Source organism: Streptosporangium sp. NPDC049078 (assembly GCF_040648855.1).
In the GTDB taxonomy this organism is placed as follows: Bacteria; Actinomycetota; Actinomycetes; order Streptosporangiales; family Streptosporangiaceae; genus Streptosporangium.
In genome coordinates, this window is sequence record NZ_JBEZEL010000013.1 from 173,015 (window position 1) to 229,396 (window position 56,382).

The window sequence follows — 56,382 nt, forward strand, 5'->3', positions numbered from 1 at the left end:
CTTGGCCATTGACAAACGCCTGCCCTCCGAGTAGGGGCTGATCTCGACGTGATGATTTCGCTGGTTGATGTGACAGTCGGCCGCGCCGACCTGGCCTTTTGCGGGACATCATCCGGCTGAGCGACTTCAAGATCATCCCGTGCGTATTCCGCGAAGGGCGACTCAGGGCAACTCGAGGTGGCTTCGGCTGCGCAGGTGCGCGTGCCCTATCGGGGAGAATTCCCAGGTCGGGGGTAGGTGACAAGGTCAAGATGGTGCCCCCGGCATGATTCGAACATGCGACACCCGCTTTAGGAGAGCGGTGCTCTATCCCCTGAGCTACGGAGGCAGGGGCTCCTAGTAAGAGTAGCGAAAGTAGCGAGTGGTTGCGCGCCCGAAGGGGGAGTTGGGGGCGGGCGCCGGGTTATCGGTTCGCTGGCCTGGAGTAATAAGAGGGGCAAGTGGGCGGGTGTGCGGCGTTGGGTGAGGTTAGCGTCACGATCTGTGATCGACAGGCGACGGAAGCGCATTCGCGGGCATCGAGCCCTGCGACCGGTGGTGCTGTGTGGTGCGATGCTGGCGCCCGCGCTTCTGGCCGGGGGGTTGCTGGTGGCCGAGCTCACCGGGTACGAGGCCGCCGTCCAGCGGGCTGACACCGGTGCGGAGCCTGAGGGGCCTGAGGAGGTCGAAGAGGCCGGGAGGACCGGTGAACTCCGGGAGGCCGAACGGGCGAGAGAAGCCGAGCGGTTCGGAGAGACGGCCGGAGCCGGGGAGGCCCGGAGAGCCGAGGAGGCTGAAGAGGGCGAGGAAGCCGAGAGTTTTGACGACGGTGAGGCTCTCTGGGTGGGGGACGGGGTACGCCGGGGGTTCCGGGAAGGCGGGGGAGCCTGGAGAGGCACGGCGTCTCGACTGAGGGCCGGAGAGCCTGTGGAATCGCCGGACGACGAGCCGCAGGACGAGCCCCAAGGAGCCGCGGGGACGCCGGCAGAAGCGGAAACACCGACGGAGGCGGGAACGCCGACAGAAGTGGGGACACCCCAAGAAGCAGGGACGCCCCGAGAAGCGGAGAGGCCGCGAGAGGCGCGAGCACCGGAAGAAGCGGTGGCCGTGGTGCCGGTCGTGGTCGGGTCCGTACGGAGCCGGGTGTTCGGGCCGAGGCTGATGCCTCCGCCGCTGCGGCCGGAGCGGGTGTACGGGGGATGGATGCCCGTCGCGGCGAAATCAAGAGTGCGCAACACGGATCCGGACGAGGCCGGTTGGCAAAGCAACCCGAGCGGGACTGATGGTGCGAGCGAGGCGGAGGTGGTCGTTCCCATCACACCTCGCCCGCAAGCCTCCAGAGGCCCACGGAAGGTGGCATCTCCACCTCCTGTGACACCTGAGCCTGGGGTGCGGCGTACGCCGCCACTCGCGCGGCCTGAGCGCCGCGACGAGTGTTCGGCGGAGTGGAAGGGGACGTGGCTCTGGGGGGTCTGCAAGAAGCACGCGCGGCAAGAAGCCTGACTTGTCCGGTCCCAAAAAGGGGTGTTCGGCGCATAACGGCTGTGGAGAGCTGGCCCGTTCACTTGGTCAGCTGTAGTAGCGTGCGTGCCTGACCCAGGTCACGAGTTCGCAAACGGAGGGGTCGAACGTGCCACCTCGTCGATCAGCGGGTCTGATCGCCGTCGTCGCGACGCTGACGTCCCTCCTGCCGGGATCCGCTGTCGCGCAGCGAGCGCCGGCGGAGGCTCAGACCGTCGTCACCGCGGATCCGGTGAATCTCACAGAGCTGCGTCGTGAGGCGGAGAAGGCCGCGAAGGACCTGGAGGCCGCGACCAAGGCCCTGGAGCAGCGGCGGACCCAGATCCGCAACTCGGAGAAGGAGCTCTCCGCCAAGCTGCGGGAGCTGCAGGTGGCCGAGCGGGCCTTCGCTCAGGTACGGCAGCCGCTGTCGGACCTCGTCGGGATCCTCTACCAGCAGCCCTCCGGTGGGGATCTGGCCGGCTTCTTATCCGGCGAGTCCAACGCCGACACCCTGCGCGCGATGGCCGGCCTCACCCAGATCGTCGCCGAGCGCGACCGCATCCTTGAGGACAGCAGCCGTCTGCAACTGGAACGGGAGCGCCTGGCGGGCGAGGCGCAGGAACTCAGGGCGGGCAACCTCCTCGCGGAGGCGCAGATGGGCGCCGAGATCGGAACGCTCAGGGTGCGCTCACAGAAGATCGTGCAGTCCCTCACCAAGGCCCTGGTGAAACTGGGCGTCAAGATCGACAAGAAGGGGCGTCCGGCCGCCGGATGCGACCCGACCAGGGCGACCTCGATGAGCGAGTTTCCCAACGGGCTGATCCCGCAGGCGTACCTCTGCCCGCTCCAGCAGAGCGGCAACCAGCTGCGAGGGGATGCCGCACTCGCGTTCATCAGCCTCAACGAGGCGTACAAGCGGCAGTTCGGCAAGCCGATGTGCGTGACCGACAGCTACCGGAGCCTGGCCGAGCAGCAGTCGGTCTACTACCGCCGCCCTGGCCTGGCGGCGGTCCCCGGCCGCAGCAACCACGGCCTGGGACTCGCCGTCGACCTCTGCGGGGGCGTCGAACGCTTCCGCTCAGCCGAGTTCAACTGGCTGGAGGCGAACGGCAAGAAGTACGGCTGGATCCACCCCAAGTGGGCTTATGTCAGCCCCTTCGAGCCCTGGCACTGGGAGTACGACCCCGAGATCGGCTCTCTGCTGTAAGGGCTTTACGGTTTCGCGAACACTGTCACTGACAGGTCAGATCGTTCCGTTGCGGATGCCGGCAAGGAAGTCGTCCCAGGCTGCGGGGGAGAAGGTGAGCGTCGGGCCGGAGGGATCCTTGCTGTCGCGTACGGCGACGAGGCCCGGCAGGTTGGTGGCCACCTCGACGCAGCCGTTACCGCCGTCGCTGAGGGTGGATTTGCGCCACGCGGGGGTAGCTGCCAGGTCCGGCATATCAGCATCCTCCGTACGTTCAGGGTGCGGTCGCGATGATATGGAGAAAGGTGTGGGAATCATCGGGATTAAGCGCCATCGCGGATAGATGGTTAAAAACCTGGTGGTACTGGTGCACCTCGGTATCTGCTTCGATGTAGATGCTACTCGCCAGTGCCTCGATGTAAACGACGTCTGGATGAGGGCCGGGGAAGTTAAGGATCGCAAAGGGGCCGACAACGGCGGGATGTGCCCCGGCATCGTGTGGTAGGACCTGAATTGTCACGTGCGATTGCCGGGCCTGGGCGAGTAGGTGAGCGCATTGTTCACTCATCACCTTGGAATCGCCCATTACGCGGCGGAGCGCGGCCTCGTCGATGATCGAATGGATGCGCAGGGGATCGGGCTTGCCCAGGGCGGCCTGGCGGGTCATCCGGACTTCGACGCGCCGATCGATCTCCTCGGCCGGTTCCTCAGACATCATCGTCGCCGTGATGACGGCTCGTGCGTAATCCTCGGTCTGGAGTAGCCCGTGTACGAGCTGCATGCTGTAGCACCTGATCGCGGCGGCGTCGGACTCCAGGCCGATGTAGCCCGCGTAGTCGGACGGCAGGTCGTCGTAGACATCCCACCATCCCTGCTCACGGGCTGATACCTGCAGTGTGATCAGGCTCTGGCGTACCTTCCCTGACACCTCGTAGGCGTTCAGGAGAGCGATCAGGTCGGCGGCCTTCACGCGGGATATGCAGTGCTCGATACGGCTGATCTTGGATGGCTGCCACCCGATTCGTCGCGCCGCCTGTTCCCCGGTAAGTCCTTGGAGCTCACGAAGTCTGCGTAACTCTGTCGCCAGTCGGCGTTGCCGTACCGTCGGACCCGAGCCAGCCATCATGATCCAGTCTTCCGCGAAAAATAGAAGTTTCTAAAATTCTTTCGGAAATCCTAGCGTCTCGTTGTCGTCCGGGGAGATGATGCCTGCGACATGGTAATCGCGCGATGGCTGGAGGGTCGTTGATGCTCCCCGTATCGTCACTCTTCCGGGCTATGCGCGTTATGTCGCCATTCACTCTGGGGGCGTACGTACGTTCCTTTGCCCGGAATGGTGCGAATCAGGGATTCATCCTTCATGATGCGCAGGACCTTCTGGATCGTCGTCCTGGCGACACCGAACTCCTGCTCCAGTTGGGTAAGACTGGGGATGACGGATCTTTCCCGATATTCACCATTTTCTATGCGCGTCCGAAGGGCGCTGTAGAGCTGCTCCCAGATTGTGCGATCTTCGTCCCACTCCATGATCCGTACCGTAGAGGGCTGTACTTTGCCCTACTTAACCCGCTCAGGCTCTACCCTGCTCAACTGTGGTGCACCAGGGTAGAGCCTGGTGCACACCCAACTCGTGCCCGGTAAAACGAACCCGTCCGGCGCTGCAACGACCGGACGGGTCCTTGATCAGGAAGTGAGTCCTGACCCGTGAACAACCCTAGTGCTCCGGTGCTCGACCGGAGTGTGGTGAGCGGCTGCGGCTGTTTCGCCGATGCGCCGCCGTTGCCGATGGGGTGTGCCGCCTGCGGGCACGCTCCCTACGCGCACGGTTGCCCCGGCCGGCCCGCCGATCACGAGTACGTGCAGCCCTCGGGCGCCTTGATGGACATTCGCCTGGAGGCCCGTCGTACGGGGAACCGCTTCATGCCCTGCTTCGAGCCGCTCGCCCCCGCATGCCCTGCCGAGGCGATCCTTTCGGTGCCCGCCCAGCGGCCCGCAGAGCAGGAGCAGGCCGAGGTTCAAGCTGAGGTCCGGGCTGCGGAGGACATCGCGCCGGTGGCCGTTCAGCGTCTTTCCCGACTTCACGAGTCCTGTCCAACCCGCCGACTCAGGCCAGGCGCCGGGCGGCCTCGCGTGCCCCACCCGAACGCGTCTCACTCGAACACGTCTCACCCGAACGTGCCTCACCGGAACGCGTTCTGCTCGAACGCACCACACCCGAACGCGACCCGCCCAACCCGGACACCCCGGCCCTTCACCCCCGAGCGCCGCCCCAAGCGAACGACCGCCCGCACCCCGTGCCGCGCGGCGCTCACCCCATCTCCGTACCGGCCGCTCGGCCCGTACGGCTCACCCCTCCGTGTTCTCGCCCGTTCCACAAAGCGGGCCCGTCCACCGCTACCAACGTCCGGACGGGCCCTTGATCGGATGGAGGTCCAATCAATGAACGATGGTAGGTCCAGCGCCCCCGAACCGGCCATCCCCGGCTGGCGGCTGATCCTCAGCGACGCCGGGCGGCTGTGGGCCAGTCGCGTGGAGCCCTTCTCGTCGATCGCGTTCCACGCCGGAGCCGAACGGACCGTCGACGCCGACACCCTCGACGCCCTCCAGGCCGAGACCGAACGGCAGGAGGGCATCGCGAGGAAGGCTCAGGAGCAGGCCGCCGGATGGGGGATCTCGTGATCCGCCGCCTTCCGAGCAGGCGGGCCTCCGCTCGCGGGCGTCACCGTGACGGCGTGATCGCTGTCGCCGTCCCTCACTACACCTGGGACCACCAGGCGCGTGCGGAGGCGGCACTGCTGCAGGTCACCTGGCCGGGCTGGGCCGTGCTGTACGGCACCGGCAGCCGCCTCTTCCACGCCATCGCCACCTGGCCCACCCCGGAACCGGTGCTGCTCTGCGACCGGACCGTCGAGGGCCTGAAGTCCCAGATGCGCGAGGCCGAGATGACCGCGATCGTCCAGCGTTGGACGATCACTGAGACGACCGACCGTTCCTGAGCGGGTACGGCGGCTGTGGCCGGGAGAGGCCCCGGCCGCCGTACCCTCGCCGGTCGCCGTACGGTCCACCCCAGCCGATCGCGCCGGAGCGGCGTCGTCGGGAGAGCTCGCCCCGCGCGGGAGGCGGTCGTGACGGAGGGGCGTCGGAAAGCCTCACCCGCGCGGGAGGCGGCCATGGTGAAGTCCCGTCGGGAAGCCTCATCCCGCGCGGGGGCCGATCGTGATGGAGAGCCGCCCGCCGGCCTGGGCGGAGGCGAGCTCGGTGGCCTGGGCCGGTGTGGTGGCCAGCACGACGAGCGCACCCCGCTCCGACTCCCCACCCGGGGTGGCGAGGACCGTGACGTCCTCGGCCACGACGCTCGCCGGGGCGGTGCCCTCCCACGCCGAGGTCGCGGCGAGCACGTTCACCACGTCACCCGGCGAGAGCAGGCGCGCGGTCTCGGGATCGGCGACCCGTACGGGGGTGGCGACCGTTCCCCGACCGTGGGCGGCCAGCAGGCCGGGGCCGAGCAGGCGGACGTCCGTCAGCGGCTCCCCCCGCCTCGCGGGACCCGTCAGGACCTTTCCCGCGAACGGCGTGCCGGGCCTCAGGGCGCCGTCGGGGGCCGTACCGGGTCTCAGTGGAGCCGGTATCAGGTCGGCCGTCCCCAGCACGCCTCCGGACAGATCCCTCGCGGCGACCAGGACGGTCACCGAGGCGGTGTCCTGGCGCAGCGCGAGGATGGCGCAGCTCATCGCCGAAGCGGCGACGAGGGTCGCGATGAGACGGTGACGACGGCCGAGGAAGCGGCGCAGAGCGCGCATGGCTGACTCCAGGGGTGGGGAGTCGGGCGGCGCGGTGCCCGCGATGGGTGGTGGGATCACTCCGCGAAGTGACGGAGTGACGGAGTGACGGTGGACCAAGGCCAGGCCGCTGCGGCCCGGCGCGACTACGGCCCGGCCGCCACGGCACAGCCCGGCCGCTACGAAAAACGGTCAGCCGGGGAGCTCGAAGGGGAGCTTGAGGCCGTCCAGGACGTCGGGGCAGGGGCAGGTGCGTTTTTCCGGGAGTGCGGCCACGACGTCGCCGATGAGGGAGCGCATGCGGCCGACGTTGGTGGCGAAGAAGGAGAGGACCTCCTCGTGGGTGACCCCCTCGCCCGCCTCGACCCCGGCGTCGTGGTCGGTGACGAGGGAGAGCGTGGTGTAGCAGAGGGCGAGCTCGCGGGCGAGGATCGCCTCGGGGAAGCCGGTCATGCCGACGATCGACCAGCCGTTGCCGCTGAACCAGCGGGACTCGGCGCGGGTCGAGAAGCGCGGGCCCTCGATGACGACCAGGGTGCCGCCGTCGACGGTCTCCCAGCCCTCGGCGGAACGCGCGGTGGAGATGGCCGCCGCACGGCCCAGGGGACAGTAGGGGTCGGCGAAGGAGACGTGGACGACGCCGCCCGCGTCGTAGTAGGTCTGCGGGCGGCCGATGGTGCGGTCGACGAGCTGGTCGGGAACGACCAGGGCGCCGGGACCGATCTCGGCGCGCAGGGAGCCGACCGCGCTGGGGGCGAGGACCTGGCGGACGCCGAGGGAACGCAGCGCCCACAGATTCGCCCGGTAGGGGATGCGGTGGGGTGGGAAGCGGTGGTCGCGACCGTGGCGGGGCACGAAGGCGACCGAACGCCCTCCGATGCGGCCGACGGTGACGACGTCGCTGGGCGGGCCGTACGGCGTGGTGATCTCGACTTCTGTGGCGTCGTCGAGCAGGGAGTAGAAACCAGAGCCGCCGATGACCCCGATGTCCGCGCGAGTGACCATGAAGCTGAGGCTAGCGCCACGAACCGACCGCTGAGGACCCCCGATGACGGCCTGTGGATAACCGAGTTCGTCGGGTAATCATCGGGGGTTGACGAGGCTGAGGGGGTTGAGGGCGGGGAGGTGGTGAAGGGGACGGGGGCAAGAGGGCTGGGGAACGGCTCCGGGCGCGCGGCTCAGGAGGCCGCGGCGGCCGTGCTGCTCGCGGCCTTCGCGGGCTTGGAGTCCGACGAGGTCGAGGAGCTCGACGACGAGGACGACGAAGAAGACGAGGACGAGCTCGACGAGTCGGAGGACTTCGAGGAGCCGGAGTCGGAGGAGCCCGAGGCGCTCGACGAGCCGTTCGCGGAGGCCACGGTGCTCGACGACGACGACCGGCTGTCGGTCCGGTAGAAGCCCGAGCCCTTGAAGACGATGCCGACCGCGGAGAACACCTTGCGCAGGTCGCCCGCGCAGCTCGGGCACTCGGTGAGAGCATCGTCGGAGAACTTCTGGACGATTTCGAACTGGTTGTTACAAGCGGTGCAGGCGTACTGGTAGGTGGGCACGCTCTCCTCCTCGTGTGATCCGCGCCGATTGGCACTCTAGTGGCGCGACTGCTAATGGTATGCAGCTGACAAGCTTAAACGCGAGTCGGGGTCCTCGCATTCCGTAGCCACATTCCGATCGGATGAGGCCGTGGCGAGGGTGAATCCCCTGCTCAGAGGGCCTGCGAGGGCGTCACGTCCCCTTCTCGCCGTACCATCCGGCGAGCTTGCCCCTGCGGCTGATCGCGCGCATCCGGCGCTCGACCACGTCCCGGCAGGCGGCCGTGGCGACGACGAGGAGCTGATCGTCGACCCTGATCCTCGTGGAGTCGGAGGGGACGAACGAACGGCCTTCCCGCACGATCAACGTCACCTGGGCGTCCCTGGGCAGCCGCAGTTCGAAGATCTCCACGCCCTGCAGCTTGGACGTCGGCGGCACCTTGACCTGGAGCAGGTCGGCGTTGAGCTCCTCCAGCGGCGCCGACTCGACCTCCAGGTCGCGGGCCTCCTCCGGCCTGGTCAGCTTGAGGAGTTTCGCCACGAACGGCAGCGTCGGCCCCTGCAGCAGGGTGTAGACGATGACGATCACGAAGACCTCGTTGAACACGAACTTGGCGGTGCCGTCGGGGACGGAGTCGGCCGCCCACGGGATGGTCGCGAGCACGATGGGCACCGCGCCGCGCAATCCGGCCCACGACAGGAACGCCTGTTCCCGCCAGCCCAGCCGGTCGATGCCGAGCAGCCGGGTCAGCAGCGCGGAGACGATGATCGACGCGGGGCGGGCCACCGCGACCAGGATCAGCCCGGCGACCAGGCCGGGTACGAGCGAGGACGGCATCTCGGAAGGGCTCGCCAGCATCCCGAGCATCACGAACAGGCCGATCTGGGCGAGCCAGGCCACGCCCTCGGCGAAGCCCCGCGAGGCCGCGCGGTGCGGCATCTGCGAGTTGCCCATGACCAGCGCCGCGAGGTAGATCGCGAGGAAGCCGCTGCCGTGCAGCAGCACGGCTCCCCCGTAGGCGACGAACGCGAGCGCGAGCACCGCGATGGGGTACAGGCCCGAGACGGGCAGCGCGATGCGGCGCAGCGCGTACGCGCCGAGCGGGGCGACCGCGAGGCCGACGGCGGCACCCACCGCCAGCTCGAAGAACACGTCGAACAGCGCCACCCCCAGGCTGGGAGAGGCGGCGGTGCTCAGCAGCATGACGGCGATCACGGTGGGGGCATCGTTGAAGCCGGACTCGGCCTCCAGGATGCCCGCGAGGCGCGGCGGCAGGGGCAGGCGGCGCAGTACGGAGAAGACGGCGGCGGCGTCGGTGGAGGCGAGGATCGCGCCGAGCAGGAACGCGGTCCGCCAGTCCATGCCGAGGATGAGGTGCACCGGGACCGCGACGGCCGCGATGCTCACCCCCACGCCGACGGTGGCGAGCACCAGGGAGGTGGGGATGGCGTCCTTGACGTGGCTCCAGGTGGTGGTCAGACCACCTTCGGCCAGGATGATCGCGAGCGCGATCATGCCTATCTGCTGCGCGAGCCGCGGGTCCTCGAACTGCAACCCGAACCCGGCCTCGCCGACGATCAGCCCGAAGCCGAGGAAGATGAGGAGGCTGGGCAGTCCGCTCCGGTGGGCGACCCGCACCGCGACGATGGCCGCGATGACGATCCCGGCGCCGAGAAGCAGCCAGACGTCCAGTCCCATCTGGCCCCCTCTCTCACTCCGGGGACCATTGTGTCGTATTCGCAAAGGCCGTCACGACCAGGTGGCGGACGCCTCTCGGCACGTTCCGGCGCCTTCTATCCCGTACCCGGCGGGGGTTTCGCAGGTCGATCCCGTCGGGGCACTTCGCTCGGGCTTCTGAGGGAGTCCGGGCGGCTGAGCGATAGGTCACACTCCGGCGGCGGCGGTCCTGAAGATTCCCGAGGGGGTCACGGCGTAGCGGACCGGGACGTCGTGGGGCTCGGCGGGCACCCCTTCGAAAGCGCCGTCGAGAGCGCCGTTGAAACCACTGTCGAGAGCGTCGTCGAGACCGCTGTCGCGAGCACCGCGAGCACCGCCGAGCAGTTCGCCCTCGTGGAGCAGCGCCACCGTCGGCACGTTCGGGCCGACCCTGGCCAGCGCCCGGTCGTAGGAGCCCCCGCCCCTGCCCAGCCGTACGCCGGTGGAGACGTCCACCGCGAGCGCGGGCACGATCACCAGGGCCGCGGTCCTTATGGCGTCGACCCCGCGCCTGGTGTCGACCGGTTCCATGATCCCGAAACGGCCGGGGGCGAGGGTGTCCGGGCCGTCGTACACCGCCCAGTCGAGATCGTCGTCGTCGCGGAGCACGGGCAGGATCACGGTCGCGCCGTGTTTCCACAGGGCGAAGACGAGCCCGTGCGTCGCGGGCTCGGTACCGACCGACCAGTAGCACGCGACCAGTCCGGCCATCTGGACCCAGGGACGGTCCAGCAGGGACTCCCTGATCTGGACGGAGGCCGCATGCCGCTGCTCGTCGGACATCGAGGCGCGTGCCCCCTCGATTGTGGTACGCAGCGTCTGCTTGTCCACAGGTCCCTCCACTATGGTTTTGGTTATGGCCGACTTCGAAGCTGTGACGAAAGCCGTCGTTCCCGCAGCGGGTATGGGCACCCGTTTTCTCCCGGCGACCAAGGCGACGCCCAAGGAGATGTTGCCCATCGTCGACAAGCCCGCGATCCAGTATGTCGTTGAGGAAGCCGTCTCCGCCGGGCTGCTCGACGTCCTCATGGTCACCGGGAAGAACAAGCGTTCCATCGAGGATCACTTCGACCGGGCCCACGAGCTCGAGGAGATCCTGGAGGCCAAGGGAGACGACGAGCGACTCTCCCAGGTGAGAGAGCCCGCCGACCTGGCCATCCTCCACTACGTACGGCAGGGCAAGCCACGCGGCCTCGGCCACGCGGTCCTGTGCGCCAAGCAGCACGTGGGCGACCACCCCTTCGCCTGCCTGCTCGGCGACGACCTCATCGACCCCCGAGACGAGCTACTCAAGCGCATGATCGAGGTGCGCGGCACGTACGGCGGCAGCGTGATCGCCCTCATGGAGGTCCCCCAGGAGCAGGCCTCCCTGTACGGCTGCGCGGCCATCGAACCCACCGGCGAGGACGACGTGGTCAGGGTGACCGACCTGGTGGAGAAGCCCCCGGTGGACGAGGCACCGTCCAACTGGGCCGTCATCGGCCGGTACGTGATCGACCCGGCCGTCTTCGAGGTCCTGGAGAACACCCCGCCGGGACGCGGCAACGAGATCCAGCTCACCGACGCCCTGCGGACCCTCGCCGGGCGCGGCAACGACCAGGGCGGCCCGGTGCACGGCGTGCTGTTCAGGGGCCGCCGCTACGACACCGGTAACAAGATCGACTACCTGCGTACGGTGGTGCAGTTCGCCGCCGAACGCCCTGACCTGGCGCCGGAGTTCATGCCCTGGCTCAAGGAGTTCCTGGCCTCGCGATGAGCTCCATGAAATCAGTCGACGACCACCTTTCCGACATCCTGGGCACCGTGCGGGTGCTCGCCCCGCTGGAGTTGGAGCTGGAACGGGCACAGGGCACCACGCTGGCCGAAGAGGTCACGGCCCCGATCCCGTTGCCCCCCTTCGACAACTCCGCGATGGACGGCTACGCCGTGCGGGCCGAGGACGTCGCGGACGCCCCGGTGACGCTCCCGGTGATCGACGACATCGCGGCCGGAGACGGCCGAGTACAGGCGATCGGCCCCGGCATGGTCATGCGGATCATGACCGGGGCCCCGATGCCCGCCGGGGCCGACGCGGTGGTCCCGGTCGAGTGGACCGACGGCGGCACCGCGCAGGTCACGATCAGCCGCCCCGCCGAGAAGGGGAACGCCGTCCGCAGGTCCGGAGAGGACGTGCGGGCCGGTGACGTCGTCCTGCCCGAGGGCACTCCGATCGGGCCCGCCCAGCTCGGGGTGCTCGCCGGTGTCGGCCGCCGCAGGGTTCTCGTACGGCCACGCCCGAGGGTGGTCGTGATCTCCACGGGGGCCGAGCTGGTCGAGCCCGGACTGCCGCTGGGAGACGGCCAGATCTGGGAGTCCAACAGCTTCACCCTCGTCGCCGCCGTCCGCGAGGCGGGCGGCGAGGGCTACCGGGCGGGGATCGTCGGCGACGACGCCGCCGGCTTCCTCGACCAGCTCGACGCGCAACTCCTGCGGGCCGACCTCGTGATCACCAGCGGCGGCGTCTCGATGGGGGCGTACGAGCCGGTCAAGGAGGCGCTCGGCCCGCTCGGCACGGTCCGTTTCGAACGGGTCGCGATGCAGCCGGGCATGCCCCAGGGCTTCGGCGTGGTCGGCGAGGACCAAATACCGATCTTCGCGCTGCCCGGTAACCCGGTCTCGTCGTTCGTGTCGTTCATGCTGTTCGTCCGGCCCGCGCTGCGCAAGATGAACGGCCTGCCCGACGAACCCACGCCGACCGTACGGGCGGTCACCACGAGCCCGATCCGCTCACCCGCCGGCAGGCGCTCCTACCTGCGCGGCGTGCTCGGGCGCGACGGTACGGTCGGCCCGGTGCGCGGGCAGGGTTCCCACCAGCTCGCCGCCCTCGCCTCGGCCAACGCGCTGATCGTGGTGCCCGAGGACGTCACCGAGCTCCCCGAGGGCGCGGACGTGGAGGTCATCCCCCTGTGAACGAGCGGGAGCGGAACCTTTGAACGAGCAGGACCGTGGAGGTCGCCTCTCCCCGAACGAGCGGGAGCGGAGCCTACGAACGAGCGGGGAGCGGAGCGAAGTGACCGGATTCACCCACATCGACGAGACCGGCGCGGCGCGCATGGTGGACGTCTCGGCCAAGGACGTCTCCGTTCGTACGGCGACCGCGACCGGCAGGGTGCTGCTCTCCGCCGAAGCCGTGGCGCTGCTGCGCTCCGGCGAGGTCCCCAAGGGCGACGCGCTCGGCACCGCGCGGATCGCCGGGATCATGGGCGCCAAGCGGACCCCCGACCTGATCCCGCTCTGCCACCCCATCGCGCTGCACGGGGTGAAGGTCGAGCTGACCGTGGCCGACGACGGCGTGGAGATCATGGCGCGGGTCAAGACCGCCGACCGTACCGGCGTCGAGATGGAGGCGCTGACCGCGGTCTCCGTCGCCGCGCTCGCCCTGATCGACATGGTGAAGGCGGTCGACCCGGCGGCGGTGATCACCGATGTCCGCGTCGAGGAGAAGACCGGCGGCAAGACGGGGTTCTGGACCCGCCCCTGAGCGGCCGGACCCCCGAGATCCTGGGAGAATGAGCCCATGAGAGCTCTGGTGATCACCGCCTCCAACCGGGCCGCGGCGGGGACGTACGAGGACACCTCGGGGAAGCTGCTCGCCGAGCTGCTCACGGCGGCCGGATGCGACGTGGACGGCCCGAGGGTGGTCCCCGACGGCGATCCGGTCGAGGCGGCGCTGCGCTCGGGGGTCGCCGAGGGGTACGACGTGATCGTCACCACCGGCGGCACCGGTCTGACCCCTGCGGACCTCACCCCGGAGATGACCCGGCGGGTGATCGAGAGGGAGGTCCCGGGCATCGCCGAGGCCATCCGCCACGTCAACCGGGACAAGGTGCCCACCTCGATCCTGTCCCGCGGGCTCGCCGGGCAGGCCGGCGGCACGTTGATCGTCAACCTGCCGGGCTCCTCGGGAGGGGTACGCGACGGTATGGGGGTGCTGTCTCCCGTGCTCAGGCACGCCGTGGACCAGATCAGGGGCGGAGACCACCCCCGCTGACCCGTCTGCCCGGCTCACATGGCACGACGGGCACTCTTGGGGGGATGATGGAGGGCGTGGATCGACTTCGTGGCTGGCCGGTGACCCTGACGGAAGGCCCGGTAGGACTTCGGCCGCTGCGACTGCGGGACGTACGCGTCTGGCGGGAGTCGCGGCTGCGCAACGCGAACTGGCTTCGCCCCTGGGAGCCGAGCAACCCGGAAACCCCCCTCTTCAAGACCGGTCTCGGTCCCTACGTCTCCATGGCCGGAACCCTGCGCAGGGAGGCCAGGCAGGGGCTCGCACTGCCGTGGGTCGTCACCTACGAGGGCGCCTTCGCAGGACAGCTCACGGTGGGCGCCATCGTCTGGGGTTCGGCCAGATCGGCCCAGATCGGCTACTGGGTGGACGGCGCGCTCGCCGGTCGCGGGATCATCCCCACCGCGGTCGCGCTCGCCGTCGACCACTGCTTCTTCACCACCGGGTTGCATCGTGTCGAGGCCAATATCCGCCCAGAGAATCATGCAAGCCGCAGAGTGGTTGAAAAGCTAGGTTTTAGGGAAGAAGGGGTCAGACGTCGACACTTGCATATTGATGGCGCCTGGCGCGACCACATCTGCTACGCGCTCACGGTCGAGGACGCGCCAAGAGGGCTGCTCGTACGGTGGCGACGGGACCGTGAGGCAGCCGCCCACGGGGGCACTCCCCACGAAGAGGTTTGAAGATCTCGCGACACACCGCATCGAATGCTCGTCAAATAGTGACACGCGGTCTTACGGTGCGTGACATGAGCAGATTGAGGACGCCGGGAGACCACCCCTGTCCTCACGCTGCCCGGAGGTGGTCGTGAGCAGCGGTGTCGTCCTCTATCTGGCCATTGTCGTCATGTGGCTGTGCGTGCTCGTGCCCATGTGGCTGCACCGCGACCGCAACACCCTCCCCGAGACCCACAAGGACGCCGAGCCGTACGCCTACGACGAGCGGGTGATCGACGAGGACTCCGCCGAGACCCTCGCCGAGCCCCTGCCCGTCCCCTCCGCAGCCTCGTCCTCTCCGCCTCCTTCGTCCTTGGAGGGAGATGACGCCGCGTCGTCCGGTGCCGAGGAGGTGCGCGGCGCCGAGGAAGCCTCTGCGGGCGTCCAGGCCGCGTCGGAGCCCGCGGCCTCCGGGACCTCTGTGGCCTCCGGGGGCGCGGCGACGCCCGCCGGACCCTCGGCAGGTAAGCCCGCGACCGGCAGGGCCGCCACCGGCGGCGGTGTCTCCGAGCGTCGCCGTGCGGAACTTCGCCGCAGGGGCAAGCAGGTGGCCAAGCGCAGGCGCCTCACACTCTGGTGCGTGCTGCTCCTGCTCGCCTCCGTGGTGACGGCCGCCGTCCAGATCATCCCCTGGTGGGGCGTGGCGCCCTCAGTGGTGCTCCTGGGGATCTACATGGCCATTCTCAGGGTCACGGTCCAGATCGACGCCGAGCGGCGCGTAGCCATCGCTCAGGCCCACGCGGAACGTGCCAAGCGCGCCCGCCGCCGCGCCGCCCTGCTGGAGGCCCAGCGCCCCGTGGCCGAGATCATCGACCTCGCCGCGCTCCGCGACGAACTCTTCGACCAGTACGCGGAGACACCCCGCCGCGCGGTCGGCGACTGACCCGCGCTCCGGATGGCGCGAGTGCCCTTGGAAGTTTGCTAATCTAGTCCACGTCTTGGGGATGTAGCGCAGTCCGGTAGCGCACTTCGTTCGCATCGAAGGGGTCAGGGGTTCGAATCCCCTCATCTCCACCCAGGTCAAAGGCCGCTTCCGAGAGATCGGGAGCGGCCTTCTGCGTTGCTGAGTGACTACGCCTCACGGGGTGGCTGCGGCTCCCCAACCGTCGTACTTGGCGTGATACCGAGCCGCCAGGTCGTCGAACAGGTTGCCCGTCTCCCGCACGAAGTCAGGCGAGATCACTGCGGTCGTTTCACAGGTCACCGGCCAGCTGTCCGGATGCTCCGGGGAGGGCTTCCCGATCTCGGGACGCAGGCCGTAGCCGGCGCCGTTGGCCTCCTTGGCGATGCTCTGAGCGGCATCGAAGGTCGGGGCGTACAAGTAGAAGTCCACATGACGAGGCTGCTCAAGATCAGCTCCTGCCTTGGTGAGCTGATGCATCACCATCAGGTCCTTGTACTTGATCCCAAGCTCTGGTGACCGCTCTTCCAGATCAACTTGCTCATGCTTCTTTCTCCGGAACGGCCACATGCGACATCCTTCGTAATCTTGTTCGGATTGGCGATCATAGTCAGTCCGGGAAAAGCTGGTCCATGGCCTCAGCTCCTTCCAGCACGGGAACCTGGCCACCGCCGGCGATCGTCACGGCCTTGTCGGTTCCTCGAACAGGTGTCCAGGAAACGTTTCAACCGAAACACTTCCTGGACCACATGTTCCTGGTGGTCATTTGCGATGGCGGCCGTTTCGGCCGAGACGCGTTTGGACGAGTGCTCATGCAACGTGTCTTACATGCCCGACGAGATCATCTGCTGCTGACCTGCGGGAACGGGGCAACAACCCCGGATGATGCCGGTGTCGTCCGCGCGCGGGTGGACGACACCCGGACAGCTCGGCCGCAGCGGTGGCGAAGCCGGGCCGGTCATCTCCGGCCGGTCTCCTTGACGGACTTGAGTACGGCGTCGGCGATCGAACGTGGGTCGACGCCGAAGTGCTCGCGTACGGACTCCCGGGTGCCGGAGAGGCCGAACCCGTCGGTGCCGAGGGAGGTCCACGGCCGATCGATCCACGGGCTGATCTGATCCGGCACGGCGCGCATCCAGTCGCTGACCGCGATCACCGGGCCCTCGGTCCCGACCAGGGCCTGCCGGAGGTAGGGCACTCCGGTGGAGGTCATCGCGTCGCGGCGCAGTTCGCTCCACGAGGTGACCGACCAGACGTCGACTCCCACGCCGTGCTCCTCCTGAAGCAGCCGCTGCGCGGCCAGTGCCCAGTGGATCGCGGTGCCGCTGGCGAGCAGGTGGGCCTGGCCGCCGCCGGAGGAGTAGCGGTAGATGCCCTTGAGGATGCCCTCGCGCACGCCCTCGGGCATCGCGGGCTGGGGAAGCGGCTCGTTGTAGAGGGTGAGGTAGTAGAAGACGTCCTCGTCGTCGGGCCCGTACATGCGCCGGAGCCCTTCGCGCACGATCTCCGCGACCTCGTAGCCGAAGGCGGGGTCGTAGGCCAGACACGCGGGGTTGGCGGAGGCGAGCAGCTGGGAGTGCCCGTCGGCATGCTGCAGCCCTTCGCCGGTCATCGTGGTCCGTCCCGCGGTGGCGCCGATCAGGAATCCGCGGCCGAGCTGGTCGGCCAGCGCCCACATCTGGTCGCCGGTCCGCTGCCAGCCGAACATCGAGTAGAAGATGTAGAACGGGATCATGGCCTCGCCGTGGGTGGCGTAGCTGGAGGCGGCGGCCGTGAACGACGCCATCGATCCCGCCTCGGTGATGCCCTCGATCAGGAGCTGGCCGTCGACCGCCTCCTGGTAGGACAGCAGCAGATCCCGGTCGACCGACTCGTAACGCTGGCCCAGCGGAGAGTAGATCCTGGCGGTGGGGAACAGTGACTCCATGCCGAAGGTCCTGGCCTCGTCGGGCACGATGGGCACCCAGCGGCGCCCGGTCTCCGGCTCCTTCATGAGGTCCTTGACCAGGCGGACGAAGGCCATCGTGGTGGCCACCGGCTGCTTGGACCCCTTCTCCAGGGACTGGAACGGCCGCTCGGCCGGCGCCGGCAGCGGCTGGTGGGAGACGGTTCGGCTGGGGATGGGTCCGCCCAGGGCACGGCGGCGCTCGGCCACGTAGCGGACCTCGGGCGAGTCGGGCCCGGGGTGCAGGTACGGCGGCAGGTCCGCGTCGAGTGCCTCGTCCGGCACCGGCAGTCCGAGCCGGTCGCGCAGCGCCCGGAACTCGTCCTGGGTGAGTTTCTTCATCTGGTGGTTGGCGTTGCGCGCCTCCACGCCGGCCCCGAGGGTCCACCCCTTGACGGTCTGTACGAGGATCACCGTCGGCGCGCCGTGGTGGTCGAGGGCCCGGCGGTAGGCGGCGTGCACCTTGCGCGGCTCGTGGCCGGCCCGTGAGCCGCCGACGATGCGCCGCAGGTCCTCATCGGAGTACGGCACGTCCAGCCCGTGGAACAGATGTTGCCTGATGTAGGCCCCGGTCGAGGTGGCGAAGGTCTGGAACTGCCCGTCCGGCATCTCGCCCAGCCGGGACACCAGCTCGTCCGAACCGAGCAGCCCGTCCCATTCGGCGCCCCACAGTGCCTTGACGACGTGCCAGCCCGAGCCCCTGAAGACGCCTTCGAGCTCCTGCACGATGCGGGTGTTGCCGCGCACCGGCCCGTCGAGCCGCTGCAGATTGCAATTGATCACGAAGGTCAGGTTGTCCAGCCCTTCGCGGGCGGCCAGGGTGATGGCCGCCGTGGACTCCGGCTCGTCCATCTCGCCGTCGCCGAGAAAGGCCCATACGTGGCTGAGCGAGGTGTCCTTGATGCCGCGGTTGTGCAGGTAGCGGTTGAACCTGGCCTGGTAGATCGCGTTGAGCGGCCCGAGGCCCATGGACACCGTGGGGAACTGCCAGAACCCGCGCATGCTCCGCGGGTGCGGGTACGACGGCAGCCCGCCCTCGGGCTCGCGCCGGAACAGGTCGAGCTGGCCCTCGGTCAGCCGTCCCTCCAGGAACGCGCGGGCGTAGATGCCCGGGGACGCGTGGCCCTGGAAGTAGACCTGGTCATGACCACCGTGGAAGAAATGGTTGAACCCGACCTCGTACAGCCAGGCGGCCGAGGCATAGGTGGCCAGATGGCCACCGAGGCCGAGCCGGCTGCCCCTGGTGATCATCGCCGCCGCGTTCCACCGGTCGTAGGCCGCGATCCGCTCCTCCAGTTCGAGGTCACCGGGGTAGCCGGGCTCCTCCGACGTCGGCACGGTGTTGATGTACCGGCTGCTCGTGGCCAGCCGCTTCAGCAGGTACTCGGCCCGTTCGGGGCCTGCCGCCCGGCGGACCGCCTCCAGCGATTCCAGCCATTCCGTAGTCTCCTGCGGGTCAATGTCCTTCTCCATGCCACCATTAAACACCCTATGATCGATCATCGGGTGTTTCCATCTGCCATCATGGGACCCATGAAACCTGTCGTGCGGCTCCCGCTTCGTGATCAGATCCGGCAGGCCGTACTCGACGGCCTGATCAGCGGCCGATGGGGGCCCGGTGACCGCGTGGTGGAGCGGCGCATGGCGGCGGAACTGGGCGTCAGTCAGGCTCCGGTGCGCGAGGCGCTGCGCGAGCTGGAAGCGCTCCGGCTCGTCGAGTCGTCGCCGCACAAGGGCGCACGGATCCGCCGGCTCACCGGGACCGACCTGCGCGAGATCTACGAGGTGCGGGCGGGCCTGGAGGAGACGGCCGTGCGGCTGCGTTATCCGCCCGTCGAGGCGCTGCAGGTCCACCTCGCCGGCCTACAGCAGGCCGCGGCCGCCTCCTCCATGGTCGACCAGGTACGCCACGGCGTCGCGTTCCACCGCGAGATCGTCAAAGCCTCGGGCAATGACGTGCTCCTGGCGGTGTGGGAGTCACTCGGCATCGAGGTGTGGACGCACCTGTCTATACGGCTGTTCCGGATGCGGCCTTGCGAGAACGCCGCCGACCACGAGCCGCTCATGGCGGCGTTCGAACGCGGGGACCCCGACGCGGGGGCTCTGCTTCGCGACCACATTCTCGGCTACGCACCGCTCAACTGACCACATCTGGTCTCCGCTCCTCGATCTCGATGACGTCGTCCAGTGCGCGTATCGACGGCACGCTTGACCGGGCACCAAGGCTGACGTGGCGGCGTGACAAGCAGCCGGAAACGGAGGACGGCAGCTTAAGCGGGGCCTACTCCGCCCGAGAGTCCTGTCCGACGAGAGTAATCCGCGGCATGTCGTAGAAAATCCCTCCTGGTCCGGGCCCGCGCCCGGCGGAGGCGTCGCGGTGCGCGCCGGTCGGGGCGGTGACCACCGCCTGGGCCAGGGGCCGACACTTTTCCGCGCAATTCTTCGGTGACACCGAGGGCGCGTCGTATCCGTATTTGTGATCCGGCCGCTCGTTGACCGCCGGCGCGGTAGCAGCGGCCAGCCTGCTTACCTTACGTAGCTTAACGACCTTCAAGCGGCTGACCAGCTTAGTTCGCTTGACGACCCCAGATAACGATCGTAGTGCGTGCGCCACCACGTTTTCGGCCTGAAGCCCCTCCGACGCCGGGCTCGCCGGAGCGGGGCCCCTGGTGAGCCGATAGTCGATCAGTTCCTCGGCGGACTGTAAGCACTGGGAAACGATCATTGCGTGTTCGGGAAGCGATCATCGAGCCCTCGGATTCGCACAGCTCAGCCGTACTCGTGAACGCCCCACCAGGGGCTGTTCTTGAGTTAGCTCAGGAACGGTTGACGAGATCCCGTCCGATCGCTTGATCGGGCGGGATCTCATCGTTTCCGAGGCCCTGTGGCCGCTGGGTGGGCTGATCTCGGCTCGTGCGGTGGCCTTGGCGGAGGGCGCTGGTAGTGGTGGACAGCTGTGAGCGCGTGTGGGACCGGCCGGTGGGTGTGCACAACCCAACCGCACTGGCGAAGCAGTGGCGGCCGAAGCGGCCACTACCAGCCCTGAAAGCGAAACCGCCGCTGGTGCGCGGCTGGCCGTCGCGCTGCGCCGGGCCCTGGCGGTTTCGGCCGGTGGCCGACCGGCGCATCGACCTGATCCCACTCGCTCCGCTTTCCCGGGATCCGGTATGAGCCTGACCTGCGGCGGTCGGCGCCGCCATTTCCGGCCAGGCGTCTGGGGGTGTTTCGGAAGTCGGTGGTGCGCCTGATTGGCCGGCCCGGCAAAACAGCCCCGCCCCCTCGTCTTGATATCGCCGATCGGTTTTCGGAACGTTCTCGCGCCGATCGACCTTTCCCCCCCTGTGAACCGAAAGGTCCTTGACGAACCGGCAGGGAGAACAAAGGCGTCGCCGCCTGCGGGTGGGCCGTCTGACCTGGAAACATCCTGCAGGCATGAGATTTCCCGCAGGGTCGCTGAGCAAAGAGGGCCTTTTCCGGGACAGCGGACCTTAGCTGAGAAGAGTCCGGTGCGGGGAGCGTCGATCCTGTTTCGCCTGGAAAGAACGATCGCTCAGCCACCGTCTTCCTTCATCTTGGGGCCGGGGGGCACCGACACTTGCCTGACCCTTACCGCAGGGCCTCTCCGACTCTTACAGAAAGATCGGTGACCGTAGGGGCAGAGGCTTCGCTTGTGCTATGGCACCTCCCGTGTCTTTAACGCCGAAGGGAACGTGGGCCTCCATCCGTACCGTCGTGTGATCATCATCGTATTACGGAAAGGTATACGCGCCGATCATATTCCGTTTGCTCCATTTACAAGCCGGGCCGCTGGCGGCATCCTCGGATGCAAACGAAACCTTGTCGAGCACGTCGCGAAGCAGAGAAATTCCGGAGGTCGTGCCGGAGATATGCCTCAACCTGGAGTCCCAGTTGTCGCACATTCGCCGTAGCCGTAGCCGCAGCCGGTGTTTTCGTCGCGTCATCGGATAGGCGTGAAAGAGCAGCTCATGGATATTGAGATCTCCGTATCCGAACCAGATTCGGTGGATGCCGCGAACGATCTGTATGAATGGCTGGTAGAGGAACCCGAGTTGGCAGGCCGGGTGCGCCTCCTCGATACTCCGCCGGCCCCGGGCACACTCGGTCCTCTGGCCGAGGCACTGCGGATCGCGCTTGAGCCGGGCGGAGCGGTGACGGTACTGGCCACGGTCCTGATCGCCTGGCTGCGATACCGGACGGGCAAGGTGACGATCACGATCGTCAACAAGGACGGTGAGTCCAAGGTCGACGTACTCGCCGAACGGGTGAAAGCCCTTGATGCCGCAGGTGCCCAGACGCTGGCGGCGGAAGTCGTTCGAGCCGTGGAGGGCCCGGGACGTGGCGTGGAGGCCGTCCGGGCCGTCGACGGCCCGGAACCCGACGCGAGAGGTGTCTAGGATGCCGGGAATGCTCACCGGCCCCGGCTCCCGGGCGCTGCTGATCGGATCGTCCGCGCATTCCCCCGAATCCATCCTCCAGTCGGTCCCTTCGGTCATCGAGACGGTCACGGCGCTCGCCGGCCGCCTGGTGGAACGCGCGGGGCTCGACCCGCTGAACCTGACCAGGCTCACCGATCCCCCGGATCCGAACGCGATCGGTGCCGCCCTGGTGTCGGCGGCGGAATCGGCCTCCGACGTGCTCTTCCTCTACTACGTGGGTCACGGTCTGATCGGCCCGAACAAGGAACTGCACCTGGCGACGCGGGCCACCGTCGATCTGAGGCGCGGAGTGGCGGCCCACCAGGCGCTGCCGTTCTCGACGGTGAGGGAGGTTCTCTCCCGCTGCCGGGCCCGGCTCATCGTCATCGGCCTGGACTGCTGTTTCTCCGGCAGGGCGTCGGGGCCGGTGGGGGCGACGACGGACGAGGTGTTCGAGACGACATGGCGGCACGGCACCTACCTCCTCGCCTCGGCGAGCGGGCAGGAGAGCGCCTGGGCCCGCCCGGGAGAACCGCACACCGCCTTCACCGGCGAGTTGATCCGGCTGCTCACCGAAGGAGACCCCCGAGGCCCGCGCGAGTTCACCCTGGACGCCCTCTATCGCTCCCTGGACCGTTCCCTGGCCGAGAGGAGACTGCCACGGCCACGCCGCCAGGCCACCGATAACACCGACATGCTCGCGCTGGCGCCCAACCCCGCCTACCGGGCCCCCGTTTCCCCCGGCCTGCCACCCGAGGCCGGCGGCCTGGACGGCTTCAGCCCTTACCAGGGACTGACCGCGTTCGGCCCGGAGGACGCCCATCTGTTCTTCGGCCGGGACGAGCTCGCCGGGGTTCTGCGAGCCCGGGTGCTGGACGTCCCTCCCGCCGACGTCCCGCTCGCGGTGGTGGGGGCCTCGGGTGCTGGAAAATCGTCCCTGCTGGGAGCGGGACTGGTCCCGGCCCTCCGGCAGGCCGGCCGCCCTCACCTGTTGATCACCCCGGGCGACGATCCCCTGGGAAGGCTGGCCGAGCGCCTGTCTCGGCTCCCGGCGGAGTCGTCCCACGCCGTGCCCGGCGCGATCGCGGCGACTCCGGGCGCTTTCTGTGCCGTGCTGCGAGGGCTGCCTCGCGAGTCCGGCAGGCCGGTGGTGATCGTCGACCAGTTCGAGGAGGTGTTCACCGCCTGCGCTGACGAGAGCGCGCGGCAGGCTTTCATCGAGACGATCTGCGCGGCCTGTCGCGGGGACGAAGGGCAGGAGCCCGCGGCCACCGTCGTCATCGGTGTACGCGCCGACTTCTACGGCCACTGCAGCCGATATCCCCGGCTGGTGGCGTCTTTGGAGCATCCCGTCGTCGTCGGGCCGATGACCGCCGACCAACTGCGTGACGTGATCGAAAGACCCGCACGACTCTCCGGGCTGGCCCTGCAGGACGGTCTGGCGAATCTCCTGTTGCGTGAGCTCGGCGCGACCAGCGCCACCATGTCCGCGAGCGCGCGGGCCTCGCTTCCCCTGCTCTCGCACGCGCTGCTCGCGACCTGGCAGTATCGCGAGGGACAGGTACTGACGCTGGCCGGATACCACGCCACCGGCGGCATCGACCACGCCATCGCCGCCAGCGCGGACGCGGCCCTTTCACGGCTCGACGACGAGGGCAAGAGGACGGCGCGGCGGATCCTGCTGAGGCTGGTGTACCTCCAGGAGGGCACCGAGGACACCCGGCGGGTCGTCGCGCTGCCCGAACTGTTGCCACCGCCGGTCTCGGCCGCTCACGCGTCCACCCGGCGGGTGCTGGACGAGTTCGCCGCCGCGCGCCTGATCACTGTCGGCGAGAACACCGTTCAAATCGCCCACGAGGCGCTCATCCGAGCCTGGCCCCAGCTCGGGGAGTGGATCGACGCCAACCGGGCGAACCTCATGATCCAGCAACAGCTCGCGGAGGACTCCGCGGCCTGGGACCAGCACGACCGCGACCCCGCGTACCTCTACACCGACACCCGCCTGGTCGCGGCGCGCAAGGTCACGGCCGAGTTGGAGCAGGGGGATCTCCAGCCGCTGGAGACGGCCTTCCTGGAGGCCGGCATGCGGCTCCGCCGTCGCCGCACGCGGATCACCCGCCAGGTGATCGCGGCGCTCTCGGTGCTCCTGCTGGTCGCCACGGTGGCGGGGGTCGCGGCCTTTCTACAGGCAAGGGCCGCCCAGAAGCAGCGCGACGACGTGACCTCGCAGCGAAGCTCCGACATCGGCAACCGCCTCACGGACAGGACGCTGGGAGCCCAGCTGATCCTCGCCGCGTACGGTATCAGCGCGACCCCGGAATCCCGGGGAGCGCTGCTGTCGACCGCCTCGCGTGCCGCGCCGACCAGGATCATCGCCGACCACGCCCAGGCGTACCAGGTCGCGTTCGACCCCCGGGGCAGGAACATCGCGGTGGCGTACGCGGATGGCACGGTCGAGATGTGGGACGTCCACGATCGGAGCAGGCCAACGAAACTGGCGGAGCTGAAAGTGGACTCCCATCCGGCGACCGGGGTCGCGTTCAGCCGGGACGGTCGCCTACTCACCACCACCTCCGCCGGTAACGTGGCCCGGCTCTGGGACGTCACCGTCCCCAGGAGACCGAGGATGACGGCCCTGGTGACCGGGCATCGGGGGACGCTCAACGGCGTCACCTTCAGTGCCGCCGGGACCATGGTCACCGCCTCGGATGACAAGACGGCGAAACTCTGGAGTGTCGCAGACCCAGGCCGCCCCGAGCTTCTCTCCACACTGGAAGGCCACGAGGCCGGGTTACGGAACGCCTCCTTCAGCGCGGACGGGCGGTTGCTGGCCACGGCCTCCAACGACCACACCATCAGGCTGTGGGATGTTTCGGACGGTAGGCGGCCCAGGTTTCTCTCCACGATCAAGGGTCATATCAACGCGGTGAGCCATGTCTCCTTCAGCCCTGACGGGAAAACCCTGGCCAGCGCGTCAGAAGACTGGGGCATGTCTCTATGGAACGTGTCGCGCCCGGACAGGCCCGTGAATCTGAGCACTTCCTATCCGGCCAAGGAACGCCTCTACGGGGTCGACTTCAGCCCTGACGGGTCAATGGTCGCCGCCGCCTCGGCCGACAACCTCGTCTACCTGTGGAACGTGTCCGACCCGAGGAAGCCTCTGCTTCTCTTCTCGTTGGGCAGTCACCTCGCGGAGGTGCAGGATGTGGTCTTCAGCCCGGACGGGCACACCCTGGCGACGACCTCCTCGGACGGCGCGACCCGCCTGTGGAACCTGAGCACCCCCGGGGTGCCCCTGGTCCTGCCCACGCTCAGGGGGCACCTCGACGCCGTCACGAGCCTGGCGTTCAGTGCCGACGGACGGATCGCCGTCACCGGTTCCGTCGACCGTACCGCCCGCCTGTGGAACGTCTCGGACTTCCGGAAGGCGACGTTCCTGGCCAACGTGCGGGAGGAGAGCAACACCATCGATGGGGTCGCGCTAAGCCGCGACGGGAAGCTGCTGGCCACGGCGTGCGGCTGCGGACTGGGGCGATTGTGGGACATCGCCGTTCCTGCGAAACCCCGGCTTCTGGCCACGCTCAGGAGCAACGCAAGCAGGGCCGACGCCGTGGCGTTCGCCCCGGACGGGAAGCTGCTGGCCATAGCATGCGGGTGTGGTTCGGTCGAGCTGTGGGACCTGTCCGTGCCGGCCAAGCCGAAACTGCTGTTCGACAGGCGTATACACGGCGATGCCGCCTGGGACATCACCTTCAGCCCGGACGGGCGATACCTGGCCACCGCGTCCGCCGACAGGACCGTAACGATATGGGACGCCTCGAACCCTCGGCGTCTCTCGATGCTCTCAAGGATCACCGCACACTCTGTTGACGTCAGTTCCGTGGCCTTCAGCTCCGACGGTACCCGCATGGCCACGGCGTCCAACGATGGAACAGCACGCATATGGGACGTGTCTCTTCCCTCCAAGCCACGGCAACTCTCCGAGGTGCGTGGCCATTCGGCGGCGGTGAAGTCGGTGGCCTTCGGCCCGGGTGATCGCATGCTGGCGACCGCTTCCGCCGACCAGACGGTGCGTCTGTGGGAGGTGGGCGACGCGACCAGCCCAAGATTGTGGGCGGTCCTGTCGGGCCATTCGGGAACGGTGTACAGCGTGCTGTTCCATCCCGGGACCGGGACCCTCGCCACCGCCTCGGGGGACACGACCGCCCAGTTCTGGAGTGTCGATGTCGCGCTGGCTGAGAAGAGGATCTGTGAGACTTCGGGTATCCCTATTACCAGGGAGGAATGGCGGCAATACCTTCCGGGCACCCTCTACACTCCGCAGTGCGGTTAATGGCGCAGAGCTTCCTCTGGTGAAGGATCGTGAGCAGGCTCCGTTCACCGTTGCTGATCTTTTGTAGGAAGACGCCGGATCGGGTTCCGACTGCTGAGGCGCTGTGGACAGTCGGGCGAAGTCTTCGCCCCCACTGCTCGCGCGCCACAGCGTGTTGCGCGGCTCATTACCGACCTGCAGATTTGTCCTGGCTTGCCGCTACCCTTCCCGCCATGACGATCATATTCACGGCCCAATCCGCTGGAGCCGATGAAGACCTGGAGGGTGAATGCCTGTCCGCCGGAGGCGCGTACGGGACAGTCCCTCCAGTACGGGACCCTCGCGATCAGCTGGATCGCGGCGGTCAGATCGTGGCCGATCAGCCCGGACTGCCCCTCGGAGTCGGCGTACAGCACGGGCCGTTCTCCCGACGCCTCCCCACACAGGAGGAACGTCCCGCCCGAGCCATCACCGGCAACTGCTTCAAGCGCATCACCGGACGCCAGCCTCACCGCTTCGAGGTGATCGGTGCGGGAAATGTCGAAGTCGAACGGCCATGCCAGCAGCTCGGCGGCCGCCGGAGTGCGGTGGATGAGATCGAGAAGGGGATCCGGACGCGACACGAGGAGCACCGTAACAGCTCCTGGCCCTCCTCAACCGCTGGGAAACGATCACTTTCGTTCCGGGAAGCGATCTCCGGAAGGGCGCTTCGCCGCAGGCCAGACCTACTCGTGAACGACCCACCAGATCGAAAAGCCCGGTTCCTGATCATGGAGCCGGGCTTTTTCGCTGAGCCCTTTCGTTCTCACCAGCCCGTCTGTCAGGAGCTTCGTTGCGCCATTAGGCGAACACCGCTTGAGGCGATCACGATCAGGTCATCGACCCGAGCGCGGGGGACCCGACCTCTTCCCCGTTTCTCCGCTGCAGGAAGTGGAGCTCAATGGGAGCGAGCAGAGCGGCCATTTGTGTATCAGCGGCGCCACTGGTCGAGGAAGTGGTCGTTGGCGACGGTGACGAGCAAGGCGATCAGGATGGTCCGGGCGACGACGGCGTTGGCGCCGATGCGTTCGCCTGGTGTGTCCACGACCGGGCCGAGTGCCGGTTGCGGGAAGGAATCGAGAACCGAGCGGGTGTGGGGGAGCGACGGTGAGGGTGGCGCTGTAGCCGTACCCGGGGTGGTCGTTTCCGGCGGAGCGGTGCCGGCCTGCGGTGATCTCGAGGGATCACACGCGGGGATAGTCGCTGGTCAGCGTTGGGGGGTGCTGCAAGGCGTCTTTGGCGGCGGAGGTAGCTTGGGAATATGGGGGACGCTGAGCAGCGGCTCGTCACCGAGTCACCGAGCGGCCGCCGAGACCGGCGAACCGGTTGCCGGGGACGCCCTCGACGGGGCGGTCATCCATGTCGCATGACCGGCGGCACACTCTCGATGACGTAGGGGAATCCGGAGGTCTGACCATGTGGTCACAGACCAAGGACGCGAGCGTCGTTCAATGCTCGAAATGCGGGCGGAAGAACCGGCTGCCCAGGGTCGCCTCGGGAATCCCGCGGTGCGGCGACTGCCACCAGCCGCTTCCCTGGGTCACCGAGGCCGGGGACGACGACTTCAGCGAGGTCGTCGAGGCGGCCAGGGTCCCGGTGGTCGTCGACTTCTGGGCACCGTGGTGCGGCCCGTGCCGCATGGTCAGCCCGGCGCTGGAACAGGTCGCGGCCGATCTTGCCGGTCGCCTGAAGCTGGTGAAGGTGAACGTGGACGAAGCGCCCCGGCTCTCGGAGCGCTTCACCGTACAGGCCATCCCGACCCTTGTCGTGATCGATCAGGGCAGGGTCCTCACCCGGCGATCGGGCGCGGCACCGGCTCCCGTCCTGCGCGAATGGGTGGACCATGCGCTGGCCGGCTGAGCTTCGCGAGACGCCGGACCCACAGGGGGCGTACCCGCGGCTGAGCGACGCGCAACTCCAGGCGCTGGCTCCGCACGGTGAGCGGCGCCGCGTCCGTCGGGACGAGGTCCTGTACGCGGAGGGTCTTCCGTGCACCGAGTTCTTCGCGATCCTGGCCGGCAAGGTGGCGACGGTCGAGGGATTCGGAACCGACGATCAGGTGATCGGTGTCCACGGGGCTGGCCGGTTCCTGGGAGAGCTCAACGTGCTCACCGGCCAGGTGGGCTTCGTCACCGGTGTGGTGGCCGAGGACGGCGAGGTTCTCGCCGTGCCGGCGGACGCGCTCCGCCATCTGGTCGCCGGGGATCAGGCACTCGGCGATCTCATCCTGCGCGCCTACCTCATCCGCCGCACGATGCTCATCGGACTGGGGGCGGGCTTCCGCATCATCGGCTCCCGCTTCGCGGCCGACTCCCGGCGGCTGCGGGAGTTCGCGGCACGCAACCGGCTGCCGCACCGGTGGATCGACCTGGAGCAGGACGAGGAGGCGGAGCGGTTCCTGCGGAGCATGGGCGTCACCCCGCAGGAGACCCCGGTCGTGATCTGGGGTGGCGAGAGGGTGCTTCGCAACCCGAGCAACGCGGAGCTGGCCCGGGCGGTCGGGCTCCTCGCACCACGGGTGCAGGAGACCCGATGCGACCTGCTCGTCATCGGGGCGGGGCCGGCCGGGCTGGCGGCGGCGGTCTACGGGGCGTCGGAGGGTCTTGCGACGATGGTCCTGGACGATGTCGCGACGGGCGGTCAGGCGGGCACCTCCTCGCGGATCGAGAACTACCTCGGTTTCCCGTCCGGGATCTCCGGCGGTGAACTGGCGGAGCGTGCGGCGATCCAGGCCGGCAAGTTCGGCGCGGGTTTCTGCGTCCCCGCGCAGGCGTGCGGACTGCGCCTGGACGCGGGTGATCACATCGTCACGGTCGGGGAGGGCGGCACGATCCGCGCGCGGACCCTGATCGTCGCGACCGGCGTCCGCTACCGGAGGCTCGATGTCCAGAATCTGGAAAGGTTCGAGCCCACGAGCGTCTACTACGCGGCGACCATGTTCGAAGCCCAGATGTGCGAGCAAGATCCGATCGTCGTCGTGGGCGGAGGCAACTCGGCCGGCCAGGCCGCCCTGTTCCTGGCCCGGCACGCCGCCTGCGTCCGGCTGCTCGTGCGCGAGGACGCGCTGTCCGCGAACATGTCCCGCTACCTGGCCGTCGAGATCGAACGGCACCCTCAGATCCAGGTCATGCTGAACACCGAGGTCCGGGAGCTGATGGGAGAGGAGAGGCTCGCCGCGGTCGTCGCCGAGAACAACGTCACCGGCGAGCGTTCCACGATCGAGGCCCGCGCGATGTTCATCTTCATCGGCGCGGAGCCGTACACCGCCTGGCTGGCCGACGAGATCGCGCTCGACCCGCGGGGCTACATCCTGACGGGCGCGGACGCCACCCGGTGCGGCAAGGAAGACACGCCCGACTCCGCCGGCCGGCCGTTTCCGCTGGAGACGAGCAGGGCGGGCGTGTTCGCCGCCGGGGACGTGCGGAGCGGGTCGATCAAGCGGGTGGCCGCGGCGGTCGGTGAAGGCGCCATGGCCGTACGGCTGATCCACGACTACCTCCAGGCCGGAGAGTGACTCCGGGCCGGAAGGAAGGAGACCTCCATGGCTGTCATGGCGGTGCCGAGATTCGAACGTTTCTTCCGCAGTGCCGCAGGTGTCGATGTCGACAAGGACGACCTCCGGCGCTACGGCGACTTCGTGAACGACAAGCTCCACGACCTTCTGATGATCGGCCAGGCCCACGCGAAGGCGAACCGTCGCGACATCGTCGAACCCTGGGATCTACCCGTCACCAAAGGCCTCCAGGAGAGCATTCACCGGTTCCGCCTCCTCGATGAGGACATCGAGCTGAAACCCATCCTGGAGCAGCTCGCCGCACTGCCTCCACTCGACCTGTCGATCGGTGAGGAGACCGTCGGCCGCCTGCCCGAGATCGTCGGAGGCCTGTCGGTGGCACTGGCTCAGGCTTTCAAGATCGTGGATCCGGACGTGAAGAACCCCGCGACCGAGCAGTGGGAGCGCACGACACGTGTCTTCGACCTGCTGCTCTGAGGCGGCCGGGACGGCGTCGGCGATCAGCCGGGAACGGCCCGCCCCGGACGCCCGGTGAGTTCAGCGCCGGCCCCTTCCCGCGGCACGGCCGCGGCGAGCGAGGAAGGAGGAACGAAACGTTGACCTGCTGTACGGCGTAGAACCTCTCGCCCCGTCGCCGACGGGTAAGGCGATCCTTCGCGATCAACTGCATGCGAGGAAATCATGAGAGCAATCGTGTACAACGGACCTCGACAGGTAAGCGTCGAGGAAGTCCCGGACGCGCGCATAGAGCGGCCCACCGATGTCCTGGTTCGCATCACCGCGACCAACATCTGCGGGTCGGACCTGCACATGTACGAAGGCCGGACGGACTTCGAGACGGGCCGCGTCCTCGGTCACGAAAACCTTGGCGAAGTGGTCGAGGTCGGATCGGCCGTCGACCACGTCCGCGTCGGCGACGTGGTCTGCATCCCGTTCAACATCTCCTGCGGCTTCTGTATGAACTGCGAGAAGGGCCTGACGGCCTACTGCCTCACCACCAATCCCGAGCCGGGCATGGCCGGGGCGGCCTACGGCTTCGCGGACATGGGGCCCTACAACGGCGGCCAGGCCGAGTTGTTGCGCGTGCCGTACGGCGACTTCAACTGCCTCGTCCTCCCGGGCGACGCGAAGGAGAAGCAGAACGACTACGTGATGCTCGCCGACATCTGGCCGACCGGCTGGCACGCGACTCAACTCGCCCAGGTGGAGGCGGGCGACTCGGTCGTGATCTACGGAGCGGGGCCCGTCGGGCTCATGGCCGCCTACTCCGCCACGCTCAAGAGCGCGAGCAAGGTGATGATCGTCGACCGCCACCCCGACCGGCTCGCCAAAGCCGAGGAGATCGGCGCGATCGCGATCGACGACTCCCAGTCGCCGCCGGTCGATCAGATCATGGAGCTCACCCAGGGCCGGGGAGCCGATCGGGGCTGTGAGTGCGTGGGCTACCAGGCACACGACCCACAGGGGCACGAGCATCCCAACATGACGCTCAACAACCTCGTCAGATCGGTCAAGTTCACCGGAACCATCGGCGTCGTCGGCGTCTTCATCCCGTCGGACCCGGGCAGCCCGGACGATCTCTTCAAACAGGGCGAGATCGCCTTCGACTACGGCATGTTCTGGTTCAAGGGCCAGATGATCGGCAACGGTCAGTGCAACGTGAAGCGCTACAACCGGGCGCTCATGACACTCATCCACGAAGGAAAGGCCCACCCGTCCTGGGTCGTCTCGCACGAACTGAACCTGGACGGCGCGCCGGACGCCTACGAGCACTTCGACCGGAGGGATCTCGGCTGGACCAAGGTCGTCCTCCATCCCGGCGAGCTCAACTGATACATGGCGCCAGAACCACCGCCGCGAGTGCGCACGCCACCACGGCGGCCGGTCCCGAGCGAAGGCCGGCCACCGTGATGACGCGTCCGTCGCCGGAAGGGTTCCTGTCGAAGGGGGGATGACTATGGGCGACGCTCGCGCGCTCAAGGACAAGCTGTTCGAGGCGTTCAACGCCCACGATCTGGATCGTGTCCTTCAGTGCCACAGCCAGGACGGGGTCCTGGTGACTCCGGAGGGCGTCGCGGAAGGGCACGACCAGATCGCCTCGTTCTACGAGGAGGTCTTCAAAGGGTTTCCGGACCTGCGTATGACGGTGTGGCACACGGTGTTCTGCGCCGATCCCGTGGTGACCGAATGGATGCTCACCGGCACGCATAACGGGCCCTTCATGCTGCCCTGCGGGGGTGTGCTGGACGGAACCGGCCGTCCCGTCGCCGTTCGCGGCACCAGCACCTGCTCCGTCGGCAACGACAAGATCCTCTCTCATCGGATCTACTACGACCAGCTGGAGCTGTACAGCCAACTGGGTGGCGAACTCGTCTTCGCCGATCGCTCATCATCCGTCGGCCAGGGACGGTCGTCGCCCGGCGGCTGAGGATTCGATGTCGCCGCCGTTCACCGGTACGGCATTGCGGCGTTTTCGGTGACCTCCTCTACATGCCGGATGATCGCCAAGCGCCACTTGGCCTCACGATCGGGCGAGGGCTGGGCCGAGACATGTGGATTTCCATAGTGGGCCGGATGCCGAGGCGTCAATGATGATCGTCAGTTTTGGAACCACCGGTGCCTGCTCGGGCGCCGTCACACACCGCTTGGCGTTGTTCGGCCGTCAGCAGGTTCGGCGCGGGATGCGAAACCCGTCGCGGACGGCCATCCAGGCGAAGTACGCCTTTTGTGCCTGAATCTGCTGGTGTCGTCGGTTTTGTCGGAGGGAAGGAGACGGTAGGAGCGGGGGCGTCGGCAGATCGGGGCCGCCTGCGGCGTGCGCACATACCATCGCAACCTGTGTCAGGGGGGCATGATGATCAACAAATTCGCCCGTGCGCTCGGGTGGACCAGCCTCGCGCTGGGCGCGGCGCAACTGGCGGCGCCACGCGCCGTGACCCGCCTGTGCGGCGTCGACGACGCGCCCGAGGCCACGACCGTCGCCAGGCTCGTCGGCGGGCGCGAGCTCCTGCACGCCGCGCTGCTGCTCGGCGCCAAGAACCCCGCCCAATGGGCGTGGAGCAGGGTCGCCGGCGACACGATGGATCTCGGCGTCCTCGGCAAGGCCGCCGCCAACCGCACGGGCGCCCGCCGCATCCGCGTGCTGGCCGCGCTCGGCGCGGTCGCCGGGATCACCGCCCTCGACGTCGCCTGTGCCCGGGGCGGCACCTCCAAGGCCAAGGGCCCACTGCAGGTGCGCGCCTCCATCACCGTCAACAAGCCGCGCGAGGAGGTCTACCGCTTCTGGCGGGACCTGGAAAACCTGCCCTCCTTCATGGTGCACCTGGACTCGGTGCGCACCATCAACCAGCGCCGCTCCCGCTGGAAGGCCAAGGGCCCGATCGTCGACCTGGAGTGGGAGGCCGAAATCATCGACGAGCGGGCCGGCGACCTGATCGCCTGGCGGTCGGTGCCCGGCACCGGCGTCTCCACCGCCGGCCTGGTCAGCTTTACCGACGGCCCCGGCGGGCGCGGCACCGTCGTGGACGTCTCGCTGGAGTACGGCGCGCCCGGCCACAAGCTCGCCGCCGCCGTCGCCCGGATGTTCGGCGAGCACCCCGAGGAGCAGGTCCGCGACGACCTGCGCCGCTTCAAGCAGGTCATGGAGACCGGCGAGGTGGTCCGCTCCGAGGGCAGTCCCGAGGGTCACCGCGCTCTGCGCCGGCTCCACCAGCGTCCCGCACAACCGATCGGAGGACGGGCATGAAAGCCAACGTGTGGATGGGCCGCAACCGCCTGGAGATCCAAGACGTACCCGACCCGCAGATCCTCAACGCGCGCGACGCGATCGTCCGCGTCACCTCCACCGCGATCTGCGGCTCCGACCTGCACCTCGTGGACGGCTACATCCCGACCGTCAAGAAGGGTGACGTGCTCGGCCACGAGTTCATGGGCGAGGTCGTCGAGGTCGGTTCCGGCGTGCGCGACCTGCACGTCGGCGACCGCGTCGTGGTGCCGTTCCCGATCGCCTGCGGTGCCTGCTTCGCCTGCGAAGAGGGCCTCTACTCCGTGTGCGAGAACTCCAACCCCAACGCCGGGATCGCCGAGAAGCTGATGGGCCACGCGCCCGCCGGCATCTTCGGCTACTCCCACATGCTGGGCGGCTTCCCCGGCGGGCAGGCCGAGTACGTGCGCGTCCCGTTCGCCGACGTCGGTCCCATCAAGGTCGAGGACGACCTGCCGGACGAGAAGGTGCTGTTCCTGTCGGACATCTTCCCCACCGGCTTCATGGGAGCGGAGATGTGCGACATCAAGCCGGGCCAGACGATCGCGATCTGGGGCGCAGGGCCGGTCGGGCAGTTCGCCGCGGCCAGCGCGTTCCTGCTCGGCGCCGACCGGGTCATCGTCATCGACCGCTTCCCGTACCGGCTCAGGCGGGTCCAGCGGACCGGTGCCGAGGTCCTCAACTACGAGGAGGTGAACGTGCTGGACGCGCTGCGCGACATGACCGGCGGGCGCGGTCCGGACGCCTGCATCGACGCCGTCGGCATGGAGGCCCACCATCCGACTCCGGCCGTGTACGCCTACGACCGCACCAAGCAGGCCGCCCGGCTGGAGACCGAGCGCCCGTACGTGCTGCGCGAGGCCATCATGGCCTGTCGCAACGGCGGCGTGGTGTCCGTCATCGGCGTCTACGGCGGATTCGTGGACAAGTTCCCGATGGGCGCCCTCATGAACCGGTCGCTGACCATCCGCACCGGCCAGTGCCATGTGCAGCGCTACACGGAGCCACTGCTGCAGCGGATCCGCGGAGGCGAGATCGATCCGAGCTTCGTCATCTCGCACCGGATGCCGCTCAGCAAGGCGCCGCACGCGTTCGAGCTGTTCAAGAACAAGCAGGACGAGTGCAACAAGGTGGTCCTCACTCCATAACGCCGGCCTTCGCGGCCCAGAGCCGGTTCCACCCGATCTCCGCGGTGGCTCGCCGCTCCGTCAGGTAGGCCTCCAGGAAGGATCGGGCCGGATTCTGGCGGTAGGTCTTCGAGGAGTCCGGATGCAGAAGTCAGCGGTGGAGCCGATCATGGTCGGTTACCGCAGATAGTGACCGATTACCTGCGACAAGGTCGAGGTCGTCCTGGGAGAACCCCCGCCGCGGCACCGGCGACTCCTGCTGCTCATCTGCGATAGAGCAGGGGAGGGTGCCATGGGGTCTCGACCGCCTGCGGCCGCCGTCGGCCGCTCCGCTGCTGGGGGTGCCACCGTGGCCCGACTCGGTCACGCCGCCGGGCGACTCCAGTGGCCGGCTGACGACAGCCGAAACCCCGCCCGTTGATCGCGCTCGTGCTCGGCGCGCCGGGAGTATCGTCGTTCCCTTCTCACCCTGTCCCCGCGCTCGGTGATCACCAGATCGCCGAGCGAGGGAAGCGATCTTGACCTCGGCCCTCCTGCTCCTGGACCGGCGATGCCGATCGGGCTGTGCCGACACCGGGATGCGACCCCGCCGTCTTCGGATCGTCCTGGGCGAGGCGGCGTGCTGCCGTCGCCCCGCCCGCCGTGAATCGGGGATCAGGACGTGGTCGAAGACCGTCCGCCCAGGTGCCGGGCCAGGAAGCGCTCAAGCGTGCGATACAGCTCGATGTTGCTGTCCGAGTTGACGAACCAGTGGCCCTCGGCATCGTTCAGCAGGTACTCGACCTCGGCGCCGCGGGAGCGAAGCGCGTCGACGACGCGGTCGGAGTGGCGGCGGGCGACGCGAACGTCGTTGGCGCCGTGGATCAGCAACATCGGTGCGGTGATGTCGTCGACCCGGCTGATCGGTGAGCGGGCGTGATGGATCCTCGTGGTCGATGGGTGCGGGCACCCCTGAGTCCAGCCCCCGACGTCGCGTCATACTCAAGAGCACACGGAATGATCTGAGTCACAGAGGCCCGCCGGCGAAGCGCCTCGGAGTCCGATCAGGCCCCGTCGGGCCGGGCCAGCCGCTGCTGCACCCGGCGCAGAACGCGGTGCTGCACGGGCCTGAGAGTCAGTTCGTTCAGTTCGTCTATCAGCGCCAAGGCCTGCGCGTCGAGCGGGGACAGAACGGCCAGCCGCGCCATCACCGGCTTGAGGTGCGCGACCAGCTCGTCGATCAACGATGCGACCTCGTCGTCCGGGGTGTCAGGGGCGAGGGCGTAGAAGCGCGCCGTCAGCGGCGCGGATGTGGACATGACGTCATTCGCCGTACCGAACAGGGCGGCGGCTCCTGCCGGGCCGTCGTTGCCGAGCAGATGTCCGAGCAGGATGAGCTGTTCGTGCTCGTAGCGGGCCATGTCCGCCGGTATCCCGGCCGCCGGGGCGGAACGCCATGCCGAAAGCCCCGGCGGCAGGTCGGGTGGGGCGCCGCTGCGGCGCAGCGCGGCGATGCCGACCCGGCGGGCAGTGAGCCGTTCGATGTCGGCGGCGGCTTGGCGATCGAGCTCGTCGAGCAGCTCTTCTGCGGCCGCCGGATCGTCCAGCACCGCGGGTAGTGCGGACAGCGGTACGCCGAGAGCGGTCATTCTCGTGATGCGCAGGAGCCGGACGAGGTGGCCGACGTCGTAGTTCCGGTATCCCCCGGCCGAGCGTGGTGGCTCGGGCAGCAGCCCGATCTGGTGGTAGTGGCGCAACGTGCGGACGGTGACGCCGGCCAGTTCGGCGAGCTCACTGCTGAGCATTCGGACGGCTCCTTTGATTCCAGGCGCGTGAGACGATCACAGCCGGCAGCACGAGGCTCCGGCGACGCCGACCCCGGCCAGGACCGTGGAGCCGTCCTCCGCCGTTGCGACGCGAGATGGGAGACGACGAACAGGTCCTGTTCGAGGGGCATACGACCAGGAGAGACTCTGACGTTACGTCGGAGTCAAGGGTGGTCACGACCGACGTCCTGTAGGCGTCCTGCCAGATGGGGGGTGAGGTGGCGCCGGTCCTGGCGGAGCCTGTCGTTTCGCGCCGCGAGTTCGGCCGCGTCCGCCTTGAGCTTCTTCCGTCAGGTCCGCGCTCGGTCGGAGACCTCGGTGACCGTGGTCTCGCCCGAAGGCGCGGGCGTCTGGGCAACGTCTGCCAGGCGACGTTCGAGCCCTTCCCCTTCGACATCGAATGACGGCAGTCGCGACTCGAGCCACTTCGGCATTCGCCATGCGTTCTCGCCGAGGAGTTTCATCACCGCGGGCACGAAGGTCATACGCACGACGAACGCGTCGACGAACACGCCCACGGCGAGTGCCAGCGCGATCGGCTTGATCGTCGCATCCGCGCCGGGGATGAACGTCGCGAAGACGGCGAACATGATCAGTGCTGCCGCGGTGACGATCGGTGCCGAGCGGAGGAATCCGTGCGTGATCGCTGCCTGCGCACCCGTGCCGTGGGCGTGCTCCTCTTTCATCGCCGAGACGAGGAAGACCTCGTAGTCCATGGCCAGCCCGAACAGGACGCCCAGCGCGATGATCGGCATGAAGGTGATCACCGGTCCCGTCTGCTCGACTCCGAGGGGTTCCGCGAACCAGCCCCAGGAGTACACCAGCGACACCGCGCCGAACGCGGACCCGATGGTGAGGAGGAAGCCCACGGTCGCTTTGACGGGCACCCAGATCGAACGGAACACCATGGTCATGAGGATGAGGGACAGGATGACGATGAACGCGATGTACGGCAGGAGCGCATCGGCGAGCAGGGCGGACACGTCGATCCCGGCAGCCGTGTACCCGGTGACGGAGAGGTCGACACCGTGCTCGGACTCGATCTCGACGGCGAGGGCGCGGAGAGATCGGACGAGGAGCTTCGTGTCCTCAGATTCCGGTGCGCTCGCCGGGATGACCGTGATCAGGCCGGCCGTGCCGTCGGTGTTGGGCACGGCCAAGGGCACGTCGGTGACGCCCTCCAGCTCGCCGACCTTCTTCGCGATGTCGGCCATGACCTCGATCGGATCCGTGTTCGCCGCGATCGGGCCGGTGAGAAGGAGGGGGCCGTTGAATCCGGGCCCGAAGTGCTCGGTGATCAGGTCGTAGGTCTCGCGCACGGGAGAGGTCACGGGCTCGCTGCCGGCATCCGGAAGCCCCAGCTTCAGATCCAGCGCCGGGATGCTGATGAGGCCGACCGATGCGATGACGAGAGCGACGGTCGTGCGGGGCCGTGCGGTGGCGAGTCGCACCCATCCCCCGAAGAACCTCCCGGAGACGCTCGCGTGCGGCACGACTCCCGGGCCCGGCCGGTGCGCTCGCCGCCGCGAGGCGGCGCGTCGCTCGATGCGGAGGCGACGGCGAGCGAGTCCGCGGGCGAGCAGGGGCGACGCGAAACCCATGAGCGCCGGCGCGAGAGTCAGAGCCGCCACCACGGCGATTCCGACGGCCGCCGCCGCCGCGAAACCCATCGCCGTCAGGAACGGGATGTCCACGATGAGGAGGCCGACCAGCGCGATGACGACGGTAAGGCCCGCGAACACGACGGCCGATCCCGCGGTCGCGACGGCGCGGGCGATCGACTCCGCGGCCCCCATGCCATCTCGCAGGTGTCGCATGTGCCGGAAGAGAACGAACAACGCGTAGTCGATCCCTACGGCGAGGCCGAGCATCGTCGCAAGCACCGGCGCCGTCGACGACACATCCACCAGTGCCGTGGCGACCTCGATGGCGGTCAAGCTCACGCCGACGCCGATGGCCGCGGCGAGCAGCGGAAGACCGGCGGCGACGAACGACCCGAAGGTCGCGAGGAGGACGAGGAAGGCCAACGCAAGGCCGAAAATCTCGCCCGCCGAATCGTGCGGGAGCTCTACCGCGCCCAGGGCTTCACCGCCGACGGCGACTCGCGAGCCGTCGTTCAGCGCGCGCTCCGTCCGCTCGCCGACATCGACGATGCTCGCCAACGTGGCATCGGCGATATCGGCGCTCGCCTGGGAGAACTGCACCGGGACGAGAACAGCGCGACCGTCGCCCGACAGATGTCCCGCGGCGAACGGGTCGGAGACAGATGCCACGCCCTGAACGCTCTCGATCGCAGCGACCGCATCCGCGATCTGCCGCTGGACAGGCGCATCGTCCGCACGTTGCCCGGGCGGTACGACAACGATCATCTGCGCCGATGAACCGCTCGCCTCCGGGAAGGACACGGCCAGGTCGTCCATCGCCCGCTGTGCTTCCGTGCCGGGGATCTTGTAGCCCTCGACGAACGGACGCGCGAACCCGGACGATCCGACGATGAGTGCGGCCAGCGCGAGCACCCACAGTCCCACGACCGTTCTGCGGGCATGAAAGGACCATCGGCCGAGGCGATAGAGCAGTGCGGACATGAGGTTCTCCTCCTATGGTGTGTTGTGGAAGCGGGTTCACAGCCACTCGTCGATGGCAGCGATGTGGATGGTGGTGCTCCTCCTCGGCGCGACCGGCCGGGGTCGGCGACTCGCCTTGCTGGAGGCGCTGCCGGTCACCCTCCGCGACAGCGCACGGGGCCGGCGCCGGCTCGAGATCCGCGCGCGCACCGAGGCGGACACGCGGCGACTCATCGTGCAGGGACCGAGCGGGTTGGGACGGCATCCCACCGTCGAGTTGGAGCTGATCGTGCTTCTGCTGCTGTTAGGTCTCGTCGATCGGATCCTGACCGACACGCTGCTTCGGAAGGCGCCGCCGGAGACTTTCTCCCGCCGAGCGGGCCGCGACATCGCGGCGCTCCTGCCGCACAGCTCGGAGTCGGAGTCGGGGGCGTAGCCCGGTCGGCTCAGCGCACCCCGCGGATGAAAGCGAGCACCCCCGTCCCCAGGACGGTGGCGGTTATCCCCAACACGAGGAGTGCCACATGGCCGCCTCGATCGGCGCCATCATCAGCGCACGACCGGCATGTGCTCGTCGTACCATGCGGCGGCGTCGCGGATCGCCGCGTCGAGGTCACCGGGGTGGTAGTCGAGCTCGGTGCGCGCGGCGCTCCAGTCCGACGCTTGCGGAGAGGACAGGTACGCGGCCATCCCGGGATCCATGTCCGGTGCCCGCTTCGTGAAACCAGCGGCGAACTGCGCGACCGTGCCGTAGGTGAACAGCACCGCGCGAGGCACCCTGATGGGGCCGCGAGGCGCGCCGACGAGCTCGGCGATGCGGCTGAACATGTCGAGGTACGTGCGGTTCTCGCCGGTGAGGTTGTATCCGACGCCGGTACGGCCCCGCTCCGCAGCCGCGACCATGCCGTCGGCGACGGCTCGCACGTCGCAGAATGACGAAGTACCGGCCGGCGCGAACGTGAGCCTACCTGCCTGGAGGTCGCGGACGACTCGGCCGAGCTGAAGCGTGTGGTCGTATGGCCCGATCATGAAGCCCGGGTAGACGACCACCACGTCGAGTCCCCCCGGGATACGGGCCAGGGCTTGTCGCTCTCCCTCCGCCTTGGTGTCGGCATAGTCGTATCCGATCCCGAAGAACGACCGGTCGCCGGGGCGCTCCGCGAGGGGGGAGCCGTCGCGGTTGTACCCGTGGACGTCGAGGGTGCTCGTGTGGACGAAGCGTTTCACTCCGGCGGCCACGCTCGCGTCGGCCAGCATTGCCGTGGCGTCGACGTTGACCCTGCGTCTGCGCGCGGCAAGACGACTCCAGGTCGAGGTGTCGCCGGCCACGTGGAAGACCCAGTCCTGCTCCGCCACCAGTGCGGGAAGCGCAGCAGGGTTGAGCAGATCGGCCGACTGCACACGGATGGGCAGGTCCTCCAAGTAGCGCGTCGTCGATCCCGGCGCCCCCGTCGCCACCACCTCGTGCCCGCTCGCGACGAGACTTCGTACGAGGTTGCTGCCCAAGAAACCCGTGGCACCCGTTACCAGACAACGCATTCTTCCTCTTTCCGTGCTCATAGCTGTGAGTCGAGCTCCGCCGCGATGGCGCGGTGAGCCTCCGCAGTCGGGTGATGGGGCATCGGCCCCTACTGCCCCGGGAATCCGGGGAACGTGTACCCCGACACCCACGGGTCCTCCGAACAGATGTCGTGGGCCTGCGAGAGGGCTGAAGCCTGGAGCAGTTCGGCGTGCGCGCTCGCCGCGACTGTCGCGGTGAGGTCTCGCAAGCGCGCTGGTGCCTGTTTCGGTCTCATGTATCCGACTCCCGGGTCGGTGGACTTCGGACGTCCCATGAAGCTCCAGTGCCAGGTGGTAGAACCGTAGCACAAAAATATCCAGGTGGATATTTTTGGGTGTGCTCGCGGAATACGATGGACCGAGCGCGGCGACGGAGGGCTGGGCATGCCCCGCCTGGGAAAACCGGAAGAAATGAGGAGAACGTGACGAAGCAGTCCGATCGGGGCCCGTACGCGAAGAGCGCGCGCCGGAAGCAGGAGATCGTCGACAAGGCGCTCGATGTCTTTCACGAGCTGGGTTCGGATCGAACATCGCTGCGGTCGATCGCGGACTCGCTGGGGGTGACCCACCCCGTGCTCCGCCATCACTTTGGTTCACGCGAGGAGTTGTTTCTCGAAGTTCTGCGTCAGGCCGATGCCCGGGCGCGCGAGCAACTGGCCAGCGAGAGCAGCGAGAACCCCGCCGTGTTCGCCGCCGCCATGGCCGAGTTCAGCTTGCGTCAGCCCGGGATGATGGCGCTCTACAACGCGATGATCGCCCGGGCGCTCGAGCGGGAGAACACCTACTCGCGTGCGTACTTCATCGATCGCTATAACGGTCTGCGCGGTGACGTCACCGCACTCCTCGTCGCCGGACGCGCCGCCGGCGTCGTTCGCGACGACATCCCCCTTGAGACGATTGCCGCCGTCATCGTCGCCGCGAGCGACGGCTTGTCCACGCAGTGGCTGCTCGACCGGAGCGTGGACATGTCGGCCGGCATGAGCGTCCTCGGCCGGCTTCTCGCCCCTCCGGGCAAGGCCGACACCGCCGGAGAGTGATCGGAAACCCCGCATCCCTTCGAGGGAGATGCGGGGTTTCTTCATGCTTTCGCATGTGGTCGGCGAGACTTGGCTTGAAATTGTCCACTCGGATATTTTCGTGTTACCGTCTCTACCGGCTGCCGCCCCCTGCGGCGCTCTGGCCGACTGGAGCAGCGCATGTCGTCCCATCCCACACCCGCGGCAGATCAGGCGAGACCGTCCCGCATGTCCGACCCGGCGTGGTGGCGCCAGGCCGTCGTCCATCAGGTGTATCCGCGCAGCTTCGCCGACTCGAACGGCGACGGCATCGCCATCACCCGAGACGGCTGCCGAGTCCCGCTTCCGTGGACTACCCAAGGACCGTCGTTCGGCTTCGGCGAGCAGACCTCACATCTGCCGCAGCCCGAGTGGTTCGGTGCGCTCTCCGTCCAAGCGCAGACCGCCGCCCCCGATTCGACCTTGTCGCTGTATCGCACCGCGCTGCGCCTCAGGCGGGATCTGCAGTGTGACGAGTCGATCGAGTGGATCGACCTCGGCGAGGACATCATCGCGTTTCGGCGCGCCAACGGATGGACGTCGATCACGAACTTCAGCCACGATCCGGTTCGCCTTCCCGAGGGGAGCGTACTGATCAGCGCCCAACCGGTGACCACTGACAACAGACGTATCCCCGGCAACGCCACGGCATGGCTCCGAGCGGGCACGACCGCCGTGTAACCGCCCCCAAAGCGCTCCCGCGACAACCGAGGAAGAGCATGACGACCCCCACGCCGATTCCCACGACAGACCTACCTGTGGTCATCATCGGCGCGGGCCCCGCGGGGCTCGCCGCCGCCCGCGCTCTCCTGGCACGCGAGATCCCCCATGTCCAGCTCGAACGTCACACCGACGTCGGCGGGATCTGGGATCTCGACAATCCAGGGACTCCGATGTACAAATCCGCGCATTTCATCTCATCGCGAGACAAATCCGGCTTCTTCGATCATCCGATGCCGCAGACGTTCGGCGACTACCCGAACCGCGCCGAGATCCTCGACTACACGCGGTCCTTCGCCGACGCGTACCGGCTTCGCGACCGGATCCGATTCAACACCTGCGTCACAACCGTGACGCAGAACGACGCCACCGGCGAGTGGACGGTCACGACCGACAGCGACCGCATCCAGGCGGCAGCCATCATCTGTTGCACGGGCGTGACATGGGACCCGAAGGTGCCCGAGGTCTCCGGAGCCTTCATCGGGGAGACGCGCCACTCCGTGACCTACACGGATCCCCGGGAGTTCGAGGGCAGGCGCGTCCTCGTCGTCGGCCTCGGGAACTCGGGCGCCGATATCGCATGTGATGCGGCGGCACACGCCGACAAGGCGTTCATCAGCACCCGCCGCGGGTATCACTTCATCCCCAAACACATCATGGGCAAACCGTCGGACACATCCGAACACCTGCCGATCTGGGTTGAACGCCTGCTCTACCGGACCGTCTCGCCGATCATGATCGGCGACGTCCGCCGGTGGGGACTGCCGCGCCCGGATCACAAGCTCTTCGAGTCACACCCGCTCATCAACACGCAGCTCCTCCACTACCTGCAGCACGGCGACATCACCGCGAAACCCGGCATCTCCCGATTCGACGGCAAGGACGTCCTCTTCACCGATGGCGGCCGCGAGGAGGTCGACCTCGTCCTGTTCGCCACCGGCTACAACATGTCGATCTCCTACCTCCCACCGGATTACATGGAATGGGCGGGAGGTAGACCCAAGATGTTCCTCAACGCGTTCGCTCGCCGGCCGGGGCTGTTCGGAATCAGCTATGTCGAGGTGAACTCAAGCGCGTACACGCTGTTCGACCGGATCGCCCACCTCATCGCCGAGCATCTGGCCGACACCCGATCGAACCCCGATCGCATCAGATCGTTCCGACACATCGTGGAGACGGAAAGCCCCGACCTCTCGGGTGGCATCAGATTCGTGGGCAGCGACCGGCACGCCACCTATGTCGAGGTCCGTGCCTACAAACGCGAGCTCCGCAGACTCGCACGCAGAATGGGATGGCAGGATCTCACCCCCGGACGCTTCAACGCGCTCCTGCACCCATGACCCGAACTTCGGCCTTCCGACGACGGTGGTGCTGGACAGCGCCCATGTTGTCTTGCGCCCAGCCCTTGCCCCGTACCGCGACCTCCGCCGGGGCCATGGCAGGAGACCGGTCGCCGGGTGCGACGCCGCGGCGGCCGGCTGGACGGCCCGGCCGGCGACGGCGCATCACGACGGCCTCCCGCCCGGGGCGTCGTCGGCTACGCGGACGGCCGGATCCCCGCACTCACCGGCTCATCCGGGGAGCAGACCGATCGCCGCCTTGGCCTGGCGTACCTTCGCGCCGGCCGGTCCGCGGGCACGGTCGGCACCGGCCCGCAGCACCGCCTGGACGTGCCGCGGATCCTCGGCCAGTCGCAGGTAGCGGTCCCGGAGGGGGGCGAGGGTGGCCACCACCGCGTCGGCGACCGCTTCCTTCAACTCGCCGTACCGGTCGAACCGCCCGGCCAGCCGCTGAGGCTCGTCGCCGGTGCAGGCGGCCAGGATGGCGAGCAGGTTGGATACTCCCGGTTTGTGTTCCGGGTCGTAGCTCACCACGGTGTCGGTGTCGGTGACCGCACGCATCACCTTGCGCCGCAGGACGTTCGGCTCGTCGAGCAGTCGAAGCACCCCGGCCGCCGAGGGGGCCGACTTGCTCATCTTGTCGCCGGGTGACGTCAGGTCCATGATGCGGGCGGCGACCGGCGGGTTGACCGCCCGGGGGACGGTGAAGGTGGGGCCGTAGCGGGTGTTGAACCGCTGGGCGACGTCGCGGGCCAGCTCCACGTGCTGGCTCTGGTCCTCGCCGACCGGCACCTCGTCGGTGTCGTACAGCAGGATGTCGGCGGCCATCAGGATCGGATAGGTCAGCAGCGACATCCGGACCTGGTTCTGACGGCCGGACTTCTCCTTGAACTGGATCATGCGCTGGGCCTCGCCGTACCCGGTGGTGCACTCCAGCAGGTAGTGCAGTTCGGCGTGCTCGGGGACGTGCGACTGGACCAGGAACAAAGACGCGTCGGGGTCGGCGCCCGCGGCCAGCAGGATGGTCGCGAACTCCAGCGTCCGCCGCCGCACCTCGGCCGGATCATGCTCCAGAGTCAGGGAGTGCAGGTCGGAGATGAACACCACCGTGTCCGTGACGGCCTGCTTGGCGACTATCGGGGCGATCGCGCCGATGTAGTTGCCCAGATGCAGGTCGCCGGACGGGGTGAAGCCGGTGAGTCGTCGTGGCATCGGTTTGGCTCCCTCGGAATCGGGAGGCCGCCCTGGCCGGGCCACCGAGGTGCGAACACACGAAACGGCCGCCCGAACCGGGCGGCCGCGTTGTCAGGTACGCGGATGAACGGTGCCGCCCGTCAGGGGCGCCACCAGCCAAGGAACAAGAAAATCATCCGCATGCCGAGACCGTACCATCCGGCGGGCGGAGATCGCAGTCAAGCCGGTGATGATCCTTGTGCGTGCCCGCCGCGCGGGCCGAGTCCGGGAAACGAATCATGACCGGCGCAGGAGGCGATCTTTCAAGCCTCGCTTCGACCGCGGGTCGTCCCTGCTCGTGAACACCCCCGCGACGGCTTCCGGATTCGCCGTCGTCAAGCCGCCTCTTCCGTGGAATCGGGGGTGGGAGCCAGCCGCACGCCGCCGGGCCGGGCCTCCTCGTCGGGGAAGACCCACTTCCGGAACGCCCAGAAACGGAAGACCATGGCGATCAGCGTGCCGATGACCTGCGCGCTCACGAAGTCGGCGATCTCCTGGGTCACCAGGCTCACGTCCGGGGTCTCCAGCAGGAACACGTATCGGGAGATCCACAGCGGCACGGAGCTGAGCACCAGACCGACGCCACTGACCAGGAAGAACAGCGCCGCCTCGTGACGGCGCTCGCGACCGCCCCTGGTCCGGAACGACCATTCACGGTTCAGCACGTAGGACACGATCGTCGCCACGAGCACCGCGATGACCTTCGCGGTCACCGGCTTCGGTTCCAGAACGGTCAGCTTCAGCCCATAGAACACCGTGTTGTCCGCCAGGAACGCCGTTCCACCCACCACCGCGAACTTCAGCAGCTCACGGTGCTTCAGCGCGAGTGCGTGCAACGGTCCCGGTAATCTGGCGAGTACTGCTTTCGCTGTTCGGAGCACCCCCGATCTTCTCACCGGTCGGACACCCCGGTGACAAGATTTACGGACACGGCCTATCCGGCTTCGCCGTCACCGATCGCGCTCAATCATTGGCGCTTGCTCATGCTTTTCTTGGCGAAGCACGACACCTTCCGAGGCTCCTGGAAGCACACCGGCCGCCGTCACCCGCGCGGGGCGATCGGCGCCAGGCGGTGGCGGCCCCAGGCGACGAAGAGCGCGAGTGCGAGGAGCGCGACGTTGAACGCCACGTCCGTCTCTCCGCGCGAGAGATGGAAGACGATCGCGGACACCTGGAGCGCGACGCAGCCGAGCGCCGCCAGCGGGGTCAGCCCCGGCTTGACGCGGGTGAGCGCGGGCAGCAGTACGCCGATCCCGCCCAGGATGTCGAACACGGAGGTCGCGTAGAGCAGCGCCGGGGGAGTCTCCCCGACCCAGGGGAGGATCTCGGCGAGCTGCGCCCTCGGCGTGACCAGCTTCCAGACGCCGGCACCGGCGAAGGCGAGCGTCAGGAGGCCCTGGGCGGTCCAGAGGCCGAGGTCGAGTTTTTTCGAACGGTTCCGCGGGGTGGTGGTTCTCATGACGCCTCTTCCGATGTCGACGGCAGGCGGTGCGCTTTGGTGCGCGCCGCCGGTCGCTCAATATGCCGCATTGGCAAGTACTGTACAATGTGTTCAGAAGTTATCTCTTGGTGTGGGAAGCCGGATAGGATCGTTCGACATGGAGCAGGGGGAGGCGGAGGGGATCGATCCCAGAGTCCTGCGGACGCGCCGCGACGTCGTCGAGGCCGCGACGCGGCTCTTCCTCGAGGAAGGGTGGAACGCGGTGACCCACGCCGAGGTCGCACGCCGATCCGGCTACTCCAAGGTGACCGTCTACGCGCACTGGCCGACCCGCCTGGACCTGGTACGGGCCTCGGTCGGCCGGATCTGCGACGCGGTCGACCACCCGGAGCCGACCGGCGACCTGCGGGCCGACCTGATCGCCGGGCTGACCGACTTCGCCGAGGACCTCGCCGACGGGCACCTCGACCGCGTCCTGGGAGGCGTTTTCGAGCGCTCCGGGAGCGATCCGGTCGTGGACGAGCTGCGCCAGCAGCTCTACGAGGCGGGCACCCGGTCGATGGAAGCGGTCCTGCGCGCCCACCTGCCGCCCGAGGACGTCGAGTCGTCCCTCGCCCTGCTGGTGGGCGGCGTGCTCGTCCGGGGCGTCTTCCAGGCCCGGCCGCCGTCCAGGGCCTTCGTGGAAGACCTCGTCGATCGGGTCATCGCGCCGGGCCGCCGGAAGGCGATCTGACGGGAGCGATTCCGTACGACTCGGTCGGCCTCGCCGTCACCGGCTGATTCCGGCTCGCGCGAGTGCTCGGGCGCGGCTCGCGCCGTTTTTCGACGACCGGCTGACGCGACTCCTCGGCGACGTCCCGGTATCTCGCGGCCGGCTGGGAAGTCCGAAGGCGTCGCCAGGTCAGGTGGCATGTCGAAACGGACGGACGCGACCTCTCAGGAGGGCGGTTGCGCGCGCACCCATTGAGGATCGGGGTTGACGTGCGGCTTGCCGGCCACCACCACGGTCGGCACCGTCTCGTCGCCGCCGGTGGCCGCCCGGACCGCCGCGGCGCCTTCCGGATCGCGCCAGATGTCGACCCAGTGCATCCGGTAGGCGTGGCGGCCGAGCCGGATGCGCAGCCGCAGGCAGAAGCGGCAGCCGGGGCGCCAGTAGACGATCGGGCGGCCGTCGGCCTCGCTGCGGCGTAGCGCTTCCGCCGCGCCGATGGACTTCGGGAACATCAGCGGGGACAACAGGACGGCCCCCAGCAGGAACAGCAGGAGCGGTGCGACGGCGGCGCCCGGGGACCCCTGGGCGGTCTGCCGGGCCGCTGCGGCGAGTCCGAGTGCCAGGAAGAAAATCGGTAGCGTCCATCGGCGCAGCATGTGATGACGCTAGCGCACCGGACGGAGGCGTCAGCGGTCGAGGGCGGTAGCGGCGGACCCGGACCATGCGGACCTGGACCATGCGGACCTGGACCATGCGGACCTGGACCATGCGGACCTGGACCATGCGGACCTGGACCATGCGGACCTGGACCATGCGGACCATGGTCTCGGTCGGATCGGAGTCTGCGACCACCCGGCCGATCGAACGGTCACCTCGCCGGCACAACTCGACGGTCTCGGTCTCGAACCCGTGGGTGAACGGGCGGCGAGGGACGGTCTTGTCGTTTCATGATCTCTCGCAGTGAGGCTTGAGCGTCGTCATCGAAGGTCGGTGACCACCAGGTCTTCTCGCCGAAGGTTGAGCGGCTGTCCGGGGAGGCCGTGGGGAATCGTGTTCCCGGCGGCTTCGGCCTGGACTTCTTCGACGAGAGCGGGAGCCGTTCCGCCTGCCCCGGTACCGTGCTTCGCATGACCGACACCGAGATCACCGCAGACCTGGTCCGCGACCTGCTGCGGGAGCAGCATCCGGACCTTGCGGGGCTGACCATCCGTGAGGTGGCGGGCGGCTGGGGCAACCAGATGTGGCGCCTCGGGGACGAGTTGGTCGTGCGCATGCAGCGCATGGACCCTACCCCGGATCTTCAGTTCAAGGAGCGGCGGTGGCTACCCGTGCTGGCCCCGCGCCTGCCGCTCCCGGTGCCGACCCCGGTGCGGTTCGGCGAGCCGTCCGAGCGTTTCCCCAAGCACTGGACGGTGATGACGTGGGTTCCCGGCGAGCCGCTGGACCACGGCTCGATCAGCCGCGGCGCCGACGCGGCCGACACGCTGGCGGGCTTCCTCAGGGCGCTCCATGTGGAGGCGCCCGCCGAGGCCCCGGCCAGTTCGGACTTCGGCGCTCACCCCAAGAGGTGCACGGGTGGTTTCGAGCAGTTCTTGCAGGCCATCGAGCCCGACGCCATCGGCGATGTCCACGCCGTCCGGGCGGTCTGGGCCGACGCTGTCGCGGCCCCCGAGTGGGAGGGCCCGCCGGTGTGGGTGCACGGCGACCTCCATCCCGCGAACGTCGTCGTCTCGGACGGAACGCTCTCGGGTGTGATCGACTTCGGTGCCTTGTTCGCCGGCGATCCCGCGTGGGACCTCGGCGCCGCGTGGGTGCTGCTCCCCGCGGGCGCGGCCGCACGGTTCTTCGACGCGTACGCGCACGCGGACGAGGCGACGATTCGGCGCGCCCGCGGACTGGCCGCCATGAAGAGCCTCTTCCTGATGCTCATGGGGCAGAACGGAGACCGGGGCCTTCCTGGCGGCAAGCCGACATGGGGACCCGCAGGCCGGGCGGCGCTCGATCGTGTTCTGAGACGCGGTTTGACGCGGACACGGTGAACACTCGGCGAGGGCCGGTGACACGCCGGTACCTTCGGTGAAGGCTGAGTAGCCGGTGCGGCCAAGCTGCCGCGGGAGACGGGCTCGGGCAGGACGCCGAGGGCTTCCTCCAGGCTTTCGGGGCCAAGTGACCTTTCATCTCAGGCCCACAGGAACCCGGCGATCGGCTCGGCCTGGCCGATCCCGGTCGTCGTCAACGTCGGCCCCGTCATGCAGGGCTTTGGAAGTCGTTTCCCGGAGGCCCATCGGGGATGTCCGCCGCCTTCGAGACCCGGTAGCGTCAAGCCATGCCTGCCTTTGCGATCACAGGCCTGATCCTGCTCGCCGTACTCGCCGCCCTCCAGATCGCCCTTGCCGCCGGAGCGCCCTTGGGCCGCTTCGCCTGGGGCGGCCGGCACGACGTGCTGCCTCGAAACCTGCGGATCGGGAGTATGGCAGCGGTCTTGATCTACGCTGTGTTCGCGCTGTTCCTGCTGAGCAAGGCCGGTCTGGTGTCGATCGTCGGTGAGCCGCTGCTGACGATCGGGATGTGGGTGATCGTGGCTTACCTGGCGCTGAATTCGGTGTTGAACCTGTTGTCGGGCAGCAAGTTCGAGCGCTCGGTGATGACGCCGGTCGCGCTGGTGATGGGGGTGGCGTTCCTGGTGGTGACGCTGACCGCTTAGCGGCGGGTGTGTCGGCGCGGCGTCGACGTTGTGATCCGGTGAGGCGTCCACGGATGCCGGAAGGTACCCGCAGGATGATGACCGCGGCGCTGATGTCACGGCGCGGAGATCGCACATCCGTATGGAGGAGGAAGAATGCGGTCGGTCATTCCCGACTATCTGGCCGAGGTACTCGAAGATGTGAGGTCGGACACCTCCGGAGAGCCGGCGGGGTACATTCCCGAGCTCGCGGCAGCGGAGCCCGAGCGCCTCGGCGCGGTCTTCGCCATGGTCGACGGCGCGGTCTACGGTGCCGGTGACATCGATGTGGAGTTCACGATCCAGTCGATCTCCAAGCCGTTCACGTATGCGCTGGCCCTGTCTGATCGTGGATTCGACCCCGTGCTCGCCAAAGTCGGTGTCGAGCCGTCGGGAGAGGCGTTCAACGAGATCTCCCTCGAAAGTGATACCGGGCGCCCGCTCAATCCCATGATCAACGCCGGCGCGATCACGACCCACTCGATGGCCGGCTCGGAGGACCTGAGTCCGGCAGAGCGTGTGGAACGCGTGGTCCACGGCCTCTCGGCCTTCGCCGGTCGTCGGCTGAAGATGGATGAGGCGGTGTGCGCGTCAGAGATGGAGAGCGCGCACCGTAACCTCGCCATCGCGTACATGCTCCGCAGCCATGACATCCTCACCGAGGACCCGAGAGCCGTCGTCGACGGCTACATCCGCCAGTGCTCCGTGCTCGTCACTGCCCGAGACCTGGCCATGATGGCCGCGACGCTGGCCAACCGGGGGGTGAACCCTCTCACCGGTGAGCAGGTGATACGCGGACCGGTGGTGCGCCAGGTGCTGAGCGTCATGGCCACCTGCGGAATGTACGACGCGGCCGGTGACTGGGCGACCCAGGTGGGCATTCCGGCGAAGAGCGGCGTGGCCGGGGGCCTGATCGGCGCGCTCCCCGGCCAGATCGGCATCGCCACGTTCTCACCGCGACTGGATCCCCACGGCAACAGCGTCCGAGGAGTGTCGCTGTTCGAACGATTCTCCTCCGACATGGGGCTGCACGTGATGGAGGTCCCGGCCGCCGCGCGTGCGGTGGTGCGATCCAACCACGTCGTCGGCAGCGGACCGGACGCGATCCGGGTCTTCCAGCTGCAGGGCGGGATCCGCTTCGCCGGAGCCGAGAGGGTGGTTCGAGAGGTCCTGGACACCGCGCCCGCGGAGGCGAGGGTGGCCTTGGACCTCACGATGGTCCACTCGATCGACGACGTGTCACGGCGCATGCTGCTGGAGGTCGTGCGCCGGCTCACGCTGGACGGACGCGAGGTCTACCTCGTCGACCCGGAATCGATCATCCCCGACCCCGATCCCGGTGACGGCGGCCGAGTCACGGTGATAGGCGACGTCGAGGAAGCCGTGAGCCCACCGCGCACGGTGGTCCAGGGCGGCGGTCGTTCAGGGGAGGCATGACAGGAGCGGTGAGCCCGGTGGCCGCGCTGACCACGACGAACGCCGGTCGCCCTTTTCGCGTCGCGCAGGCCGACGTGTCAGGTGGGTGAACGCCCATGCTCGGTAACCCTACGTGGCAGGGACCTCAACGTGATCGTCCACGCGTCCGGCGCGGGGATTCCACAGGTCGAGTGCGGCCGCATGACGGTGGCGAGGGGACTTGAGTCTCAAGCCGCTTGAGACACCATAGTGACGGCATGGACGACAACGAGCTGTATCCGATCGGGGACGTGGCACGCCGGACCGGTCTGAGTGTCAGCGCCATCCGCTACTACTCCGACGCCGGGGTCATCGCGCCCACAGATGTGACCGAGGCGGGCTACCGCCTGTACGACGTCCGGGCGATCGCCCGGCTGGAGCTCATCCGCACCCTGCGTGACCTGGACGCCGGCCTGGACGACATCCGCGGGCTGCTCGACGGCGAGACGTCGCTGCACGATCTCCTCGCGACGCACCTGGAGCTCGTCGAGCGTCAGGAGCGAGCCCTCCGGGCCAGACGGGCCGTGCTGAGAACCCTGGTCAAGCAGGGCGGAACGACCGCGCAGGTGACCCTGATGCACAAACTCGTCTCGATGCCCGACGAGGAGCGCGAGCGGCTCGTCGACGACTTCTGGAACGAGGTCGGCGAGGATCTCGATGTACCCCCCGGTTTCGTCGAGCGGTTGCGGACGATGCGACCGAGCCTGCCGGAGGACCCCACCGCCGCCCAGCTCGAAGCCTGGATCGAGCTGGCCGACCTGCTGCGGGGCGAGGAGTTCCGTGGCGCGGTCCGCTCCTGTCTCCGGGACACCTACGGCACGTTCCCCGGACGGCGCATGGCCGCCGCACCGGTGTGGGACTTCATCCACGAGGAGGGGGCGAAGGTCGGGGAGGAGATCGTGGAGGCGTATCGTTCCGGGCTGCCGGCGGACTCTCCCCGAGCGCGGGAGCTGGTCGTTCGCCTGGCGAACGCGTCCGCAGAGGCCGTCGGCGGGCAGACCGCGGCCGAGTCGCGGGAGCGAATGGCCACGGCCTTCCTCCTCGTCGAGGAGATCCGGCGCGAGGATTCCCACGAGGAGGCCCGCTACGACGCGACCCACGGCAGGTACCTGTCCCTGGTGGCCGTGATCAACGGGACGCCGCCCGCCGGCGACGAGGAGGGTCCCGAGCTCTTCGCGTGGATCGCGGCGGCCCTTCGTGCCTCGGCCCGGTGAGCATGAATTCAGGGGATGAGGGAGACCTCGGGGAAGCGAGTGTCGGGGCCCTCGAACAGGCGGGTCGGCTTGCCGCGCAGGTGCAGGTCGAAGAAGGCCCCGACGTAGGCGCGCTGGGCCGCCACCGAACGGCCGGGATCGATCGTGCCCACGTAGTCCGCGAGCGGCACCTTGGGGAGTGTGGTCGCGATCTGCGGCAGCAGTGGCTGCAGGTCGGTGAACGAGCCGTGGGCCGCGCCCTTGAAGCGCAGCTCCCGCTTCCATCCGGTCGAGGCCCGCCAGAACGACTTCCAGCTCGGCTCGCTGTCACGCGTGTGGGTCTCGGCCGCCAGTTGCAGGAACGGCTTGGCCGCACCCCGGGTGGCCACCGGGCCGACATAGGCGCCGTCGAGGTTGACGCCCGCGTCCACGCGGGCGTCCTCGCGAGTCAGCTGCGCGGCGACCGACCCGCCCAGCGACTGTCCCAGCACCCCGACCCGCGAGGCGTCGGGCGCGCCGAGCATCCCCGTGGGCAGCCTGCCGCCGATGGGGCGGCCGTGGGCCAGGGCGGTCACCCGGTCCAGAACGTAGCGCGTGTCCGCCAGGCGTGCCGTCGCGTGCTTGGCGAGCAGCTTGGCGATGACCTTCGGCGTCAGCTTCGCGGGCAGCGGCAGGGCGCGTACCAGGCGTCGGCCGGGAAACTCCACCTGGTCGGCCTCGTAGGTGTGGTCGACGGTGACGACCAGGTAGCCGCGCGAGGCCAGGTCCTCGACCAGGGTGGTGCCCAGCGTGCGCGGCCCGCCGTCCCCCGAACCGAACAGCACCACCGGCAGTTTGCCCGCGCGCGGTTCGACCGGCGCGCCCACGCGGGCATGCGTGCGCGTGGCGGCCCAGGCGACGGCGCCCTTGGCGATGCCCAGGGGCGGTGCCGAGTGCCGATCCCAGTCGGCGGCGGCAAGTGGCGGCATGTGCGGCGCGAACGGCCCGCCGCCCGTCGCCGGATACCACAGACTGATCATCAGTTCCCGGTACGGCTTGGCCGGCACCAGTGGGTCGGGCCGTGAACGGTCGACCAGTCGCACGGCCACGGTCCCGACCGTATAGGGGCCGCCGGGCGCGGGCAGGCTCACCCCGATCGGTCTCCCGGCGTCGGCGCCGGCCGCGGGCGGGCAGGTCGCCAGCACCAGTACGGCCAGCCCCGCGACCTTGCCTGCGGTGCGTGCGGCTTTCGAGACGGCGGACGCCGGGCTGCTGGAGACGGCGGACGAGCCGGTGGCCTTGGCATCAACGGCCAAATCCATATTTTTCGTGACAATGGGCATGCGAAAGCTCCTCAACCGGAAGGGGTGTCCGACGAGGCTGGCAGTCCGGCACGCCCGCGGGCCAGCGGCGGAGGTCGTGCGCGCGCATGCGACTTTCGGATGACGGTCATCCCCGGGGAGGAGCGGGAGCGAACCCGCAGGAGACCTAGGGTGAAGTGCATGGAACCAGTCGGCCATCCGGCGGCCCGCCTCATCGCGCCGAGCCGATGGTCGACCACGCCCCTCGACGCGCTGCTCGCCGCCGCGCTGTTCCTGGCCACGCTCGGACCCGGCCAGGTGTTGTCCGGCCCTCCGTGGCTGCTCGCGCTGCAGACGGCGCTGGTGGCGCCATTGGCCTGGAGACGGCGCGCTCCGATGACGGTCCTGGGCGCGATCGGTCTCGCCGCCGCCGTCCAGTGGGCGTTGGACGTGCAGCTTCCCGCCGACGCCGCCCTCCTGGTGGCCCTCTACACGGTCGCCGCGCGTCGCCCGTGGCGTCACACCCTGTCGGCGGCGCTCGCGCTGCAGGTCGGGGTGCTGCTGGCCGCCGCCCGCTGGGCGCCGCCCGGCCGGTTCCCTTTCACGGTGGCCGCGCTGAGCGCGATGGCGGGCGCCGCCCTCATGAGCGGCCTGTGGGTGCGGGGGCGGCGGGCGTACGTGACCTTCCTGGAACGCGACCGCGAGCAGCGGGCACGGCTGGCCGTCGCCGAGGAGCGCGCGCGGATGACCCGCGACATGCACGACATCGTCACTCACAATCTGTCGGTCATGGTCGCGCTCGCCGACAGCGCCGCCCACGTCCGCCACAGCGCGCCGGACCGGGCCGCGGCGGCGATGGAACAGGTCGCCGCGACGGGACGTCAGGCCCTGCGGGACATGCGTCACTCCCTGGGCTCCGGCCGAGATCACGCCACCTGGGACGAGGACCGCATCGAGGAGACACTTCAGCCCGCGCCCGGGATCGCCGAGATCGGTCCGCTGGCCGAGCGGATGCGCGCGGCCGGGCTCGCGACGTGTGTCCGGGTGCTTGGTGACACCAAGGCGGTTCCCGCCGCCGCCCAGCTCACGATCTACCGGCTGGTTCAGGAGGCGCTGACGAACACGCTGCGGCACGCGCCCGGGGCCGGCGCCGATGTGCGGGTCGACGTGTCGCCGCGCCGCGCCGAGGTGGAGGTCACCGATGTTCGCGCCCCGGTCGTGCTCGGCGCTCCTGGGTCCCCGGGGGCCGGGACCCGGGCGCCGGGGCCCCGCCCCGGGCTCCGGGACGACGGGCGCGGGATCACGGGCATGCGGGAACGGGTGGCCGCCTACGGCGGGACCCTGGACGCCGGACCGGTGGCGGGCGGCGGATGGCGGGTGCTGGCCGTGCTGAACCTGGGAGCGCCACGATGATCCGGCTGCTGATCGCCGACGACGAGTCGCTGCTGCGGATGGCCTTCCGCATGGTCTTCGAGGCGGAGCCGGACATGGAGGTGGCCGGAGAAGCGGATGACGGCGAGCAGGCGGCCCGGTTGGCGCGGCACCTGCGTCCGGACGTGGTGCTGATGGACGTACGCATGCCCGGCCTGGACGGCATCGAGGCCACCCGCAGGATCGTGCGAGACAGCCCACGTTCGCGCGTGCTCATCCTGACCACTTTCGATCTGGACGAGTACGCCTTCGCCGGACTGAAGGCCGGAGCGTCCGGGTTCCTGCCGAAGAACACCCGGCCGCAGGAACTGCTGAGCGCGATCCGCAACGTCGCGGAGGGAGAGGCGGCGCTGTCGCCACGCGTCACCCGCCGCGTGCTGGAGAGGTTCGCGCCACAGATGACACAGGGGCCCGCCGAACGGGACGAGCGGCTGACGCAGTTGACCGCGCGCGAGTACGAGGTGCTGGTGCAGGTGGCGCGCGGGCTGTCCAACGCCGAGGTCGCCGCGGCGTTGCATCTGGCCGAGGCGACGGTCAAGACGCATGTGAGCCGCGTGCTGGTCAAGCTCGGGCTGCGTGATCGCGCCCAGGTGGTGGTCTTCGCCTACGAGAGCGGCCTCGTCCGCCCCGCCACCCCCGACCTTCGACCGATGCCGGGGACCGTCCGATCACCTTGATCGGACGGGATTTCGCGCTCTTCACGCCTTGAGGCCGCTGCACGGGCTCCTGCCCGGCCGGTGGTCCCGGCCGACTCGGTGCTCTGACCGTCAGAGTGATCGGTCGACACGACGGAAGGCCGAGCGGTAGTCCCCCGGGCGTCGTCCGGTGTGCTTGGCGAAGAGGGCGGCGAACGTGCCGGGGTCCTTGTATCCGACCGCGGCGGAGATGCGGGCGACGGTTTGGTTCGTGGTCTCAAGGAGGTGGCGGGCGCGACGGACGCGCGACGACTGCAGGTACTCCAGGGGGCTCCGGCCGGTCTCGTCCGCGAAGCGCCGCAGCAGCGTCCGAGTACTGACCTTGAACGCGTCCGACAACGCGGCGAGGTCGTATCGGACGGCGAGGTTCTGGTCGAGTCGTCGCATGACCCTGTGGGAGAACTCGTTTCCCGGCTGCGGAAGAAATCGTGCGTCGACGTATGGAGTCTGGGACGATCGCGCGTCGTCGACGAGCGCCACCCGTGCGGTCGTCCGTGCCACCTCGGCCCCGCTGTGCCGGCGGATCAGCTCCAGCGCGAAGTCGTACATGGCGCTGAAGGCCGCCGTTGTCGTCACCCCCGTGTCGGTGACGACCAGATGTTCGGGCCGGACGTCGGCGTCCGGACAGCGTCGGGCCAGTTCGTCCGCGAGGAGCCAGGCGGTCGTGGCGCGGCGCCGGTCG

General features: G+C 68.6%; 51 protein-coding genes, 2 tRNA genes and 1 pseudogene (1 of these 54 running past the window's edge). 32 read left to right on the top strand and 22 right to left on the bottom strand.

Translation table 11 applies throughout. From position 1 onward, the window contains the following. Positions 1-252 precede the first annotated feature (252 nt). A tRNA-Arg gene (locus AB0B90_RS23280) sits at positions 253-328 on the bottom strand. A 1,404-nt stretch (positions 329-1,732) separates the two neighbouring features. Here AB0B90_RS23280 and AB0B90_RS23285 point away from each other — a divergent pair. Next, entirely contained in the window at positions 1,733-2,689 is a 957-nt protein-coding gene (locus tag AB0B90_RS23285) for a D-alanyl-D-alanine carboxypeptidase family protein (RefSeq protein WP_350945538.1), read from the top strand. A gap of 36 nt (positions 2,690-2,725) precedes the next feature. Here AB0B90_RS23285 and AB0B90_RS23290 read toward each other — a convergent pair whose 3' ends face one another. The 3 genes from AB0B90_RS23290 to AB0B90_RS23300 form a co-directional block, all read right to left on the bottom strand. Then, entirely contained in the window at positions 2,726-2,923 is a 198-nt protein-coding gene (locus AB0B90_RS23290) for a DUF397 domain-containing protein (RefSeq protein WP_362924689.1), read from the bottom strand. A 19-nt stretch (positions 2,924-2,942) separates the two neighbouring features. Next, the gene (locus AB0B90_RS23295; RefSeq protein ID WP_362924691.1) at positions 2,943-3,794 is read right to left on the bottom strand and encodes a helix-turn-helix transcriptional regulator; all 852 of its coding nucleotides are present in this window, start codon (positions 3,792-3,794) and stop codon (positions 2,943-2,945) included. 137 nt (positions 3,795-3,931) lie between these two features. Continuing rightward, on the bottom strand, positions 3,932-4,195 hold the full coding sequence (locus AB0B90_RS23300; protein WP_362924693.1) for a winged helix-turn-helix domain-containing protein: 264 nt from the start codon (positions 4,193-4,195) through the stop codon (positions 3,932-3,934). A 912-nt stretch (positions 4,196-5,107) separates the two neighbouring features. On the opposite strand from AB0B90_RS23300, the gene AB0B90_RS23305 reads away from it, so the two are divergent. Then, complete coding sequence (locus AB0B90_RS23305) at positions 5,108-5,347, top strand: hypothetical protein (RefSeq protein ID WP_362924695.1); 240 nt, start codon at positions 5,108-5,110, stop codon at positions 5,345-5,347. Between the two features lie 53 nt (positions 5,348-5,400). Then, positions 5,401-5,664: a hypothetical protein gene (locus tag AB0B90_RS23310; RefSeq protein WP_362924697.1), complete on the top strand. Its 264-nt coding sequence runs from the start codon at positions 5,401-5,403 to the stop codon at positions 5,662-5,664. A gap of 198 nt (positions 5,665-5,862) precedes the next feature. Here the strand turns inward: AB0B90_RS23310 and AB0B90_RS23315 are convergent, their stop codons facing one another. The 5 genes from AB0B90_RS23315 to AB0B90_RS23335 form a co-directional block, all read right to left on the bottom strand. Next, positions 5,863-6,468 carry an RcpC/CpaB family pilus assembly protein gene (locus tag AB0B90_RS23315; protein ID WP_362924699.1) on the bottom strand — a complete coding sequence of 202 codons (606 nt, stop codon included), beginning with the start codon at positions 6,466-6,468 and terminating at the stop codon, positions 5,863-5,865. Between the two features lie 171 nt (positions 6,469-6,639). Next, positions 6,640-7,452 carry an S-methyl-5'-thioadenosine phosphorylase gene (locus tag AB0B90_RS23320; protein WP_350945530.1) on the bottom strand — a complete coding sequence of 271 codons (813 nt, stop codon included), beginning with the start codon at positions 7,450-7,452 and terminating at the stop codon, positions 6,640-6,642. A 173-nt stretch (positions 7,453-7,625) separates the two neighbouring features. Continuing rightward, positions 7,626-7,997, bottom strand: a complete 372-nt coding sequence (locus tag AB0B90_RS23325; protein ID WP_350945529.1) for an FmdB family zinc ribbon protein — start codon at positions 7,995-7,997, stop codon at positions 7,626-7,628. A gap of 172 nt (positions 7,998-8,169) precedes the next feature. Then, the gene (locus AB0B90_RS23330; protein ID WP_350945528.1) at positions 8,170-9,675 is read right to left on the bottom strand and encodes a potassium/proton antiporter; all 1,506 of its coding nucleotides are present in this window, start codon (positions 9,673-9,675) and stop codon (positions 8,170-8,172) included. Between the two features lie 186 nt (positions 9,676-9,861). Beyond that, positions 9,862-10,524 (bottom strand): 5-formyltetrahydrofolate cyclo-ligase, encoded by a 663-nt coding sequence (locus tag AB0B90_RS23335; protein ID WP_362924702.1) that lies wholly within the window; start codon positions 10,522-10,524, stop codon positions 9,862-9,864. 25 nt (positions 10,525-10,549) lie between these two features. Between AB0B90_RS23335 and galU the strand changes: the two genes are divergently transcribed. The 7 genes from galU (at position 10,550) to AB0B90_RS23370 (ending at position 15,471) form a co-directional block, all read left to right on the top strand. Then, on the top strand, positions 10,550-11,449 hold the full coding sequence (gene galU / locus AB0B90_RS23340) for a UTP--glucose-1-phosphate uridylyltransferase GalU (RefSeq protein ID WP_362924704.1): 900 nt from the start codon (positions 10,550-10,552) through the stop codon (positions 11,447-11,449). A gap of 5 nt (positions 11,450-11,454) precedes the next feature. Next, positions 11,455-12,642 (top strand): gephyrin-like molybdotransferase Glp, encoded by a 1,188-nt coding sequence (gene glp / locus AB0B90_RS23345; RefSeq protein ID WP_362924706.1) that lies wholly within the window; start codon positions 11,455-11,457, stop codon positions 12,640-12,642. 100 nt (positions 12,643-12,742) lie between these two features. Continuing rightward, positions 12,743-13,213, top strand: a complete 471-nt coding sequence (gene moaC / locus AB0B90_RS23350) for a cyclic pyranopterin monophosphate synthase MoaC (RefSeq protein WP_362924708.1) — start codon at positions 12,743-12,745, stop codon at positions 13,211-13,213. Positions 13,214-13,249: 36 nt separating this feature from the next. Further along, positions 13,250-13,723, top strand: coding sequence for a MogA/MoaB family molybdenum cofactor biosynthesis protein (locus AB0B90_RS23355; protein WP_350945523.1), 474 nt, complete (start codon positions 13,250-13,252; stop codon positions 13,721-13,723). 47 nt (positions 13,724-13,770) lie between these two features. Further along, positions 13,771-14,424, top strand: a complete 654-nt coding sequence (locus AB0B90_RS23360; RefSeq protein WP_350945798.1) for a GNAT family protein — start codon at positions 13,771-13,773, stop codon at positions 14,422-14,424. A 124-nt stretch (positions 14,425-14,548) separates the two neighbouring features. Beyond that, positions 14,549-15,340, top strand: a complete 792-nt coding sequence (locus AB0B90_RS23365) for a hypothetical protein (protein ID WP_362924711.1) — start codon at positions 14,549-14,551, stop codon at positions 15,338-15,340. A 57-nt stretch (positions 15,341-15,397) separates the two neighbouring features. Then, positions 15,398-15,471 (top strand) — tRNA-Ala (locus tag AB0B90_RS23370). A 64-nt stretch (positions 15,472-15,535) separates the two neighbouring features. Here AB0B90_RS23370 and AB0B90_RS23375 read toward each other — a convergent pair. Together AB0B90_RS23375 and aceE are read right to left on the bottom strand one after the other, a co-directional pair. Further along, positions 15,536-15,928 (bottom strand): ribonuclease E inhibitor RraB, encoded by a 393-nt coding sequence (locus tag AB0B90_RS23375; RefSeq protein ID WP_362924713.1) that lies wholly within the window; start codon positions 15,926-15,928, stop codon positions 15,536-15,538. 388 nt (positions 15,929-16,316) lie between these two features. Continuing rightward, positions 16,317-18,776, bottom strand: a complete 2,460-nt coding sequence (gene aceE / locus AB0B90_RS23380) for a pyruvate dehydrogenase (acetyl-transferring), homodimeric type (RefSeq protein WP_350945501.1) — start codon at positions 18,774-18,776, stop codon at positions 16,317-16,319. Positions 18,777-18,836: 60 nt separating this feature from the next. On the opposite strand from aceE, the gene AB0B90_RS23385 reads away from it, so the two are divergent. The 3 genes from AB0B90_RS23385 to AB0B90_RS23395 all read left to right on the top strand — a co-directional run bounded on the left by AB0B90_RS23385 (position 18,837) and on the right by AB0B90_RS23395 (position 26,072). After that, a complete protein-coding gene (locus tag AB0B90_RS23385) occupies positions 18,837-19,448 on the top strand; it encodes a GntR family transcriptional regulator (protein WP_362924716.1) in 612 nt (203 codons plus the stop codon). A 1,841-nt stretch (positions 19,449-21,289) separates the two neighbouring features. Continuing rightward, the gene (locus tag AB0B90_RS23390) at positions 21,290-21,718 is read left to right on the top strand and encodes a hypothetical protein (RefSeq protein ID WP_362924718.1); all 429 of its coding nucleotides are present in this window, start codon (positions 21,290-21,292) and stop codon (positions 21,716-21,718) included. Between the two features lies 1 nt (position 21,719). Next, positions 21,720-26,072: a hypothetical protein gene (locus tag AB0B90_RS23395; RefSeq protein ID WP_362924720.1), complete on the top strand. Its 4,353-nt coding sequence runs from the start codon at positions 21,720-21,722 to the stop codon at positions 26,070-26,072. A 44-nt stretch (positions 26,073-26,116) separates the two neighbouring features. Here AB0B90_RS23395 and AB0B90_RS23400 read toward each other — a convergent pair whose 3' ends face one another. Further along, the gene (locus tag AB0B90_RS23400; protein WP_350945497.1) at positions 26,117-26,683 is read right to left on the bottom strand and encodes a hypothetical protein; all 567 of its coding nucleotides are present in this window, start codon (positions 26,681-26,683) and stop codon (positions 26,117-26,119) included. Positions 26,684-27,506: 823 nt separating this feature from the next. Between AB0B90_RS23400 and trxA the strand changes: the two genes are divergently transcribed. The 7 genes from trxA (at position 27,507) to AB0B90_RS23435 (ending at position 34,515) form a co-directional block, all read left to right on the top strand. Continuing rightward, positions 27,507-27,950: a thioredoxin gene (trxA, locus tag AB0B90_RS23405; RefSeq protein WP_350945496.1), complete on the top strand. Its 444-nt coding sequence runs from the start codon at positions 27,507-27,509 to the stop codon at positions 27,948-27,950. Then, the gene (locus AB0B90_RS23410) at positions 27,934-29,604 is read left to right on the top strand and encodes an FAD-dependent oxidoreductase (RefSeq protein WP_362924723.1); all 1,671 of its coding nucleotides are present in this window, start codon (positions 27,934-27,936) and stop codon (positions 29,602-29,604) included. Before trxA ends, AB0B90_RS23410 begins: the two co-directional genes overlap by 17 nt. A 27-nt stretch (positions 29,605-29,631) precedes the next feature. Then, positions 29,632-30,081: a DUF1931 family protein gene (locus tag AB0B90_RS23415; RefSeq protein WP_350945494.1), complete on the top strand. Its 450-nt coding sequence runs from the start codon at positions 29,632-29,634 to the stop codon at positions 30,079-30,081. A 204-nt stretch (positions 30,082-30,285) separates the two neighbouring features. Further along, a complete protein-coding gene (locus AB0B90_RS23420; protein ID WP_350945493.1) occupies positions 30,286-31,437 on the top strand; it encodes a glutathione-independent formaldehyde dehydrogenase in 1,152 nt (383 codons plus the stop codon). Between the two features lie 124 nt (positions 31,438-31,561). After that, positions 31,562-32,032 carry an ester cyclase gene (locus AB0B90_RS23425; RefSeq protein WP_350945492.1) on the top strand — a complete coding sequence of 157 codons (471 nt, stop codon included), beginning with the start codon at positions 31,562-31,564 and terminating at the stop codon, positions 32,030-32,032. Between the two features lie 426 nt (positions 32,033-32,458). After that, entirely contained in the window at positions 32,459-33,349 is an 891-nt protein-coding gene (locus tag AB0B90_RS23430; protein ID WP_362924726.1) for an SRPBCC family protein, read from the top strand. Continuing rightward, positions 33,346-34,515, top strand: a complete 1,170-nt coding sequence (locus AB0B90_RS23435) for a zinc-dependent alcohol dehydrogenase (protein WP_350945490.1) — start codon at positions 33,346-33,348, stop codon at positions 34,513-34,515. Before AB0B90_RS23430 ends, AB0B90_RS23435 begins: the two co-directional genes overlap by 4 nt. 633 nt (positions 34,516-35,148) lie before the next feature. Here the strand turns inward: AB0B90_RS23435 and AB0B90_RS23440 are convergent. The 3 genes and pseudogenes from AB0B90_RS23440 to AB0B90_RS23450 all read right to left on the bottom strand — a co-directional run. Continuing rightward, positions 35,149-35,442 (bottom strand): annotated as a pseudogene (locus tag AB0B90_RS23440) (prolyl oligopeptidase family serine peptidase); the annotation flags it as partial. A 95-nt stretch (positions 35,443-35,537) separates the two neighbouring features. Beyond that, entirely contained in the window at positions 35,538-36,278 is a 741-nt protein-coding gene (locus tag AB0B90_RS23445) for a MerR family transcriptional regulator (RefSeq protein ID WP_362924728.1), read from the bottom strand. A gap of 311 nt (positions 36,279-36,589) precedes the next feature. Further along, complete coding sequence (locus tag AB0B90_RS23450; RefSeq protein ID WP_362924730.1) at positions 36,590-38,815, bottom strand: MMPL family transporter; 2,226 nt, start codon at positions 38,813-38,815, stop codon at positions 36,590-36,592. Between the two features lie 121 nt (positions 38,816-38,936). Here AB0B90_RS23450 and AB0B90_RS23455 point away from each other — a divergent pair, with 121 nt between their 5' ends. Then, positions 38,937-39,299 carry a hypothetical protein gene (locus tag AB0B90_RS23455; protein ID WP_362924732.1) on the top strand — a complete coding sequence of 121 codons (363 nt, stop codon included), beginning with the start codon at positions 38,937-38,939 and terminating at the stop codon, positions 39,297-39,299. Positions 39,300-39,412: 113 nt separating this feature from the next. Here AB0B90_RS23455 and AB0B90_RS23460 read toward each other — a convergent pair whose 3' ends face one another. After that, entirely contained in the window at positions 39,413-40,402 is a 990-nt protein-coding gene (locus tag AB0B90_RS23460) for an NAD-dependent epimerase/dehydratase family protein (RefSeq protein WP_362924734.1), read from the bottom strand. A gap of 443 nt (positions 40,403-40,845) precedes the next feature. Between AB0B90_RS23460 and AB0B90_RS23465 the strand changes: the two genes are divergently transcribed. The 3 genes from AB0B90_RS23465 to AB0B90_RS23475 all read left to right on the top strand — a co-directional run bounded on the left by AB0B90_RS23465 (position 40,846) and on the right by AB0B90_RS23475 (position 43,538). Beyond that, positions 40,846-41,460 carry a TetR/AcrR family transcriptional regulator gene (locus tag AB0B90_RS23465; protein WP_362924736.1) on the top strand — a complete coding sequence of 205 codons (615 nt, stop codon included), beginning with the start codon at positions 40,846-40,848 and terminating at the stop codon, positions 41,458-41,460. A 207-nt stretch (positions 41,461-41,667) separates the two neighbouring features. Further along, positions 41,668-42,159, top strand: coding sequence for a hypothetical protein (locus AB0B90_RS23470; RefSeq protein WP_362924738.1), 492 nt, complete (start codon positions 41,668-41,670; stop codon positions 42,157-42,159). Beyond that, positions 42,129-43,538, top strand: a complete 1,410-nt coding sequence (locus tag AB0B90_RS23475; RefSeq protein WP_362924740.1) for an NAD(P)-binding domain-containing protein — start codon at positions 42,129-42,131, stop codon at positions 43,536-43,538. Before AB0B90_RS23470 ends, AB0B90_RS23475 begins: the two co-directional genes overlap by 31 nt. Positions 43,539-43,769: 231 nt before the next feature. On the opposite strand, the gene trpS is transcribed toward AB0B90_RS23475, so the two are convergent. The 3 genes from trpS to AB0B90_RS23490 form a co-directional block, all read right to left on the bottom strand. Next, on the bottom strand, positions 43,770-44,750 hold the full coding sequence (trpS, locus tag AB0B90_RS23480; RefSeq protein ID WP_362924742.1) for a tryptophan--tRNA ligase: 981 nt from the start codon (positions 44,748-44,750) through the stop codon (positions 43,770-43,772). Positions 44,751-45,106: 356 nt separating this feature from the next. Beyond that, a complete protein-coding gene (locus AB0B90_RS23485) occupies positions 45,107-45,607 on the bottom strand; it encodes a GtrA family protein (RefSeq protein WP_362924744.1) in 501 nt (166 codons plus the stop codon). 206 nt (positions 45,608-45,813) lie between these two features. Next, complete coding sequence (locus tag AB0B90_RS23490) at positions 45,814-46,230, bottom strand: DoxX family protein (RefSeq protein ID WP_362924746.1); 417 nt, start codon at positions 46,228-46,230, stop codon at positions 45,814-45,816. A 139-nt stretch (positions 46,231-46,369) separates the two neighbouring features. On the opposite strand from AB0B90_RS23490, the gene AB0B90_RS23495 reads away from it, so the two are divergent. Continuing rightward, positions 46,370-46,945 carry a TetR/AcrR family transcriptional regulator gene (locus AB0B90_RS23495; protein WP_350945478.1) on the top strand — a complete coding sequence of 192 codons (576 nt, stop codon included), beginning with the start codon at positions 46,370-46,372 and terminating at the stop codon, positions 46,943-46,945. A 203-nt stretch (positions 46,946-47,148) separates the two neighbouring features. On the opposite strand, the gene AB0B90_RS23500 is transcribed toward AB0B90_RS23495, so the two are convergent. Further along, the gene (locus tag AB0B90_RS23500) at positions 47,149-47,580 is read right to left on the bottom strand and encodes a glutaredoxin domain-containing protein (protein ID WP_362924748.1); all 432 of its coding nucleotides are present in this window, start codon (positions 47,578-47,580) and stop codon (positions 47,149-47,151) included. 103 nt (positions 47,581-47,683) lie between these two features. Here AB0B90_RS23500 and AB0B90_RS23505 point away from each other — a divergent pair, with 103 nt between their 5' ends. The 5 genes from AB0B90_RS23505 (at position 47,684) to AB0B90_RS23525 (ending at position 52,315) form a co-directional block, all read left to right on the top strand. Further along, positions 47,684-47,875 carry a hypothetical protein gene (locus AB0B90_RS23505; RefSeq protein WP_362924849.1) on the top strand — a complete coding sequence of 64 codons (192 nt, stop codon included), beginning with the start codon at positions 47,684-47,686 and terminating at the stop codon, positions 47,873-47,875. A gap of 176 nt (positions 47,876-48,051) precedes the next feature. Next, positions 48,052-48,963, top strand: coding sequence for an aminoglycoside phosphotransferase family protein (locus AB0B90_RS23510; RefSeq protein WP_362924750.1), 912 nt, complete (start codon positions 48,052-48,054; stop codon positions 48,961-48,963). Between the two features lie 287 nt (positions 48,964-49,250). Beyond that, on the top strand, positions 49,251-49,628 hold the full coding sequence (locus tag AB0B90_RS23515; protein ID WP_362924752.1) for a hypothetical protein: 378 nt from the start codon (positions 49,251-49,253) through the stop codon (positions 49,626-49,628). Between the two features lie 135 nt (positions 49,629-49,763). Next, complete coding sequence (locus tag AB0B90_RS23520; protein ID WP_362924754.1) at positions 49,764-51,083, top strand: glutaminase; 1,320 nt, start codon at positions 49,764-49,766, stop codon at positions 51,081-51,083. Positions 51,084-51,319: 236 nt separating this feature from the next. Further along, positions 51,320-52,315, top strand: a complete 996-nt coding sequence (locus AB0B90_RS23525) for a MerR family transcriptional regulator (protein WP_362924756.1) — start codon at positions 51,320-51,322, stop codon at positions 52,313-52,315. Between the two features lie 8 nt (positions 52,316-52,323). On the opposite strand, the gene AB0B90_RS23530 is transcribed toward AB0B90_RS23525, so the two are convergent. Further along, a complete protein-coding gene (locus tag AB0B90_RS23530) occupies positions 52,324-53,616 on the bottom strand; it encodes a lipase (RefSeq protein ID WP_362924758.1) in 1,293 nt (430 codons plus the stop codon). Positions 53,617-53,775: 159 nt separating this feature from the next. Here AB0B90_RS23530 and AB0B90_RS23535 point away from each other — a divergent pair, with 159 nt between their 5' ends. Together AB0B90_RS23535 and AB0B90_RS23540 are read left to right on the top strand one after the other, a co-directional pair. After that, positions 53,776-54,987 (top strand): histidine kinase, encoded by a 1,212-nt coding sequence (locus AB0B90_RS23535; protein WP_362924760.1) that lies wholly within the window; start codon positions 53,776-53,778, stop codon positions 54,985-54,987. Beyond that, a complete protein-coding gene (locus tag AB0B90_RS23540) occupies positions 54,984-55,682 on the top strand; it encodes a response regulator transcription factor (RefSeq protein ID WP_350945470.1) in 699 nt (232 codons plus the stop codon). The genes AB0B90_RS23535 and AB0B90_RS23540 overlap by 4 nt, the downstream gene beginning before the upstream one ends. Positions 55,683-55,772: 90 nt before the next feature. On the opposite strand, the gene AB0B90_RS23545 is transcribed toward AB0B90_RS23540, so the two are convergent. Then, positions 55,773-56,382, bottom strand: the 3' portion of a protein-coding gene (locus tag AB0B90_RS23545) for a helix-turn-helix domain-containing protein (protein WP_350945469.1). The gene runs 368 nt beyond the window's last position; only the last 610 of its 978 coding nucleotides appear in the window; its start codon lies beyond the right edge, outside the window; the stop codon is at positions 55,773-55,775.

What these genes read in the sequence shown, in the direction of transcription:
- AB0B90_RS23290 (WP_362924689.1), bottom strand. Translation starts at nt 2,923, where the DNA reads ATGCCGGACCTGGCAGCTACCCCCGCGTGGCGCAAATCCACCCTCAGC.
- AB0B90_RS23295 (WP_362924691.1), bottom strand. Translation starts at nt 3,794, where the DNA reads ATGATGGCTGGCTCGGGTCCGACGGTACGGCAACGCCGACTGGCGACA.
- AB0B90_RS23300 (WP_362924693.1), bottom strand. Translation starts at nt 4,195, where the DNA reads ATGGAGTGGGACGAAGATCGCACAATCTGGGAGCAGCTCTACAGCGCC.
- AB0B90_RS23305 (WP_362924695.1), top strand. Translation starts at nt 5,108, where the DNA reads ATGAACGATGGTAGGTCCAGCGCCCCCGAACCGGCCATCCCCGGCTGG.
- AB0B90_RS23315 (WP_362924699.1), bottom strand. Translation starts at nt 6,468, where the DNA reads ATGCGCGCTCTGCGCCGCTTCCTCGGCCGTCGTCACCGTCTCATCGCG.
- AB0B90_RS23320 (WP_350945530.1), bottom strand. Translation starts at nt 7,452, where the DNA reads ATGGTCACTCGCGCGGACATCGGGGTCATCGGCGGCTCTGGTTTCTAC.
- AB0B90_RS23330 (WP_350945528.1), bottom strand. Translation starts at nt 9,675, where the DNA reads ATGGGACTGGACGTCTGGCTGCTTCTCGGCGCCGGGATCGTCATCGCG.
- galU (WP_362924704.1), top strand. Translation starts at nt 10,550, where the DNA reads ATGGCCGACTTCGAAGCTGTGACGAAAGCCGTCGTTCCCGCAGCGGGT.
- glp (WP_362924706.1), top strand. Translation starts at nt 11,455, where the DNA reads ATGAAATCAGTCGACGACCACCTTTCCGACATCCTGGGCACCGTGCGG.
- AB0B90_RS23355 (WP_350945523.1), top strand. Translation starts at nt 13,250, where the DNA reads ATGAGAGCTCTGGTGATCACCGCCTCCAACCGGGCCGCGGCGGGGACG.
- AB0B90_RS23360 (WP_350945798.1), top strand. Translation starts at nt 13,771, where the DNA reads ATGGAGGGCGTGGATCGACTTCGTGGCTGGCCGGTGACCCTGACGGAA.
- AB0B90_RS23375 (WP_362924713.1), bottom strand. Translation starts at nt 15,928, where the DNA reads ATGTGGCCGTTCCGGAGAAAGAAGCATGAGCAAGTTGATCTGGAAGAG.
- aceE (WP_350945501.1), bottom strand. Translation starts at nt 18,776, where the DNA reads ATGGAGAAGGACATTGACCCGCAGGAGACTACGGAATGGCTGGAATCG.
- AB0B90_RS23385 (WP_362924716.1), top strand. Translation starts at nt 18,837, where the DNA reads ATGAAACCTGTCGTGCGGCTCCCGCTTCGTGATCAGATCCGGCAGGCC.
- AB0B90_RS23390 (WP_362924718.1), top strand. Translation starts at nt 21,290, where the DNA reads ATGGATATTGAGATCTCCGTATCCGAACCAGATTCGGTGGATGCCGCG.
- AB0B90_RS23395 (WP_362924720.1), top strand. Translation starts at nt 21,720, where the DNA reads ATGCCGGGAATGCTCACCGGCCCCGGCTCCCGGGCGCTGCTGATCGGA.
- trxA (WP_350945496.1), top strand. Translation starts at nt 27,507, where the DNA reads ATGTGGTCACAGACCAAGGACGCGAGCGTCGTTCAATGCTCGAAATGC.
- AB0B90_RS23410 (WP_362924723.1), top strand. Translation starts at nt 27,934, where the DNA reads ATGCGCTGGCCGGCTGAGCTTCGCGAGACGCCGGACCCACAGGGGGCG.
- AB0B90_RS23415 (WP_350945494.1), top strand. Translation starts at nt 29,632, where the DNA reads ATGGCTGTCATGGCGGTGCCGAGATTCGAACGTTTCTTCCGCAGTGCC.
- AB0B90_RS23420 (WP_350945493.1), top strand. Translation starts at nt 30,286, where the DNA reads ATGAGAGCAATCGTGTACAACGGACCTCGACAGGTAAGCGTCGAGGAA.
- AB0B90_RS23425 (WP_350945492.1), top strand. Translation starts at nt 31,562, where the DNA reads ATGGGCGACGCTCGCGCGCTCAAGGACAAGCTGTTCGAGGCGTTCAAC.
- AB0B90_RS23430 (WP_362924726.1), top strand. Translation starts at nt 32,459, where the DNA reads ATGATCAACAAATTCGCCCGTGCGCTCGGGTGGACCAGCCTCGCGCTG.
- AB0B90_RS23435 (WP_350945490.1), top strand. Translation starts at nt 33,346, where the DNA reads ATGAAAGCCAACGTGTGGATGGGCCGCAACCGCCTGGAGATCCAAGAC.
- AB0B90_RS23445 (WP_362924728.1), bottom strand. Translation starts at nt 36,278, where the DNA reads ATGCTCAGCAGTGAGCTCGCCGAACTGGCCGGCGTCACCGTCCGCACG.
- AB0B90_RS23455 (WP_362924732.1), top strand. Translation starts at nt 38,937, where the DNA reads ATGGCAGCGATGTGGATGGTGGTGCTCCTCCTCGGCGCGACCGGCCGG.
- AB0B90_RS23460 (WP_362924734.1), bottom strand. Translation starts at nt 40,402, where the DNA reads ATGCGTTGTCTGGTAACGGGTGCCACGGGTTTCTTGGGCAGCAACCTC.
- AB0B90_RS23470 (WP_362924738.1), top strand. Translation starts at nt 41,668, where the DNA reads ATGTCCGACCCGGCGTGGTGGCGCCAGGCCGTCGTCCATCAGGTGTAT.
- AB0B90_RS23475 (WP_362924740.1), top strand. Translation starts at nt 42,129, where the DNA reads ATGGCTCCGAGCGGGCACGACCGCCGTGTAACCGCCCCCAAAGCGCTC.
- trpS (WP_362924742.1), bottom strand. Translation starts at nt 44,750, where the DNA reads ATGCCACGACGACTCACCGGCTTCACCCCGTCCGGCGACCTGCATCTG.
- AB0B90_RS23490 (WP_362924746.1), bottom strand. Translation starts at nt 46,230, where the DNA reads ATGAGAACCACCACCCCGCGGAACCGTTCGAAAAAACTCGACCTCGGC.
- AB0B90_RS23495 (WP_350945478.1), top strand. Translation starts at nt 46,370, where the DNA reads ATGGAGCAGGGGGAGGCGGAGGGGATCGATCCCAGAGTCCTGCGGACG.
- AB0B90_RS23500 (WP_362924748.1), bottom strand. Translation starts at nt 47,580, where the DNA reads ATGCTGCGCCGATGGACGCTACCGATTTTCTTCCTGGCACTCGGACTC.
- AB0B90_RS23510 (WP_362924750.1), top strand. Translation starts at nt 48,052, where the DNA reads ATGACCGACACCGAGATCACCGCAGACCTGGTCCGCGACCTGCTGCGG.
- AB0B90_RS23515 (WP_362924752.1), top strand. Translation starts at nt 49,251, where the DNA reads ATGCCTGCCTTTGCGATCACAGGCCTGATCCTGCTCGCCGTACTCGCC.
- AB0B90_RS23520 (WP_362924754.1), top strand. Translation starts at nt 49,764, where the DNA reads ATGCGGTCGGTCATTCCCGACTATCTGGCCGAGGTACTCGAAGATGTG.
- AB0B90_RS23525 (WP_362924756.1), top strand. Translation starts at nt 51,320, where the DNA reads ATGGACGACAACGAGCTGTATCCGATCGGGGACGTGGCACGCCGGACC.
- AB0B90_RS23530 (WP_362924758.1), bottom strand. Translation starts at nt 53,616, where the DNA reads ATGCCCATTGTCACGAAAAATATGGATTTGGCCGTTGATGCCAAGGCC.
- AB0B90_RS23535 (WP_362924760.1), top strand. Translation starts at nt 53,776, where the DNA reads ATGGAACCAGTCGGCCATCCGGCGGCCCGCCTCATCGCGCCGAGCCGA.
- AB0B90_RS23540 (WP_350945470.1), top strand. Translation starts at nt 54,984, where the DNA reads ATGATCCGGCTGCTGATCGCCGACGACGAGTCGCTGCTGCGGATGGCC.